The organism is Gammaproteobacteria bacterium (genome assembly GCA_015709615.1).
In the GTDB taxonomy this organism is placed as follows: Bacteria; Pseudomonadota; Gammaproteobacteria; order Burkholderiales; family Nitrosomonadaceae; genus Nitrosomonas.
In genome coordinates this window covers 1,547,288-1,604,026 of sequence record CP054179.1, presented here as the reverse complement: position 1 = coordinate 1,604,026, position 56,739 = coordinate 1,547,288, and the positions used below count along the sequence as shown (strand labels likewise).

Genomic DNA, 56,739 nt, shown 5'->3' with positions numbered 1-56,739 from the left:
CCGCTACGTCAAAACAGATCGCCAGCCGAAGAAAATCGTCGTGGATAGCCGTCTGGCAATTCCATTGGATTCACGCTTGCTGCAAAATGGCGAAGAAACGTATATTTTTACCGCTCAAACTGGGGATCCGGAAAAAAAAGCTGCGCTTAGTCAACTGAATGCCCAAGTGATGGTTTTACCCAATATCAGTGGTGCAGTCGATCTGCAAAAAATGATGACAACACTGGCTGATTTGGAGATCAATGAGGTGCTGGTGGAAGCTGGGGGCAGGCTCAATGGCGCTTTGGTTGAAGCCGGGTTGGTGGATGAATTGATTATCTATCTTGCACCGCATGTGATCGGCGATGATGCGCTCGGTATGATTAAGCTGCCGGAATTGAGGTGCCTTGAACAAAAGAAAAAACTCGATATTCAGGATATACGCATGATCGGTCAGGATATCCGGATAATTGCGAAATTTTTATAGCGCTTTTTTATTCACGCAACGGCCGTTTGGCAAGTTTACGCTGCAATGTGCGGCGGTGCATATTCAATATCCGGGCGGTAACCGAAATGTTATTGTCGTTTTCGGTGAGGATGCGCTGGATGTACTCCCATTCCAATCGCCCCACCGATAAGGGATGTGCGCTGATCGGGATACTCGCTTCTCCTACCGTGCGTTCAAAAGCAGCCATGATCTCATCGGCGTCGACGGGTTTGGCGAGATAATGCGTAGCACCGAGTTTGATCGCTTCCACCGCAGTGGCGATGCTGGCATAACCAGTCAGCATCACAATCCGGGTTCCCGGATCCAGATTTCTTAATTTCTCAACCAAGACCAAACCGGATTCACTGGATAATTTCAGATCGACAATCGCATACTCGGGGGTTGAGGTTTCAGCCAGGTTCAACGCATCGTCGATCGTATGCGCGCAGGCGATGCTAAAGCCGCGCTTGGTGAGCGCTTTTGACAATACCTCGCAAAAAACCACATCATCATCGACAATCAGTAAACTAGGATGTTCGCTATCGTCAGTTAATGAGGATTCAGCCATTCTCTTCTATCCTATCAGCGGTAAAATCACCTGGGTGCAAGCGCCGCCATTTTCAAGATTAAACAAGCGAACACTGCCGCCAAATCGCTCAATGTTGGCATTGGCGAGGAACAAACCGATACCGAAGCCCTGCCCCGGCGCTTTAGTGGAAAAGAAAGCTTCACCGGCGCGCTGCATGACTTCGGCGGATAAACCCTTGCCGTCATCGATAATTTCAAGCTTAAGTTCCAGATTTTTGTCCCAATGGCTTTTGATTTCAATGCACTTGGAAGATGCATCTGCAGCGTTGTTCAGCAAGTTCAAAAGGGATTGGCTTAATAATTGATTATCCATAATTCTGGGTGCAGGCTGCTCACCTGTGCATTGATACGTAAATTTGACCGATGGGCGTATCAGCTTCCATTTATCGAGAACCTGCGACAGAAATATATCGACGGGTAATTCATTACCATGCTCAGCTCTGGCTTGTCCCGCCTTTGCGAGTAATTGCGTCAAGGTTTGTTTACAGTGCGCTATTTGATCGCGAAGGATGTGGACATTATTTTGGAATTCCTTATCCTGCGTGTATTCTTGCTGCAACTCCCCTGCGACAACCGCCATGGTTGAGAGCGGTGTGCCGAGTTCATGCGCAGCGCCGGCGGCCAATGTGCCCAGCGCAATAATTTGTTCGTTGCGTAACGCGTGTTCCCGGGCTTTCGCCAGATCTTGGTCGCGCTCACGAATGGATGAACTCATTTTTACGACGAACCACGCGATGATGACGGTGCTTAATACAAAGGCTAACCACATCCCGGATACATGCAATGCAAACTCAACCAGATGTTTGTTGTGGTCGTGCGGTAACGGCACGTAATTGAACAGTAATAAGGTATAGCAGGCGATGGTGATGATGGCCATAATCCAGGTATAGCGCCACGGCAGTGTAGCGGCGGCTATTGTCATGGGTAACAAAAAGAATGAAATAAATGGATTCGTTGAGCCACCGCTGAAATACAGTAATGTGCTGAGCGCCAAGACATCGATCAGCAGTTGCAGAAAAAATTCCAAATGAGATACCGGCCAATTACGATGCAGCCGGATCCATGTCAACAAATTTAACAACGCAAGCACGGCGACAACGGTGATCATTTGCGCCCAGGGAATGACGATATCGATGGTCCAGTGCACTAATGCAAAGGTCAGGCACTGGGCGGCGATAGCGATATTCCGCAATAGAAACAAACGCTGCAGATTTTTGCTGAGCGGGGATTGACTGAGGTCACTGAACATTTAGGATGGTGTTGCTTTGACTGCCTGCAAAGTTGCTAACATTAGCTTAAATTTTACAGTATGGCTATGCGACAAATTGTCTCATGCGGAGTTTGCCAAGATTGCGCGGAAAAATGGAGCGTATTTTAGGGAGTCAGATAGGCGAGGGAGTGAGTGCCGCGCAACGAAGCGATTCGCTCGTGCAGTCAATTAATCAGCGCTTCCTTAGTTTTGCCGCAGTCGGCATGATAAAAACTATAGCAATAGGAACATGCCGGGGTCATGGTAAGCAGCGGTATTTTCGGTTAGAATCGTGAGCCGGTTTTATCGTCTGCCGGAAGTCGGTACCATCTTATTGAAATTATTTTATGATTCTAATCCTTACTCCGAATACCCGGTACGATAGTCCGGAATATAAACAGTTGATGGCGCATATTGCCAACTTTCCTGGGATATCGGCACGCGTTCATGCTGAAGCTGGCACTGAACAAACATTAACAGAAATCTACCTGATCGGTAATACCAAGGTACTGTCAGCTGAGGAAGTTAGTTCTCTTCCTTGTGTTGATCGCGTAGTCAGAGTTTCCGAGGAATATCGGGTTTTGGGGCGGCACAAAAATGATGACCGACCAACCCATTTCGACTATAACGGTGTCCGTTTTGGCCAGGATTCACTGAATGTATTTGCCGGATTGTGTGCGGTCGATACCATCGAGCACGTTGAGACTATGATGAAAACATTGCGCGAGTACGGACAAGTTTGTACGCGCATGGGGGCATACAAACCACGTACCAGTCCCTATTCATTCCAAGGTCATGGGAAAACTTGCTTACCCTATGTTTTCGATCTGGCGGGAAAATACGGGATAAAAGTGATCGCCATGGAGATTACGCACGAATCGCATTTGGAAGAGATACGCAACGCGCTATACCAAACCGGAAATGCAACCGGAGTCATGCTGCAGATTGGAACCAGAAACACACAAAATTTTGAGTTGTTGAAAATCGTCGGTCGGCAGCAAAATTTCCCGGTTTTGATTAAGCGGGGTTTTGGCATTACTTTGGATGAATCATTAAATGCGGCGGAATACTTGGCCTCGGAAGGAAATCGCAAAGTGGTGTTCGGTTTGCGCGGCATGAAAACTAATATGGGAGATCCGCATCGCAATTTTGTCGATTTTTCGCATGTTCCTGTGGTCAAACGGCTGACGCGCATGCCGGTTTGTATCGATCCGTCTCATTCGGTGGGTACCCGTGCCGGTTCACCCGATGGTATCTTGGATATTATGCATGTCACGGCGCAAGGTATCGTTGCAGGCGCTAATATGGTGCTGGTCGATTTTCATCCGGTGCCAAGCAAGGCGTTGGTTGATGGTCCGCAAGCGTTGCTGCTGAAAGAATTACCGCAATTTCTGGAAGACATCCAAATTGCCCGGGAAGCGTATGAAAAACGCGTTGCATTGAGCCGGCGTTATCAAGAAGTATGAAAAATTAATTTTAGTACCCTAAACTTGTATCGATGAGTAAGTTTAGATTGCCTGTCCATTGTTGGAGGATAAATAAATGATCAAAGTATTACTTTCGAACCCGCGGGGGTTCTGTGCCGGCGTGGACCGTGCGATTGAAATCGTTGAACGCGCGTTAACCATGCATGGCGCGCCGATTTATGTACGCCATGAAGTGGTGCATAACCGCTTCGTGGTCGAGAACCTCGAGAAAAAAGGGGCCGTATTTGTCGAGAATCTGGATGAAGTGCCGCAAGACAGCATTCTGATTTTCAGTGCGCACGGTGTGTCGCATGCGGTAAGACGAGAAGCGGCTGAGCGGAAATTAAAAGTATTTGACGCCACTTGCCCGCTGGTTACCAAAGTGCATGTCGAAGTAGCCAAAATGCGCAAAGAAGGTAAGGAAATTATCATGATCGGCCACCAAGGACATCCGGAGGTTGAAGGCACGATGGGGCAAATTGAAGGTGCCGACAACGGCATGTATTTGGTCGAGACCGAAATGGATGTCGATACCTTGAAAGTTAAGGATGAAAGCAATCTGGCATATGTAACGCAGACAACATTGTCGGTCGATGATGCTGCGCGCATTGTGGATGCTTTGAAGAGAAGGTTCCCGCAGATTATCGGCCCTAAGAAAGACGATATTTGCTACGCCACGCAAAATCGTCAGGATGCCGTTAAGAAAATGGTGAATCAATGTGATCTGGTCATCGTTGTCGGTTCTCCCAACAGCTCGAATTCCAACCGGCTCTGTGAAGTGGCGAGAAATGCCGATGTCGAAGCATATATGGTGGATCGTGCCGAGCAATTACAGGAGTCGTGGTTTGTCGGGAAGAAAAATATCGGTATAACAGCCGGCGCCTCCGCTCCGGAGATACTGGTGCAACAAGTGATTGCCCGTCTTAAACAAATCGGCGCCGAGCAAATTGGTGAGGATGTGACAATTGAAGAGTTGAGCGGGGTTGTGGAGTCGGTTGTATTTCCGTTGCCCAAAGCTTAGAAGCGGTAAAAAAGTAGCGAGGGCGGGCGGAATCAGACGAGAAGGCGCGGTTTACGGGTGGGCTTTTCAGCCTGATTTCGATGTCGCACGGCCGAGTGCAGTAGTTTCTCAGTATTTCCTTATAGTCAATCAGTGCCTACTCCATCCCGCTTGGTAGGGGGTGGTATCAAATGGTTGCGATGCGCCGGTGATTTCATTTATCAGGATCTCGGCACTGGCGGGAGCCATTGTGACGCCATAACGAAAGTGGCCGCTGTTGATCAGTAAATTACGAATATCGGGATGCCGCCCAATCGTTGGAATATTTTCCGGCGTAGCTGGACGTAATCCTGACCAGTGCTGCTTAAGCGGCATTCCTCGTAGCGCTGGCAAAATGGCTTGAGCGTGCTGCAATAGTAAATCTCGAGCGGCTGCCGTTGTTTGTTTATCAAACCCGGTGTCTTCCAAAGTACTGCCGATGAGTAGATGCCCATCACGGCGCGGGATGAGATAGATATCATTTTGCACGACAATGGATCGTATTGGCGGCGTGTCAAATTTAAACAGTAGCATTTGCCCTTTGACCGGTCTGATGTTCAGCCCGGACGCATGGATTCCCAACATTTCTTTACTCCATGCGCCAGCACAAACAATATAGCAGTCGGCGACATATTCACCGTGTGCTGAATCAACCGCTTGTATTTGTCGATGTGCAGTTTTGAGGCGATTAACGGCACACTTCTCAATGATTTTCCCTCCCAGTAATTCAACACGGTTGCGCAGCGCACGTAAGAGTCTTGGATTGCGGATCTGAGCAACATCCGGCAGAAATAAGACGTTATCTTGAGGCTTCGGTGCATAAATTTCGGCATTGTGATTGGTTGAGCGAATATCGCAAGCTGAGTGTTGTTCCATGTTAATTCCTTGTCCCGAACACCATAGCCGCGCGGTTTCTCCATCAAATGGCGGCAATATGAGCATACCGGATACTTCGTACTCGGGATCGATTCCGGTTGTTCGGTGTAGAACTGAAACCCAGGCTGGAAATTGCCGCGCACTGTAGCGGGTAAGCCGCGTGACCGCATCGGAATAATTCCAGGGAAAAAGTGGAGACAGGATGCCGCCACCCGCCCAAGATGCCTCTTTCCCGGCTTTATTGCGCTCCAGGATTGTCACTTTAGCGCCGTGAATTAAAAGACATTCCGCGGTTGCAAGCCCTATGATGCCCGCGCCAATGATAACTACATCTTGTTTCATGCAGATTGTGTAATAACGCTTTGTACTGAATTAATAAATTGTGTGAAACATAGGATTGTCCTCGAAAAGCTAAAGTTTGTCTAAGTTATGGCCGCTAAAATTTGGCCAGTAGTTGGTTGTGCATGAGCTTATAAATTTGGCACGGAATATTCAAATGAGAGAAAGACAGTTGATCGGCCAGCGATACCAAAATGGTTTTACTTTGATCGAGCTGCTCGTCACATTGAGTGTGGCCAGTATTCTGCTTTCGGTAGCTGCGCCAAGCTACCGTACGTTTGTTCAAGACAATTTACTGGTGACGCAAAGTAGCAGTTTTTATTCCACCCTGGCTTTGGCGAAAAGTGAAGCCATTCGACGCAGTAGTTTTGTTACGGTTTGTCCAAGCACGAATGGCACCAGTTGCACCGGAGGGGTAGTCTGGTCGAACGGTTGGTTGGTTTTTTCTGATCGCAACAACAATGGTGTGGTTGAAGCAGGCGAAGAGATTTTACAGGTTGGTGTCGCTTTCTCTGGCGGGAATTCCTTTTCGGGAGCTAGGGCAAGAGTCACTTTTACCGCGAATGGTTTCTCAATGGCATCCAACGATACTTTTACATTGTGTGACAGCCGGGGAGCTGCATATTCCAAAGCTATTATCTTAAATAATCAAGGGCGTTTCCGTATCGAGACGGGGGCTGGAACATGCGGATAAGTAGAAAATTCTCAATGAAAAGGCAACCTAAAGCCTCAATGCAAGGTTTTAGTTTGATCGAGGTGCTCGTTACGATTTTGATCGTGTCTTTTGGTTTGTTGAGTATGGCGGCACTGATTGTATCGGGGGCGCGCGGCAATAATGTCGCGTACTACCGTTCGATAGCCAGCAAACAAACAGAGGATATCGCCGATCGTATGCGCGCAAATATCGCTGGTGTAGTGGCAGGTTCGTATGATGTACTTTTGGCCAGTATTCCAAGTAGTTCGGATTGTATGGCTAGTGCATGCAGTCCAACACAAATGGCCGCTTATGATCATGCGCAATGGAACACAGCAAATGCACGGTTACTTCCGGGCGGAGTCGGGACAGTCAATGGAAACTTAGCAGCCGGATTCTCAATTATCTTGATGTGGACAGAGAAGGAAATGAACGGTGAAGCTGACCCTAATTGCCCTGGAGGGGAAGTGAATACGCGATGTTTTGTTACAAGAATTGCTCCATGATGATCACTTCGTCAATCAGCTCGAATAGGCTTAAGATTAAAAGACGGAGTGAAGTGCATGGTTTTACTCTGGTTGAATTGATGGTTGGCATGACCATAGGTTTGGTGTTGCTGCTCGTTATCGGCAGCGTTTTTGTCAGCAGCCGGCAGGTTTCCCGTGAGCAGGAAGATAACGCGCGAGTACAAGAGAACGGGCGTTTTGCATTGGAAATTATCGGACGGAGTATTAAACAAGCCGGGCATGTTGAAATGCCATTTGCCGGTTTAAAAGTAGAATTCACCGGTAATGCCATTAGCGGTACCAATGGTGGCACGGGTGTGGCTGACACTCTGACCATTCAGCATGAAGGTGCAATAGGAGACAGTGACTGTGAAGGAACTGGCGTGACTGTTGCGGGCAGGATTATTCAGAATCATTTCAACATTGATGCCGCTAGTGCGGAATTACAATGTGATGGCCAGATTTCGGATACTCCGACCGTGCCGGGAGCGCCGCCACTCGGTCAAGTATTATTAAGCAACGTAGAAGATTTACAGGTTCTTTACGGAGTGGACATCGACGGTGATCAATCGGTTGACCGCTATATCGAATCGCCGGTTGATTGGGAACAAGTTGTTACTGCACGTGTTTGTGTTCTGATTCGCTCGGAAAAAACGAATGTCGTTTCTGCCGGCAATTACCTCGATTGCAGTGGAACTTCGACCGCAATTCCATCTGATAGGCGGCTAAGAAGAGCTTTTACCGCAACCTTTAATTTACGCAATCGTATTAATGGCACGCCATGAATAGAAACTTACATCTTCATCAGCGGCAGAACGGAGCGGTATTTGTAACAGGCTTAATTTTTTTGCTGGTTTTGTCTCTCCTGGGAATAACAGCTGCAAAAATGGCGACAATAGAGGAACGGATGTCCGCCAATATACGGGATCGCATGCTTGCGACCCAAGCGGCTGAAATGGCGCTGCGCTATGCCGAACATCATATTCGGGATAATGATCCTTCCACGAACTCACCCAGATCAATCGAGGGAATGAGTGAGTTCGACACAAACTGCACCGACGGATTTTGTTATTACGGCTCCGGTATCGATGCGCCGACCGTACCTTCATGGACAACGTATTGTAGTCCGGCTTGCCCTATCAGTTATGTTGCCGGCAATACTTTCAGAGTTAATGGCGTTGCGTATACGGCACCCGCCTTGCCGGCTGGTGTGCCTGCGCCCACTTATTTGATCGAGGGGATTCAAAAAACTCCGCCAGGTAACTTTTTGAGATATTACTACCGTATCACGGTTCGAGCTCAAGGAGCCAAGCAAGGCACTGTCGTGTGGTTACAAGAAGTTTTTAGGCCATAAGTATTAACTGCAGGGGTATAAAGATCATGAAGAAAATAGGCATTACAACAGGGAATGTGATTGGTTTCTTACTAGCTATCTTGACTGATAACGTCCAGGCATTACCTCCGCTTTCCAATATTCCGCTTTTTCTGGGAGGGATCATTTCTCCAAATGTCATGTTCACGCTTGATGATTCCGGGTCGATGCATTTTGAGATCATGCCGGAAGATTTGATTGTTCAAGACGCGCGCTTTATGTTTCCTCGCGCGTCGAGTGTTTATGGCGCAGCTGATTACAGCAACTATGTTGTCGATTTTGACCCTGCGAACAAATACGCGGCTTCATTGCGTTCCAGTTATGTCAACAAGATTTATTATGATCCTGCAGTAAGATACCAGCCATGGAGTAATGCGGACGGGTCGCTGATGAGTAACGCTAACCCAACCTGTGCTTACCATAATCCGCTAAATACCGCGGCCGGTTGCCGCAATCTTACGATCAACAATACGCAAACTGCGCGCTGGTTGCAAAATAACGGAACACTATCTTCCAGTGGATCCAAAACTTTTTATCCAGCTGTTTATTTCAAATACAACTCTGGCAGTATCAATGCGGCCAGTAGCTATACCGAGGTTAAAATTACTTCTACTACCGCTACCTACACCGGTGGAGCAAATCGTACAGATTGCGTTGCTGCACCCACCTGCACATATGCCGAAGAAATTCAGAATTTTGCCAATTGGTATACGTACTATCGTTCGCGCATTTTGTTGGCGCGCGCAGGAATTGGCCGGGCATTTGCAGCACAAGGAAATACCATGCGTGTCGGCTTTGCCGCTATCAATAAAGCTTCTACAACAATCGACGGGGTGGCGACAACAGTCGTAAAAACTGGCGTAAGGCAATTTACCGGTGCCGATAGAACAAATTTTTTTACCAATCTGTATGATCATGATATTCCAGCAGCAGGCACACCGCTGCGGGAAGCAGTATTAGCGGTAGGAAATTATTTCAAGAGAACGGATGATAAAGGCCCTTGGGGTCTGACACCCGGCACTACCGGCGGTACGCAACATGAATGCCGGCAGAATTATAATATTCTGATGACAGATGGCTACTGGACCGAAGGTTCCGTGTCAGGTTTGGATAATTCCGATAATTTATCCGGTTCCACCATAACCAATAACTCTTCGCCTGCAATTCCGGCGACTTATACCTATTCCCCGGCCCTTCCTTATTCGGATGCTTATAGTGATACGTTGGCTGACGCAGCGATGCAATATTGGAAGAATGATTTGCGTACGGATTTATCGAACAAAGTGCCAACCAATCCTCACGACCCGGCTTTCTGGCAGCACCTGGTAACTTTTACCGTTGGCTTGGGCGTGACGGGTACACTGACTGCATTACCTTCCGGGGCAGCAACTTGGCCGGATCCGACATCGGGTGATGCGGTAAAGATCGATGATTTGTGGCACGCTGCTGTAAACGGAAGAGGGGAATTCTTTAGTGCCTCGGATCCTGTTGCATTTTCCAATGCATTGACCAGTGCGCTTAAAACTATCGTGGCACGGACAGGCTCAGCGTCAGCGGTAGCAACCAATTCAAATTCATTAACGACAAACGGCCGTGTTTACCAAGCAAGATTTAATAGCGGCGATTGGAGCGGACAGTTATTATCGATCCCGGTTAGCTCTGCCGGAGTGCCTGGTACTGTCGAATGGGATGCCGGACAAGTTTCACTTGCATCGGGAACAATTGCGCCGGCTTCTCGTGTCATTATTACAAAAGGCAGTAGCGACGGAGTTTCATTTGAATATGCTAATTTAACCGCTGCACAAAAAGCTTTCCTCAATAAAAATGCTGCAGGTACTACGGATAATTGTGGTACGGAGAGGGTGGCGTTTTTACGGGGAGATTCGGCGCATGAGGGTGCAAGTGGAACGTTTACATGCGCCAGCTCCACTTCCATCAATAATTTCCGCACTCGCCCAAACAGTAAATTGGGAGATATTGTTAACTCAGGTCCAATTTATGTCGGAAAACCTATGGCAGGTTATTCGGATGTCGACCATCCCGGTTACGCATCATTCAAGAATAGCTATAAGGATAGAACTCCAATGATATATGTTGGCGCCAATGATGGAATGTTGCACGGATTCAATGCTTGCATTGCCGGAGTAACGGCAGGGTGTACGGTTGCAAATGCCGGTAAAGAACAACTGGTCTATATTCCGAGTACGGTTTATGAAAATCTAAGCAGATTAACAGACAAAGATTACACTTCCAATCATCGCTATTTTGTCGATGGCTCTCCTATGACGGGTGATATTTATTCAAGCTCCACTTCGAGCTGGAAAAGTATCCTTGTCGGCGGTATGAATGGCGGCGGTCAGGGTTACTATGCACTGGATGTTACGAATCCAGCAGATACATCAAAGGCGGCGCCGACTTTTACTACAGCAAATGCGGCAAATATACTGTTGTGGGAGTTTACCAGCGCTGATGATAGCGACATGGGTTATAGTCATAATTTGCCGCAAATTAACTCATTTACCGGTCAAGCGGTGCAAATCGCTAAAATGGAGAACAATCGCTGGGCCGTGATAGTCGGTAATGGCTATAACAGTACGGGCGGCAAAGCGGTTCTTTATATCCTGTTTATTACCGGAGGAGAGGATGGCAGCTGGACCATCGGGACGGATTACATTAAGTTGATTGCCGATTCAGGTACTGGCAATGGCCTTTCGACACCGACACCGTTTGATACTAATGGCAATGGCAAGGTCGATGTGATTTATGCCGGTGATATCAAGGGCAACTTGTGGAAGTTTGATGTCAGCTCGGCCACACCCTCAAGTTGGAATGTGGCAATTGGCGGGACACCTTTATTTGTATCCGGTACATCGAAACCGATCATTGCCCCGCCTTCCATAAGCTTTCATCCTAAAGGGGGCCGGTTGGTTTTATTCGGTACAGGAAAATACCTGGAAACTGCCGATACTACCAGCACCAATACTCAGACAATCTACGGGGTATGGGATAATAATACGGCAGCAACGGTAACGGCAGATGCGCTAGTTCAGCAAGTGATGACGGATGGGACGACCAGGACGGCGACGCAAAATGCGGTATCCTATTCAACCACGATTAAAGGGTGGTATGTCAATTTGCCGGTCAGTGGCGAAAGAATTACAGGTGTGCCCAGTTTGGAAGACGGGATTTTTGTGTTTGCTAGTATTGTGCCTTCCGCATCGCCTTGCGACTTTGGCGGTAGAGGATTCGTGAATGCAGTCGATTTCCTGACAGGAGGCATGCGTTCTTCACCATCATTTGATACCAACAGGAATAGAATTCTCTCGCTAGATGATGGACTGTCAGCGGGTGTAGAAATTGGATTTTCTGTGGGGGGAGTTACGCGAATCAGAGGATATGAGCAGAGTGATATTCTTGTTTTCTCGAATGTAAATGGTGAAACCGGTCTGACAACAACAGCAAAAGGTGCTGCCGGGCTACGGGGCAGGGTCACGTGGCGAGAGCTGATGCATTGAAGTAAATTCAATGAGTATAATGAAAATTAGATTGCAGGAGATCAAAAGGACTATGAATTCAACTTCCTTTTCATTTAAGGCTGCCGGCCTTACTTTGATTGAGCTTATGATAACGGTTGCCATTCTTGGCATTCTCGCTTCAATCGCGTTTCCGTCTTACCAGAACTACGTGAGACAATCTAACCGTACCGTTGCAAAGTCATTACTCTATGAGAATGCGCAATTCATGGAGCGCTTTTATTCCCAGAACAATCAATATGATGCGAAGGTAGGTGCCAATGGTATAGCTAATACCGGCGGAGATGATATAGCGGTTACATTACCGGTCACGCAATCGCCGAGAAGCGGTACAGCACAATATAATATCTCGCTTCAAGCAGTAGCAGATAATACTTTTATATTACAAGCTGTTCCGGTTGGTTCAATGGCCGGTGATATATGCGGCACACTAACTTTGAGTAATACAGGAGCCCAAGGTGCGGGTGGGAGTATCGCAGATTGCTGGAATCGTTGATTCCAATTCGGTAAGACTTAAAATTTATTTAAACATGCTGTTCCCCGTGGTTTTACCACGAGGTTTGTTTATTGCATGCCTTGCTTATTCCTTGATTTCCTGTTCAATCTGATCGGCTGTTACGTGGCGCACATCCTTGCCTTTTACCATATAAACGACGTATTCGGACATATTTTTGGCGTGATCGCCGATGCGTTCAATGGCTTTGGCGATAAATACGATTTCCAGGCAAGTGGAGATTTTTCTTGGATCTTCCATCATGAAAGTAATCAACTGGCGCAAGATGGAACGGAATTCTTCGTCGACAAATTCATCCTGCCGGACAATTTGCGCAGCTGCATTCAAGTCCAAGCGGGCGAAGGAATCGAGTGCCTTATGCAACATGTCCATGGCGATACTGGCAACATGCTTGACCTCGTTAAAGCGTGGAATGTGCATACGATCTGATGAGTAGATCAATTTTGCCATGCGGGCAATTTTTGCGGCTTCGTCGCCAATGCGTTCCAGATCCGTGATTGTTTTAATCACCATCATGATCATGCGCAAATCGCTTGCCGTCGGCTGTCTGCGCGCAATGATCTGATTGCAGATCTCATCAATCGAAACTTCCATTGCGTTGACACGGTGATCGCGGGTAATAACCTGATCGATCAACTCTTCGTTACCACTCGTCAGCGCATCGATCGCATTCTCGATTTGTTCTTCAACAAAGCCGCCCATTTGCAAAACACGCGTGCGTACCTCTTCAAGATCAGCATCGAACTGCTTGGAAATATGTTCTTTATTTGCCATGGATTGCCTTTTGAGGGTTTCGAAGCTTGTAACTTTATAGTGTTAATTGCTTAGAATTGATATTGTTAATCAAACAGTAATTGTCCGTACACCGTTATCGGTTCCCAATAATAGCGTATTCGCCGGGCGCCGGGCAAAAAGGCCGTTGGTGACAACGCCGGTAATCTGGTTAAGTTTTGCTTCTAGTTCCACCGGATTCATGATTTGCAGACCATGTACATCCAGAATGACGTTGCCGTTGTCGGTGGTGAAGCCCTGGCGTAATGCTGGATGTCCGCCCAATTGCACAATCTCGCGCGCGACATAACTGCGCGCCATCGGTATGACCTCAACAGGCAGCGGGAAGTTGCCAAGAATATTCACCAGTTTGCTCTGATCGGTAATACAGATAAACTTCCGCGCCACCGCTGCGACGATTTTTTCCCGGGTCAACGCACCGCCGCCGCCTTTGATCATATGCAAATGCTCGGTGATTTCGTCCGCACCGTCGACGTACACAGGAAGGTCGATGACGTTATTCAGATCGAGTACTTCGATACCATGACCTTTAAGGCGCTGCGCCGTTGCATCTGAGCTGGCGACTGCGCCCTCGATTTTATTTTTGATTTTGGCTAATTCATCGATAAAGTAATTAGCCGTAGAACCTGTACCTACCCCTACGATACAACCAACCGGAATATGCTCGATCGCAGCCGCTGCAACTGCGCGTTTTTGTTCGTCTTGTGTCATTGTGATTTTATTTGGATAAAAAAATTGATATAACCTATGAGGATAGCGTTATCCGCGAATTTAAACAATGCTTTCGGTAATAAGAAGTCAGTCAATTCTGGGAAAATCGTCCGGTTTGTAGACGGCGATATGTCTGATCAATCCTGCCGGTGTGAAATAAATGCGTTCTAACCCTCGTCGTTCGACGTGCTCGTTGGAGGAAGCATCGGTGCCGGTCATTGTGAATGCAAACTCCGCACCCTCATTGCCAATGTCGAGATACTCTGCTACATCCCAATGGGCATCGGGAAAACGCTCGAAGAAGCTGATCATCATCGTATGAATGGCGTCACTGCCTTTATATTCACCAAAATAAGCGGAGTAATAGGTAGCATCAACCGCGAACAATGGTTTAATCAGCGCGAGGTCGTGATTGTTGGATAACGTAACGTAGTTTTTTGCCAGTTCTGCGGGTTTATTCATGTGCATCGATTGAATCTTGCCGGGAAGTTAAAAATCATCGGTGCGGGTTATGCGGACTTGGATTCAGCGCGAGTAAAAATCCATTCATCCTGAGAGCTATCCGCTTTACTGAACCGATAGCCCGCTACATCGAAGTTTTTAATGGCGTCAGGCTCCGTGAGTTTGTTCCGGATAATGTATCGGCTCATCATACCGCGCGCTTTCTTGGCGAAGAAGCTGATAATTTTGTAAACACCGTTTTTCTGATCCTTGAAAACAGGGGTGATAATGCGCGCGGTGAGCTTGCTGGGTTGGATGGACTGGAAGTATTCGTTGGAAGCGAGATTGATCAAGGTGGTGTCGTGTTGTTCTGCCAAATCCTGATTGAGGGCGAGGGTGATTTTGTCTCCCCAGAATTCGTACAAGTTATTGCCGCGCGGATTCTTGAGTTGCGTACCCATTTCCAGCCGGTACGGCTGCATCAGATCCAACGGACGCAACACGCCGTACAAGCCGGACAGCATGCGCAAATGTTGCTGTGCAAAAGCCAGCTCTGCCGTGGTCATGGTTGCCGCATCCAAACCGGTGTAAACATCGCCTTTGAAAGCAAATATCGCTTGCTTGGCATTTTTCAGGGTGAACGGCCGCTGCCAGGAAAAATAGCGATTGGAGTTCAACACGGCCAGTTTGGGGCTGATCGACATCAATGCGCCGATTTGGTCGGGTTCCAGTTTTCTGAGGGTATCGATAAGCTCCGCGGAGTCGTCGAGAAAACCCGGTTGGGTATGTTCCTGTGTGCCGGGTGGTGTTTCAAAATCCAGCGTTTTGGCCGGTGAAATAACGATCATCATAGAATTTCATTCCGAAATAAAAAATACTATCAGATTTGATCATGGCACGAGGGTTACTTGTAATTTGCGTTGAGAGCCCTAAACTATAGCTGGCCCAATCTATCAAACACTGCTGTTGTATTTTGTCGATCAGAGGAGCGAATCATGTTTGCATATCGAAATTTATTTATTCTTAGTATGTTAGCGTTGCTGCTACCGGTTGATTTATTCGCGCAGCAGGGCAATGGTGTGGAAAGTCTGCGTCAGACCAGCAAAGCGTTTGCCGAAGTGGCGCGCAAGGTTTCGCCATCGGTGGTGTTGATCCAGGTTGAACGGGAAGCCGAGGCGGCGCAAATGTCGCCGTTCGGTTTTCCGTTTGGTAACGGGGATGGCGATAACTTTCCGTTCGGCGATGATTTTCTCCGGCGCTTCTTTGGCGATCGTTTACCTGATTCTCCCCGCTTTAATGCGCCAGGGAAGAAACAACAGCAGGGCAAGCAACGCTCGGTTGTCGGGCAAGGTTCCGGCTTCGTTTTTGCCGCCAATAATAACAAAACCTACATTCTGACCAATAATCATGTGGTCGAAGGGAACGATAAAATCAGCGTCAAGTTTCTCGACGGCCGTGAGTTTGAAGCCAAAATCAAAGGAACCGATCCCAAGTCGGATATCGCCGTGATCGAAATCGAAGCCAGCGGTCTGCCTGCAGTGCAAATCGGCGATTATTCCCAGTTGGAAGTCGGCGAATGGGTGGTCGCCATCGGCAATCCCTTCGGATTGAGCCACACTCTGACGGTCGGTGTGGTGAGCGCGAAAGGCAGGACTTCGCTGGGTATTAACGATTATGAAGATTTCATCCAAACCGACGCTGCGATCAATCCCGGCAATTCCGGCGGGCCGCTGGTGAATCTGGACGGCGAAGTGATCGGCATGAATACCGCCATTTTCAGCCGCAGTGGCGGTTACATGGGCATCGGCTTTGCCATTCCGATCAATCTGGTACAACGCATTGCCAATCAATTGATCGAAAAGGGTGAAGTGGTGCGCGGTTATCTTGGCATCATGATTCAGCCGCTGACCGCCGACTTGGCCAAATCGTTCGAATTGAAGAACGAGAAAGGCATTCTGATTGCTCAGGTGACGAAAAACTCGCCGGCTGACAAAGCGGGGCTCAAAGCCGGGGATGTCATCGTCAACTTTCAGGGGCGGCCAGTGAGCGAAGTGGGCGATTTCCGCAATCAAGTCGCGCTGGAGCAACCGGGCAGTAAAGTGGAGTTCGACATCGTCCGCGACGGCAAGCAACGCAGCATTACCGTAAAGATTGATAAGATGACCGACAATAAACTGGCCGCGCAAGAATCATCGCAAGCCAGCGAGAAGTTGGGCCTCGCGGTACAAACGATCACCGCCGATCTGGCGAAGCAACTGGACATCAAAGCCGGAAAAGGCGTGGTTGTTACCGAAGTGGCGCCCGGATCGGTCGCAATGATGGCCAGCATCAGCCGCGGCAGCGTGATTCTGGAAGTGAACCGCAAAGCGGTCAATACCGCTGCGGAGTTCGATCAGGCGGTGAAAAACAGCGCCAACAATAAGGTGCTCCTGTTGGTGCGGGATGACGACGTGTCGCGCTATGTGGTGCTAAGCTGGCGCTGATTTGCACAAGCTACCACAAAGTTCTTTGGCTGTAGCCCACGTGTTACGGCCAAAGAATGACTACAAATTTCTCTTAATCGACTATGAACATTGCTCCGGAAATTCTGGCGCTGCATGCCGACATGCAACGCTGGCGCAGACACATCCACCAGCATCCGGAAACGGCGTTTGAAGAAACCGCAACGGCCCAATTGATTGCCGATCTTCTGCAACAAGCCGGGATCGAAGTGCATCAAGGGCTGGCGAAAACCGGCATCGTCGGCGTGCTGCGCCGTGGCAACAGCCGTAACAGCATTGCGCTGCGCGCCGATATGGATGCGCTTTATATCCAGGAACAAAACCGCTTCGATCACGCTTCCTGCCACAGCGGAAAAATGCACGCCTGCGGCCACGACGGGCACTGTGCCATGCTGCTCGGTGCAGCGAGTTACCTGACCAAGCATGGTCGCTTCGACGGCACCGTGTATTTTATTTTCCAACCGGCGGAAGAATGCCGTGCCGGGGCGTTGCAAATGATCGACGAAGGCTTGTTCGAGCAATTCCCGGCGCAGCGGGTGTTCGGCATGCATAACTTCCCGGATGCACCGGTGGGGCATTTCGCCGTCAAAACCGGTCCGATGATGGCATCGTTCGACTGCTTTGAAATCACCTTAAAAGGTCAAGCCACCCACGCGGCCATGCCGCATCTCGGTAACGATGTGCTGGTGGCAGCGGCGCACCTGGTCACGCAACTGCAAACCATCGTCAGCCGACGGATCGATCCCGCCGATTCCGCGGTGGTCAGCGTCACGCAAATACACGGCGGCAACACTTGGAACGCGCTGCCGGATGCCGCTGTCATTCGCGGCACCTTCCGCAGCTTCAAAAATGCCGTGCGCGAGCAACTGGAACAAGGCATCCGTCAACTGGCGCAAAGTGTCGCGCAGGGTTTTGGAATTCGCACCGACATCCTGTTTAACCCCGAAAACCCTGGTTACCCAGTTACTGACAACAGCCCGGATGAAACCGCCAGCGCCATCCGCGCCGCCATCGCCGTTGCCGGTGAGCCATGCGTCGACACCGCACCAACTCCCAGCATGGGTGCCGAAGACTTTGCCTTCATGCTGCAACAAAAACCCGGCTGCTACATCTGGATCGGCAACGGCAGCTCGCAAGGCAATTGCTTGCTGCATAATCCGAACTACGATTTTAATGATGACATTCTGCCGCTGGGTGCGGCGTATTGGGTGAAGCTGGTGGAGAATGAGTTGCCAGAGTAGTCTTTTCGAGACCGATTAAAAAACCTATAATCAGGTCTCTTAGAAAACTTTTAAAGGATTAATTGTAAGAATTTCTAGCGTTGTTTACAGTATTCAGGAGAATACTGTAGATGAACATACACAAACGCACTCGCTTAACATTATTGGATCGTCAGGAAATCTGGCGGCTGTATCAAACCCGGCTGTGGAAGGTAGTTCAGCTGGCAGAATACTTTCACGTCAGCCGGCCAACGATTTATGACGTACTGAAACGAGCCAGACTCCAGGAATTTACTCCGCGTAGCAGTACCAATCAGCGCTTCAAGACACTGCAGTATGGCCTCAAACGTTTGGCTAAAGTAGAGCAAACCATCCAGGAACGTCTCAAGCGTGAAGCGAAGCGCTATAACAAATCTTATCCGGGCGAGCTCGTTCACCTCGATACCAAGCGGCTTCCATTATTGAAAGGACAGTCTGCCAATAAACCTCGCGAGTACCTGTTTGTGGCCATCGATGATTTCTCCAGGGAATTGTATGCCGATATCTTCCCCGATAATACTCAATACAGCGCCGCTTGCTTTCTCATCGCTACTGTTGCCCAATGTCCTTATCAAATCGATTGCACTTATTCCGATAACGGCACGGAATTTAAAGGAACTGACGATCATGCTTTTGTCAAAGCTTGCAGGCAACACGGTATCGGTCAGAAGTTTACTCGTGTCAATCGTCCTCAAACCAACGGCAAAGCTGAGCGGGTCATCCGTACCCTGATGGACATGTGGCACAGTAAGATTCACTTTAAAGACAGCGCCGATCGACGCATTCAGCTTCTCCGTTTCATTAACTTCTACAATACCGTTAAGCCTCATAAGAGTTTGAATAATGCTACCCCTTATGAAATACTCTTCGCTTATTTCAATCAACCTCTCTGTAAACAACCCTGAGATTTCTTACATCATTTTTATATTAGCAGTTTCCTGCCATATAACCATTTACAATTATTTACACCCCCCTTTAAAGGGGCTCTAGCGATAAGCCTCCGGCCTTGTCGAAGATAATTTAACTTTGGGACAGCTCGAGCCGGTGCAATTCATCCGCGATACTCACTGCATCCTAATAGCAATCTCTAAGTGATTCCGTGTTGCAGCAATAACAGAATAATTACGCATATAGGCGGCGCAGTAATCTTCCAATGCTCTAAACTCATGCATTACGCTGTAAAACTCATCGAATATGATAATAGTGCCGGGTTTTATAATGTTGTTTGCACGAGTTAACATATATAAAGTTGAGGAATACAAGTCGGAATCGTTATGAATGACTAACTGTTCTTTAGAGCTATATGCTTCGAGGAATCCTGGGAGCGTATCTTGAAACAGCCCTTTAACAAAAGATATGCGCACATCGTGCAACTGTGGTGGCTCTCCATTCGTATCAAATGTTGACCTTTTAACCGTTCTGGTCAATTCTATCCAGTCCTCCGGTAATCCAGTGAAGGTATCAAATCCAACGAATCGTGAGTCGGGATTAGAATTAAGGTTTGAGAAATACTTTATGGTGTCGCCTTTGTAAACACCGAATTCTAAATACTGTATTGGCCTACCACAGAAGATCTCATTATTTATATAATCATAAATTGCATACCTTGAGTTGAATATCGGGTAACTCCCGGCATGTTGTTTACGCCATGTCTCAAGCTTTGGTCTGTAAGCCAGTGACCTAAGTCGCTCGGAATCCGGCAATATAGCCAATATGATCTTTTTTACCATGTTCCGTATTATTGTAATCATGATTTAATCTATTCTCCTTGATGTTTAATCGGATAGAAGAAACAAGCATCCTTTACTCATTATACGCAAACCAGATGATATTTAGGGAAGCGCTGAACAATTAGCGGCTTTCAGATTTTTCGGTATTACTGCCAGTTTTTGAACACGAATTCCCGGTAATTCATTTTTTAGCAGCGTTTTGCCGTCAGATTCCCCCTGTTTCTGAATCGCCCCGGGATTTCCGGAGACTATTTGTCTTGAGTCAAACCGTATTGGTTGGCTCCCTTAGTTGGCGATAAATATGCCATTTCAAATTCTGCCGGCGGAATATTTCCGATCGACTCCAGTAACCGGCGATTGTTAAACCAATCGACCCATTCCAAGGTCGCAAACTCCACATCGTCGATATTGCGCCAAGGGTCGCGATGTCGGATAACCTCGGTCTTGTATAGTCCGTTAACTGTTTCAGCCAGCGCATTGTCATAAGAATCCCCGACGCTACCAACAGAAGCTTCAATATTGGCCTGTAAGAAATCTCAGGGTTGTTTACAGAGAGGTTGATTGAAATAAGCGTTGAGTATTTCATAAGGGGTAGCATTATTCAAACTCTTATGAGGCTTAACGGTATTGTAGAAGTTAATGAAACGGAGAAGCTGAATGCGTCGATCGGCGCTGTCTTTAAAGTGAATCTTACTGTGCCACATGTCCATCAGGGTACGGATGACCCGCTCAGCTTTCCCGTTGGTTTGAGGATGATTGACACGAGTAAACTTCTGACACGATACCGTGTTGCCTGCAAGCTTTGACAAAAGCATGGCCGTCAGTTCCTTTAAATTCTTTGCCGTTGTCAGAATAAGCATAGTCGATCTGGTAAGGACATTGGGCAACAGTAGCGATGAGAAAGCAAGCGGCGCTGTATTGAGTTTTATCGGGGAAGATATCGGCATACAATTCCCTAGAAATTCTTACAGATTAATGATGACGCATCGAATACTTGCCGAGGTATCCGCCAGCATTTCCGAATTGAAAACGAATCCCATGAAAGTTGTGGCCAGCGGTAACGGTATGCCGATCGCGGTGTTGAATCGCAATGAACCCGCCTTTTATTGCGTACCGGCCGCAGCCTACGAAGCCATGATGGAGTTACTGGATGACGCGGAACTGCTGAAAATTGTCAAAGAGCGCATGGACGAACCTGCTGTCAGTGTTTTGCTCGATGACTTATAACCTGAAATTCAAACAATCCGCGCTCAAAGAATGGCAAAAATTGGATCACACCACTCAAGTGCAATTTAAAAAGAAACTCAAGCAACGACTCGAAAATCCTCACGTTCCATCTGCCGCATTGTCCGACGCGCAAAATATCTACAAGATCAAATTGCGTCAACTGGGTTACCGGCATGTTTATTCGGTTGAAGATCAAATGATTACCGTTGTAATCATCGCTATTGGCAGGCGCGACCGTAACGAAATTTACGATATCGCGCTATCGAGAATGCGTGGCAAAGCCTGACGATTGGAATAATCGATGCTTTGAACACCCGATGGGTGCAATACTCGCAAGGATCTGCACTTTTTTCCGATTGATCGATGCGCCTCCTCGCAGTCAGCAACATCCTACCGGGCTAAAAAGAGCTATGGCGATAGATTTTGCGTTTGATAGAGAGGACTTGGCTCAGCATCAGGAAGTGCTTGTCGAGTGAAAATACTTCGCAGGAATTTTCTGCTGCATTTTGTGCAATGATGAGATCGGGAATACCGATGCCGTTTGATCCTGATTTTAAGCGCAACCATTGCGATTCGATAATATCGCCCCAATCAATTTTCAACGGGATTCGTTTAATTTCGCTCAATAGTTGGATTACTTTTATGTGGTGCTTCAGTTTCAAAAAAGGAATCAATTCGGCCAGAATCAAATCATTGGTCACGATAATGTCTAGGTCGATCAGAACATCCAATTCGGCTGATTGATGACCGGATCGAAAATAGTCGATCCAAACCGAGGTATCGACCAGCACCAACATTACCGGCGTGCTCGAATGCTATCAAGATCGATATCCAGCTCGATCTTCCCTTTGAATTGCTTCAGCTCGGCAATTTTTGCTTTCCGCACCAATTCCTCCAAGGCCAGCACAATCACCGCTGTTTTGGTTTCAGCTTGAGTGACGCGCATTGCTTCGCTCAACAACTGCTCAGGTAAATCTAATGTAGTTCTCATGATGTTTCCTCCTGCAATGCATAAGAGTGTAGGGAATTATGCATATCGGATCAAGACTGATTATTTGATTTGACTGTCTGTGAAAAGTGAGAAGCATCAGCTGATTGACGCGTCTCCTCGCAGTCAGCGCATCCTACCGGGCTTGAAAAAAGATTTCATTAAACTCACCGGTACACTTCACGGCGATGGCCGATGCGAATAACCAATACCGTTAATTGCTCATCGTGCGCTTCATAAACAACCCGATAAGAACCGATGCGGATGCGGCGAAGCCCGGAGTATTCACCTTTGAGCACGCCGCCAGCCGCTGGGTTTGTTTTGAGTTGATCAATCGCTTCGATGATGCGGAGCCGATCTTCGTGCGCTATGTTCTTGAGTGATTTAAGCGCGCTTTGCTTAATGCTGACGGAGTAGATCATTCTTTACAATTTCCCAGTCCAACACGGGGTCGGCGGGGTCGCGCAGCACTTCAACGGCGCGAGAAATGTCTTCAAAGTCGTCGAGGTAATATTCGACAGCTTGTCTGATCACATCGGCGCGCGTTCGATGTAATTTTGCGGCAGCTTCATCCAGCGCGGCGATTAACTCATCCGGTAATCTTGCAGATATTTGACTCATTTCAAATTCCTTGTTTCAATTTTGCAATGTCAATGGAACTCACTGAGTGTCACGATAACGCAAGCATTTCTATTTTGCAATTTAATCGCTAACGTCCAACTCCTACATCAACTCTGTAATCCGCATCACCTGCTTATTCACAGTCTCGATCTGCGCTTGGATTTTCAGCCGTCCTAGTTGGAGAGAGTATCTATCGGACTGATTGATGCGCCTCCTTGTAGTCGGCACATCCTACCGGGTTGGGCTGCCTGGTTATGCCCGCCTTACCCATTTAACAGTTATTACGAACAAGGTAATTGTCAATATTGGTAATGATACGAAGGAAAAATACCCGACATCACTAAATCCGGTCTGAGAGCAAATGAACCGGCTGGACTGGTAAGGCTCATGAATAGTTTCGTAAAGCGAAACATAGCCCAGTGTCAATTTGTACCAGAGAATCATCCAGTCAGGCGTGGATGATCCTTCAAATGTTCTAATGTCCAAACACGAAGATTTGTCTACCTGAGAAAAATATAAAAGATTGGAAATAATGACCCAAGCAACACTTGTAGCTACAAGTAAGCGGTTCTTGTTAATTAATTCTTTTGCTTTTTCAAGCTCTCTCATGATTGCTCCTCGTTAGCATATTTGTGTTCAATGATTCTGTAAGCAAGTCAGAGTTCGGCAACATTGTCAAATACATGTGACTGAAGTAGCTTGATCTCTTCCAGGAGTAGGTCAAGCGGTGGAAGTCTAAGCGGATGTTTTCGTCGGTACTCAGTACGCTTTCGCGTGTATGCACCGGCAAGAATTTGTATGTATTTTGTAGATACGGTGATGGGCAATCCCTTTAGCCGGGCGCGTCTGACGAGCAATTTTAGATCGTGACCGTAACGCTTTGCAAGAATCTCAATACTGTCACCATGCTTGAACAGCAGGCTCTTGAGCATTAGCTCAGCGGCGTGGCCGGCTAGGTAGTATGTAACTAACGAGCAGCCCATCCGAGTAGGAGAGGTATTGAACAAAACAATGGCGGCCTCAAAAAACTCAGATGAGAGCGAGTAAAGGGTCGCTTCATCTTCAAAATCAGGCAGCGGTGGTGCGATCGATTTAGGAGGCATAATTACTAGAATTAAACATCCGAAATGACGAAAGAGAATGCATCAAGTGCAAAATTTATTCCAAGAATCAGCATGCTGCCTACTTTATGTTCATGAAAATGCATCACTTCTGAAATAATAAGTCGATGGAATGATTGTCTTCATTCACCCCAACTTCTGCATCAATTCCTTAATCCGCATCACCCGCTTATTCACATCCTCGATCTGCACCAGAACTTTTAGCCGATCCTGGCCGGAAAGCGAGTATTCGCGACTGCTTTGGATCAGTTGGATGATTTTTAGCGGATCAATTGGCGGGTTGGGGATGAATTGCACTTGGATGCTGTCGGCGCTGGCGTCGATGCGGGTGATGCCGAGCGGTTTGGCGATGATGCGCAGGCGGTGGCAGTCGAGCAGGGCGCGGGCGGGGTTGGGCAACAGGCCGAAGCGGTCGATCAGTTCGCGTTGCATGTCGTCGAGCTGATCGTTGTCGGCGCAGTTGGCCATGCGCTTGTACAGTACCAGGCGTTCGTGAATGTCATGGCAGTAATCCTCCGGCAGCAGCGCGGGCACGTGTAGGTTGATTTCGGTGGCGACGCCGAGCGGATGCTGCATGTCGGGCTCCTTGCCTTGCTTGAGCGATTGGATCGCGGTGTCGAGCATGGTGCTGTAGAGGCTGAAACCGATTTCCTGCATTTCACCGCTTTGCGATTCGGAGAGCACTGCACCGGCGCCGCGGATTTCCAGGTCGTGCATGGCCAGATAAAACCCGGAGCCGAGTTCTTCCATCGCTTGAATTGCTTCCAGGCGTTTTTTCGCTTGCGCGCCGAGCGCTTCTTCCGGCGGCGTCAGCAAATACGCGTAAGCCTGGTGATGCGAGCGCCCAACCCGACCGCGCAACTGGTGCAATTGCGCCAGGCCGAATTTGTGCGCTTCGTTGATGATGATGGTGTTGGCGCTCGGGATGTCGATACCGGTTTCGATGATGGTGGTGCACAGCAGAATGTTGAAGCGCTGCTGGTAAAAATCGCGCATCACGTGTTCCAGTTCGCGTTCCGGCATTTGCCCGTGCGCAATGTTGATGCGCGCTTCCGGCAGCAGGCCGCTGAGTTTCTCGTACATCAATTGAATGCTGCTGACCTCGTTGTGCAGGAAATAAATCTGCCCGCCGCGTTTCAGTTCGCGCAAGCACGCTTCGCGCACGATGCCCATAGAAAAGCTGGTGACGAACGTGCGGATTGCCAAGCGGCGTTGCGGCGCGGTGGCGATGATGGAGAAATCGCGCAAGCCTTCCAGTGACATCGCCAAGGTGCGCGGAATCGGTGTCGCGGTCAGTGTCAGCACGTCGACTTCGGCGCGCAGTTTTTTCAGTTGTTCCTTTTGCCGCACGCCGAAGCGATGTTCCTCGTCGATAATGACCAACCCGAGATTCTTGAAATGCACGTCTTTTTGGATCAGTTTGTGCGTGCCGATGATGATGTCGATCTCGCCTTTGGCCAGACCGGCAATTGCTTGCGTTTGCTCCTTGGCGGAGCGGAAGCGCGACAATTCCGCGATCCGCACCGGCCATTGATCGGCGATCAGACCGAAGCGGTCGGAGAAATTCTGGAAGTGCTGCTCGGCGAGCAGTGTGGTCGGCACCAGCACCGCGACTTGCTTGCCATCGGCGACGGCGATGAATGCCGCGCGCAACGCCACTTCGGTTTTGCCGAAACCGACATCGCCGCAAATCAATCGATCCATCGGTTTGCCGGAGGTTAAATCCGCGATCACGGCCTTGATCGCCGCAGCCTGATCCGGCGTTTCCTCGAAGCCGAAGCCTTCAGCGAACGCTTCGTAATCGTGTTGCTGCAATGTGAACTGGTGGCCTTGACGCGCCGCGCGCTGCGCGTACAGATTCAATAATTCCGCCGCAGTGTCGCGCACTTGCTGCATCGCTTTGCGCTTGGCTTTGTCCCATTGGCTGCTGCCGAGCTTATGCAACGGCGCGGATTCCGGCGCGCCGCCGCTGTAACGGCCGATCAAATACAATTGCGACACCGGCACGTACAGTTTGTCACCACCGTCGTATTCCAGCGCCAGAAATTCACTCAGCTCGCCCGGTTCGCCTTCGCCGACATCCATGCTGACCAAGCCGAGGTAGCGGCCGATGCCGTGCTGTTCGTGTACCACCGGGTCGCCCGGTTTGATTTCGGACAAGTCGCGCAGGATGTTGTCGGTTGACGTCGATGATTTGCGCGATTCGCGTTCGCGGCGGCCATGCAGGTGCGTGGCGTACAGTTCGCTTTCGGTGATGAAGGCGATTTTCGCGGCTTGGTCGATAAAACCGGTATGCAGCGGTGCGACACCGAGCATGAACGGCTCTTTGCTGTCCAGAAACGCGGCGAAGTCTTGGCAAACTACCGGGTGCAGATCGTATTGCTGCAAGTATTCGGCGACCAATTCGCGCCGCCCGATGCTTTCTGCCAGCAGCAGCACGCGCCCGTCGTTCATTTTGAATTGTGCGGTGAACACCGCCAGTTTTTCCAGCGGGTTTTCCGCGTGCCGGTTGACTTGCACTGGCGGCAGTGGCGCGTTGGTGTTTTCGCCGGTGATTTTGACATCTTGCGGTTTGACCAGCAGTTCGATACGCGCGTACGGTTTGATCTGAGCGAAAAAGCTGTCGCCGCTCAAGAACAGTTCGGTGGGCGGCAGTAGCGGCCGGTCGCTGTCGCCGCGCATCAGTTGGTAGCGCGATTGGGTGTCGCGCCAGAATTCGTCGATCACCGGACGGACATCGTGGTGTAAACAAAGCAATGTATCGTCCGGCAGATAATCGAACAGCGTCGCGGTTTGTTCGAAAAACAGCGGCAAATAGTATTCGATCCCGGCAGGCGTGCCGCCTTTGCTGATGTCTTTGTAGATCTGCTTTTTCGACGGATCGCCTTCAAATTGCTCGCGGAACTTGCCGCGGAAAAACGTGCGTCCGGCTTCGTCGAGCGGGAATTCGCGCGCTGGCAGCAACCGGATTTCGTTGACCGGATAGATGCTGCGCTGGGTATCGACATCGAAGGTGCGGATGGTGTCGATGTCGTTGTCCATCAGGTCGATGCGGTACGGCAGCGGGCTGCCCATCGGAAACAGATCGATCAAGCCGCCGCGCACACTGTATTCACCCGGCGAGAAAACCTGCGTGACATGCGAGTAACCCGCCAACGTTAATTGGCTGCGCAGCGCGGCGACGTCCAGGGTTTCGCCTTGCTTGAGGAAAAACGTATGTGCGGCCAGATATTCGCGTGGCAGCATGCGGTACAACGCGGTGGTCAGCGGTGCGATCAATACATCGCACGCGCCAGTCATCACTTGATAGAGCGTCGCCAGCCGCTCGGAGACCAGATCGTGATGCGGCGAAAAGGTGTCGTACGGCAGCGTTTCCCAGTCCGGCAGCAAGTGCGTTCTCAGGCCGGGCGCGAAGTAGGGAATTTCTTCCAGCAGCCGCTGCGCATCGAGCGCATTGGCGGTGATGATCGTCACGGGTTTTGCTTGTTGCGCGAGCTGCGCCAGGAACAAAGCGTCGCCGGAGCCGGCAAAGTCGGCATGGCGCGCGATCGCGCCGGGCGCGGGTAAAGTGAGTTTCTGTTGCATTTTTAGTATCAGTTGCCTGGTTGTGCTAAAAATCATAGCCGGCAACACTGCTTCTCAGTCAAAATTTGCCTATTATATGCCAGTTCCAAACTGTCTTATCGCGTGCAAAGGGCGATGAACGCAGCGGCCCGGGGATTAGTGCCGGGTTTCACGGTTTTTTTACAGTTTTAATTTATTGGCAACAACGTTATGCTTATTATGCGTAATCGATATTTGCTGGATTGGTAAAAAGGGTTAACCGGGAATAACCGGTCAGACAGAGAAAAAATGAGCGCTTTTATAAAACTGAGCCTAGGATGGATGGGGCAAAAAATGATTCTGCTTACTTGCAGAATCGTTGCGTTTGCTTGCCTGACTTCTCCAGTTTTTGCGCAAAATACATCCGCCATGCTATTGACCGAAGAAAATCAGCAAAAAATCGAACTGGCCGTGTGGAAGTATGCCGTTGATACGCCGCTGCTGCTGAAAACAATCGACTGGCTCCGCGAATTGACACAAGATTCCCGGGAATCTGCTGCGTTTGCCGAGCTTTCCCGCCTGCAGTTTATGGAGGCGCAGCTTGAGCGCAACAAGAATCGCCGTGTTCAATTGTTTAAGAATTGTGTTGTCGTCGCCGACCGCGCGCTTGCGCTGAATAAGAACGATGTGCGCGGACTTTTCTGGAAAGCCGCGGCGATGGGCAAAATGGCGGAAGACAGCGGCATGGTGAATGCACTGCGCATGCTCCGCCCGATGGAAAATTTATTGCTGAAAGTGGTCATGCTGGACGAGCAATACGAAAACGCCGGAGCGCATCGCGCGCTGGGCCGCATCTATCACAAATTGCCCGGATTTCCGGTCAGCTTCGGCAGCAACCAGAAAGCGCTGATGCACTTGAAGCGGGCGCATGAACTGTTCCCGCGCGATGTCATTACGCGCGCTTTTTACGCCGAACTGCTGTACGACGAAGGCAGAAAAGATGAGGCGCGCAAGCATGCCGATTTCGTGCTGGCGACCCCGATCGCCGACGAAGATGCCTTGGAATTTGCCGAATACGTCGATATTGCGCTGGCTGTGATCAACAAAACCGGCGGCTCGGAATTTAAAGTGGGTAATAAATAGGCAAACCGCAAAAATTTCTTTTTGCCGCCTGCACCTTTTCTCCTTGCTTAACCCGCTGCATACTGATCTCTCAAGCTTCCCCAAGGAAACGCTGATTAATTGACTGCACGAGCGAATCGATTCGTTGCACGGTACTCACTCCCTCGCCTATCTTGTTGATATGTCTCGGTCACTGCGTCCCGTGCGTCTATCGCTTCATCTCGTTCGCCGAATTAATCAGCGTTTCCCTGACTCCCCCCAAAAAGCAGACTTGCTGCTACCAAACTTGCAGCGCAAGTGCCGCGGGCGGTTTACTTTTTTGCTTCGACTCGCTTCCACGCCGGTCAAATCGGCTAAACTACCGCATCTATCCAATATTCCGCCGAACTTTTATGACAGAAACAGTGATTGATTTGATCCGCCACGGCCAACCCGCCGGTGGACGCCGCTATCGCGGCCACGGCGTGGACGATCCGCTGAGCGAGAAAGGCTGGTCGCAAATGTGGCATGCCGTCGGCAGCTACAATGACTGGAACCGTATCATCACATCCCCGTTGCAGCGCTGCCAGGCGTTTGCGTTTGCACTCGGTGAACGCCACGGGATCGATGTTGCGATTGAATCGCGCTTCAAGGAAGTCGGATTCGGCGCGTGGGAAGGATTGAGTCACGATGAAATCAAGATCGGCCGCGTGGCGGAATATCAGGCTTTTCTGCGCGATCCGGTCAACCGCCGCCCAGACGGCGCGGAACCGCTCGAGGATTTTATGCAGCGCGTTGGTTGCGCCTATGAAGAAGTCATCGAACGACATCGCGGCAGCCATGTCCTGATCGTCGCACACGCCGGCGTGCTGCGCGCGATTATCGCCAGAACCGTGCATGCCTCTCCGTCCGGTCTGTATCGCATCAAAATCAGCAACGGCGGCATCACGCGCATCCGCGAAACCGCGGAAGGCGGCGTGCTGGAGTTGCTGAATGGAAAGCTGTCCGGTTGAATTGCAATTTTTTATTCCGAGCTTTCTTTGTATGTAACAAAGCTCTTTACAAGTTCAGCAAAAGACTTGGGTTGATATTTTTTGAAGTTTTCTTCATCTACATAGACAAAATCATATTTAACAGCAGATTGTAAGTGATTCATGTCATCGCACCACTGCTTCAATCGCTGCGTTTTTAAAGGCACGTCCAAATCGGCCTGACCTTTGGTTTCAACGATCACGATTTCATGGCCGTTCTTTTTTACGATAAAGTCCGGGTAATAATTGGCTATATCACCGTTCGCATTGACGTAATCGAGCTTGAAATGCACCGCCAGATAATTTTTGGCATACGACTCGACATCGCTGCAATTCTCAAGAAAGCTGGCAAACTGCAACTCAAAGTGACTATCGCCAACAATACGATTGAACACGCTCTTTTTCGCCATCAGATAACCCTGATCTTTAACGATGAATGGACGCGTTTGCCGCAGTTTGATGGTGTCGCGGATTTCCGCGTTGCCTTTGTCGCGAACCGTCAAATCGTTAACCGCTTTTTTGAATGTTTCGATCACGGTCTTGGTGGCGGCCAGTTCCGATAAATTGCGCAAAGTGTTCGGCGATTCCAGATCGGCCGGTTGATCGAACAAGCTATCCCGGACAAAGCGCTTGATTTTTCCGTACAGCACATCGTAGCCGCTGATCAACCGTAACTCCTTCATCACGGTTTGCGCAAAGTAACCGATTACGCTGCGGTAGTCCGCGATACCGGCGGAATCCAGCATCGTGGTATGCGTGATTTCACCGGTCGTGATGTCCTTGAACACAATTTCACGCTGTTCCGCCTCGCTGAATTGGTGATACGTCACTTTCTGGAATGGCATCGACGCGGCATTCAGATCGGCCAAATTCTTGTATTCCCGGTAAACGCGCGGCGTCAGCACCGGGATTTCGATATCCAGCGCGGCAATGTCTTTTTGTTCATTGCCGTGATCCACTTCGATCACCAGCGGCGTTTTGGGTTTTGTGCCATCCCCCATCGCTTTGCGTTCCAGTTCGACGCCCTCGGCCTGGATCGACTCGACGAAATCCATGAACGCATCGGTGCCGATGACACTGACATATTCTTCCACATCACCCGGGTACATCTTGCGCAAACCGCGCCCCAATGTCTGCTCCGGCAGAATGTTGCTTTTCGCCGAATACGCACGCAATCCGACGATGGTCGTGACGTTGCGCACATCCCAGCCTTCCTTCAGCATCAGCACGGATACGATTGCCTTGTACGGGCTGGCGGCATCGTCGATTTGATTCGATTGCTTGCGCAGCGCTTCCAGTTCTTCCTTGGCTTTGCCGCTGGCGGCTTCGGAAATCTCGCCGTTGTTCTTGGTGTGAATCACCAATACCGCGCCTTTCAATTCCGGATAATGGCCTTCCAGGTACTCCGCCACATCGTCGCAATTCCGAGTGTCGTCGGTCATCACGAACAAAATCGCTTTCTTGTTCAATTTCTGGTGTTCGGCATACGCCTTGCGCCATTCGATCACACCCAAGTCGATATAATCCGCGTACTTCTCGGTATATTTGGCGCTTTGCCGCTCCGCCAGCTTGGCGCGGCTGGCGGCGTCGGGCAGCACCGGATGTTTGACCACGTTCTGCCAGATCGCTTCCACCAATGGATAATCCGCCACCGTTTGCACGAAAATCGCACCGTTGTTGTGCTTCGGCGTCGCCGTCACATCCAGTTGCAAACTCAGCGCGCCGCCTTTTTGCAGCAAGCGGTTGTGAATATCCTGAATCGATTGGAACCACGCCAATCCGGCGTCGTGAATATGGTGCGCTTCGTCGTTCAGAACCATCAATTCATCGATGTCGCGCACGATCATGCCCAAATCGACCTTGGAATCGGTCGTCGCGCCGCTGGGCCGTTTTCCCAAAAAATAATCCATCGTGTTGTCGTCGTCCGGCGACGGCGGAATATCCTCCCCGGCGTATACGCGGTGAATATTGGTCAGAAAAATATTGCCGGTGGAGTGCGTAACGCGCACCTGATCCTGCACATGCAGCGTCAGTTGAAAATCGTCGCGCCAGTTGCGGCCGTCGAAACCGTTATCGGGAATCGCCGGATCCTGGAAGAAAATGCGCAAACCCTGGAAATCCTTGTAAATGCGGTCGAGCACGATGATGTTCGGCGCAATCACCAGAAAATTGCGCGCCAAAGTGGAATCCGGTTCGTATGTTTTGTGAAAAAAACTCCATGCCAGCGCCAGGCTCATCACCTTGGTCTTGCCGCTGCCAGTTGCCATTTTGATCACATAGCGCCGCCAGGTTTCGTCGAACAGCTGCGCCGACACCCTGCCGCTGCTGTCAAAGCGCATCAAATCGAATTTGTCTTTTGCATGGACGACATCGTAAAGATAAACGATGGTTTCCAGCGCTTCCCGCTGTGCGAAGAAATAACGGAACTCTTCCGTCGCGCCGTCAAACCGGGGCAGTAAGTGCGGCCCTTTGAACCACCAGTTCAGCAAACTTTTGCTGGTCGCGCTGACGCCTGCATAGCCGCTATCGCGGAACTCCTTCACTTTCTTGCGCAACATCGCCACCAGCGGCGGCATCAGCTTATCCATGCTGCTTTCGCGTAGCGCTTCGTCAGCGGGGAACCAGCGGATATCGGGATTTAAAATAGCATAAGGAGAACTTGGAAAATCAGGGTGAAGTGCCATTACGGATTCTCCGCTATCAAATCTCGGTACCTGTTGCTTGGGATATATATAGAAATTGACGGTTTTCTATACATATTATTGGAGATATGTATAGAAATTGGCGGTTTTCTATACATATTATTGGGGATATGTATAGATTCTGTCATTTTTGATGCACGTTGCTTAGCAGGTTATAGAGCGCCGTATTGATGTAATAATTGTCGCGGCCTATTTTGTGCTTTTCCAGTAACCCGATACCGATCAACTGATCCAAATAACGAATCGCCGTAATACGGCTAACATTTAATTCAGTCATGACAAAATCGATTTTAGTGTATGGGTGGCGGAAAATGTTATTGAGCAAATCCTGACTGTAAATCTTGGGCAATTCGCTGCGCATTTTTTGTTTGAAGGTTTGCATGACTGTCTTAATGCCTTCGATCAGTGCCACAGTTTGCTTAGCAGTTTGTTCAACGCCTTCCAGCATGAACATCAGCCAAGGCTCCCAATGACCGGTATCACGCGTGGCTTGCAGCAAGCGGTAATAATCGCTTTTGTTCTGATTGATATACCGGCTCAGATACAACACCGGGATTTTGAGTAGTCCTTGTTTGACTAAATACAGGATATTGATAATACGGCCAGTTCTCCCGTTGCCATCATAAAAAGGGTGAATGCTTTCAAATTGATGATGAATCACCGCCATTTTGGTTAACGGATCCCAACCGCACAAGTCATCGTCGTTGATGAAGCGCTCCAAATTAGTCATCAATGCGGTGATTTCATCTGCGTGTTGCGGCGGCGTATAAACGGTTTCGCCGGTGAGATCGTTTTTTAGCGCGGTGCCGGATAATTTGCGAAACCCCGCATTGTTTTCTTCGATGGTTGCCTGAATTTGCAGCACATCGTTGTTAGTCAATAAGCCGTTCGCTTTAACCTGTTGAAAGCCATGATGCAAAGCGCTGGCGTAATTATGCACTTCCTTGGCCGCCACGCTGGCAAACAGTCTGGCAACGCTATCGCTGCGGTACAAATCGTCATGCGTGGTGATGATGTTCTCGATCGCGGAGCTGTCTTTGGCTTCTTGCAACGAGAGCGTGCTGATGAGAATGCCCTCGTTCGGAATGCTCGCTGCAACGCCTTTCAGCTCTGCCAAAGCCTGATGTGCCCTGGCAAGTTTCTTCAGTACCGCCGTGGTTTCTATTTCTTGCGGAAATGGCAGCAGCTCGAGGGTGCTCACACCGTCACCTCGACAATCGTCATGGTGTCGTTGCCGAAAATATCCACCACTTTCACGGCGATTTTGCGCCGTCCGGGCATGACTTCCTGAAACACGCTGGTTAATTCCAGCGTGCGGTCTTTTTTGGTGCGGAAGCTTTGCCATTCGTTTTCGAACACGTAATCGCCGGTCCAAACTTCCTCGTACTCGGGCAGATTCATTTGCGGCGCTTCCAGTCCCGACAATTCGCCTTGACCGGACAAAGCTTTCTGCACGCGGATGATTTCGCGCTTGCTTTCGAAATCGAAGTCCACCGACCAATAATCGATCCAGTCGGTCCAGTGGCGCGTCAGCGGCTCGCGCGTGACGATGCCGTCCTTGTCCTTGCTGACTTTGACGATCTGGCCTTTCTCCACGACGATTTTGCTGCCCTTATTTTTCAGCGTGGTTTCGGCGTTGGCGATGGAATCCTGCGAATAGAATACCGAGAAATCGGTCAACTCGACCGCGACCGTGTTGCCTTTGACATGCGGTTTGACTTCGATGAACGCGACATCGTGGAACACCACCTGGTTTTTTTCCACCGCGCGTTTGTCGAACACGTCGGCGGGGATGTATTTCGGTGCGATGTCGATGCCCTTGGCGCGCGCGTCGTCGAGCACGTTCGGGAACAAGCCCATTTCAAACTCGAAGCCAAGGATGTCGACCTTGGTGATGTGTTTCTTGCGGCATTCCAGGATGATTTCCTCGACAAAAAGCCGCGTCACCGGCAGATTGACCGGCCCGACCGCGACCAGCCGCGCGGCTTTTTTGCCGTGAAAACTGCTGAAGCCGGTGATTTTTTCCGCTTGATACGCGCGCAGGATCAAATCGAGAAACGCGGCTTCCTTGGCTTCCAGTTGTTGCTGCTTTTCCGCGTCGCGCAAGTCCGCATTGACTCCCAGATAATGCTGGCGCTCGTACTTACCCAGATTGAGGATCTCGAATGCGCGGTAATCCCTGCCTTCCGCCTTCAACTGCCGCTGCACGCCGATCATGCGTTTGCGCGTGGTGTGAACGGCGAACTTACCCAAATCGGTGGCGATCCATTTGCGTCCCAGTTTCTCGGCCACCGCCGCCGTGGTGCCGGAACCGCAGAAGAAATCGGCGATCAGGTCGCCTTCGTTGCTGGATGCTTTAATGATGCGTTCGAGCAGGGCTTCGGGTTTTTGGGTGGGATAAGCCAATCCCTCTGAGTGCAAATGAATGCCACGAATCATTTGAATGTCATCCCACAAATCCTGAATTGGCACGCCCTTACTTTCATCAAGGTAGCGTTTCTGATAGGCCATTCCCGAGTTTGAATAAACAATGCGTCCTTCTTGTTCAAGTTGTTCCATTCGTTCTCGACTGTAACGCCATGCACGTGTAATCCCTTTCCATTCGTAGACTGGGTTACCTTTCTTTGCACCACCAGGGCCAGTAATATCTGCTTTGTTATAGCGCCTGCCAGTACCTTCTTCTACATGTCTATACCACTTTGAAATAGTACTTTCTGGAAGCGGTGTAAATTGCATATTTAGTAAATGCTGTTCAGGAGTTCGCGCGTAATAGAAAATTGTGTCGCAAACCTTGCCAAAATGTTTTGCTCCTTGACCAATATCGCTATGAGCATCAGAGCGTCGCCAAGTTATTTCATTGATCGCATTATTCTGACCAAAAACCTCATCTAGGACTAAACGAATATAACTATTTACCCGCCAATCGCAATGCACATAAATACTCCCATCCTCCGCCAGCAAATCGCGCATCAGCACCAGCCGCTCGTAAATCATGCTGATGAACGAATCCGCGCCTTTGCCCCAGGTGTCGCGGTAGGCGATTTCTTCGAGGATGTTGGGTTTCTTGGTAAAAGTGTCGCCGCCGATTTCGATGTCCATCGAGAAATCCGCGCCGACGTCGAACGGCGGGTCGATGTAGATCAGCTTCAGGCCGCCTTGCTGCTCGATGGTTTCGCGCAGCGGGCCGTTTTTCAGGCTGGACAGAATCAGCTTGTTGTCGCCCCAGATCAGTTTGTTGGTCCAGCCCTTGAGCTGCCGCCCGCGCGGGTCGAGATCGAACAGGCCTGGTTGAATCGCAGTATCGGCAAGTTTCTCGGCGCGCGGCTCGTCAACCTGCTCAATGGTCTGAAACGGCAGCACGATATTGCACACTTCGTTGCTCTTGCCGTTCCACACCAGCTCGACCTCGCGTTTATCGTCGAACAGCAAAAAGCGGTACTTGTCCGGCAGCGGCTTGTCCGCTTCCAGCAGTTTGATGATGTCACGCTTTTCGTTATCGGTGAGTTTCACGGCCGCTTATCCGGTTAGAGCAAAAACAACAACCCCAGCCCAAGCCCGGCGGCGGTCGCCAGCAAGCCGAAAACGCATTGCCGGGCGAGTAATCTGCTGCCGATGAAAAAAACCAGTCCGAGTTTGAAGCCGACGTTGGAAATGAAAGCCAGCGAGATCGCGGTGATCGCTTGCGCGGCTTCCAGTTTGCCGTGTTGGTAAAAGTGCAGACTGGAAAGCGTGATGGCAGCGGTATCGGTGAGTCCGGAGACGAGCGCCACAGCGTACAGTCCGCTGCTGCCGGCGATGTCGGACAGCCAGGCGGAAAAAAGCAATACGCTGCCGTAAATCAATCCAAAAGCGGCGGCGGCGCGGATTTCCGCGGGGTTTTTGATTTCCGGCAGCGTCATTTCATACTGCTGGCTGAGTTTGCGCCAGCCGAATATCATGACAACCGCGCCGGCCAGAAAACCGCAGCCCAGCACCGGCAGCAATTGCGGCAATATAACCGGGGAAGCGGCAGCGGCGAGAATGGCCAAGCGCAGCAATACCGTCAGGTTAGCGATCAGAATGACGGTCACGGTCAAGTTCGTGAAACTTTCGTTTTCCATGCTGCGGCGCGCGTATACCAGCGTCGTGGCAGTGCTCGACACCAAGCCGCCGAACAGGCCCAGCACCGCGCCGTGGCGCTGGCCGATCAATTGCAGCGCCACGTAACCGACCAAGCTGACACCCGATATCAATACCACCATCAGCCAGATCTGGTAGGGGTTGAGGGCTTCGTAAGGCCCCATATTTTTGTCCGGCAAGATCGGCAAAATGATGAATGTCAGCACGCCGAATTGCAGCATGGAAATCAAATCCCGGCGGCTGAGTTTTTCGGTGATGCCGTGCAGCTCCGTCTTGAAGTACAGCAAAACCGTGGTGATGATGGCGAGCATGATCGCCAGCGTGCCGTTGTCGTACCAGACCGAGGCGCCCAGGCAGTAGCACACCAGAATCGCGGCGATCGTCGTGGTTCCCGGGTCGGCGTTGTCGTCCTTGACGCGGAAATACGCAGCCACCATCATCAAGCCGACGATGAATAAACCGCCGAGCAATAACCACGGCGTGGCTTTTTCCGACAGCATTGCAGCCAACGTGCCGAACATCGCGACCAAGGCAAATGTCCGCAATCCCGCGCGCGAGCCCGGGCTGCGTTCGCGTTCCAGTCCGATCAATAAACCGATCGCCAAGCTGGTCAGAAAATGCGGCAACGCCGCCAATTCGCCGTTCAACGTGAATTCAGTGTGCATCGCCGGTCACCGGGTTATCTGCATGAAAGCAATGTTCCAGCAGGAATTGTAAGGAAGATTTGCCATTATATTCATTGGTCTGTAAGCGATAAACCGCGTCGATGACATCCGGCAGCGGATCGTTGTGGAAAAACAGGATGCCGTCGTAGGTTTCAGCCGATTTGCGCACGGCTTGCGCTGCGTCAGCGGCGCTCGCGGCGTGCAGTTTTCTCAGTTTCAACTTCAGATGTTTTTCCCCGACGATGCGCTGGCTTTCGACATAAAACCGCGCCGTGAAGGACGGCTGCGGGAAACCTTGCCCCCACACTTGGCGCTCGAGCGTTTCCGCCAGCTCCAGTTTGATGTCGCCAAGCTCCAGATCGCCATCGGTTTCGATCACGCGCGTCAAATCGACGGGTGTCAGCAGCGTTTGCGCAACTTGCTCGAACGCCGCGCGGAATGCTTCAAAAGCATCGCCGTGAATGGTCAACCCGGCTGCGGCGGCATGGCCGCCGAACTTGCGGATCAACTCGGGATGTTGTTTGGACACCAGGTCCAATGCATCGCGCAAGTGAAAGCCGTTGATCGACCGTCCCGAGCCTTTGATTTCCCCGCCGTTGCCGGGAGCGAAAATGATCACCGGACGGTGATATTTGTCCTTGATACGCGACGCCAGGATGCCGATCACGCCCTGGTGCCAGTCGGCATCGAACAGGCAAATGCTGTGGGTGTTTGAGATGTCCGGCTGACATGTTTTGAGCGTATTCTCAAGCTTGGCGAGAGCGCTTTCCTGCATATTGGATTCGATTTCGCGCCGTTGCCGGTTCAATTCGTCCAACTGTTTGGCAATGTCTGCCGCATACGCCTCGTCGTCGGTAATCAGGCATTCGATGCCGAGCGACATATCGTCCAGCCGCCCGGCGGCGTTGAGGCGCGGCCCCAGCATGAAGCCCAGCTCGTACGTGGAAATCTGCCGGACATCGCGGCGCGATACCTGCATCAGCGCATTGATACCGGCGCACGCCTTGCCTTTGCGGATGCGCTGCAAACCCTGCTGCACCAGAATGCGGTTGTTGCTGTCGAGCTTGACGACATCGGCGACGGTGCCGAGTGCGACCAGATCGAGAAAAGCCGCCAGATTTGGTTCCGGCAGATCGGCGGTGAACGCGCCGCGTTGGCGCAACTCCGCGCGCAGCGCCAGCATCAGGTAGAAAATGACGCCCACGCCGGCGATATTCTTGCTGGGAAACGGGCAGCCGGGTTGATTGGGATTGACGATCGTCAGCGCCGCCGGCAATTGGTCGCCCGGCAAGTGATGATCGGTAATCACCACCGGCATGCCGAGCCGGTTGGCTTCTGCGACGCCGTCGACGCTGGCGATGCCGTTGTCGACCGTGATCAGGATGTCCGGCTGTTTGGTTTCGTGCGCCAATCGCACGATTTCCGGCGTCAGGCCGTAGCCGTATTCGAACCGGTTCGGCACCAGATAATCGACGCTGGCGCCAAATTTGCGCAAAATGCGTATGCCGGTGGCGCAAGCGGTGGCACCGTCGGAATCGTAATCGGCAATGATCAGCAGGCGTTTCTTTGCCGCGATGGCATCCGCCAGCAAGGCTGCCGTTGCGGTGATATTTTTCAGCTGTCCGAACGGAATCAGGTGCGTCAGTTCGGTTTCGAGCTGAGCGGAATTTTCTATGCCGCGCGCCGCGTAAATGCGCGCCAGTACCGGCGGTAGCCCGCTGTTGCTGAGTGTCTGGAAGGTATGCGCATCATACGAACGGATGGTGATTTTGGACATGCGAAAGCGGGAACGTGATCAATATCCATCATTCTGAGGGAATTTCTTCTGCCGCGGCAAGCTTTTCCACCTTGAGCACGTGCAAGCGGCGGCTGTCGGCGCGCTGCACGGTGAATTTGAATTGGCCGATGACCACCGCTTCGTTGCGCACCGGCAGACGGCCGAATTTGCTCAATACCAAGCCGCCGATGGTGTCGCAGTCTTCATTGCTGTAGTTCGCGCCGAGCACTTCGTTGAAGTTGTCGATCTCGGTAATCGCTTTGACGCGGTAGCGTCCGTCCGCTTCCATGACGATATTGTCTTCCTCTTCGTCGAAATCGTATTCGTCTTCGATATCGCCGACGATTTGTTCCAGCACATCCTCAATCGTCACCAGCCCGGCCACGCCGCCGTATTCATTGACGACAATGGCCATGTGATTGCGGTTGCTGCGGAAGTCCTTGAGCAACACATTGAGCCGTTTGGATTCCGGGATGAATACCGCCGGGCGCAGCATGTCGCGGATGTTGAATTCGTCCGGGGTGGCATAATAGCGCAGCAAGTCTTTCGCCAGCAGAATGCCGATAATCTCGTCCTCGGAACCTTCGATGACGGGAAAGCGGGAGTGCGCGGCTTCGATGACAAACGGAATGAATTGCTCGGGTTTCTTGCTGATGTCGACGACATCCATTTGCGAGCGCGGCACCATGATGTCACGGGCGTGCATTTCGGAAACCTGCATGACGCCTTCGATCATGCTGAGCGCATCCGAGTCGAGCAGGTTGCGCTCAAAAGCGGAATGTAACAGGGTAATCAGTTGTTCGCGGTCTTCCGGTTTGCGGATCAGCATGGTGCCAAGCCGATCCAACCAGCCGCTTTTAGGTGAGGGGTCGTCCATAGTGCATTGGATTTAGTATGAAAATTTTGTCATGAAATGTTGATTGTTAAAGCCGTTCCGCATAGGGATCCGGGTAACCGAGCTTGGCCAGTATCTGCGTTTCCAGTTGCTCCATCTCAGCCGCTTCGGCGTCTTCCAAATGATCGTAGCCTTGCAAGTGCAGCACGCCGTGCACCGTCAGATGCGCATAGTGCGCCAGCAGGTCTTTGTGCTGTTGTTGCGCTTCCGCTCCGACCACCGGCGCGCACAGCACGATGTCGCCGGTCAGCGGTTGCGTGTCGTCGTAAACGAACGTCAGTACATTGGTCGCGTAATCCTTGCCGCGGAATTGCTTGTTCAGTTCTCGTCCTTCGGTTTCGTCCACCAGCCGTAACACGATTTCCGCCGGTTGCATCAGCGCGGCTTTGACCCAGCGGCGGAATTGCGGCCGGGTGGGTGCTTCGGCATTGTCTGTGGCGTATTGCACCGCCAGTTTGAAAGATTTTTCCGTACGCAAAGCCGGTCAGGGTTCCTGCTTCTGCTTGTCGTGTTTCTCATAGGCGTCGACAATGCGCTGCACCAACGGATGCCGTACTACGTCGCCGGACAGAAAACGGGTGAAGGCGATGCCGCGGATGTCCTTGAGCACTTGCTGCGCTTCCACCAGTCCGCTTTTTTGATGCTTGGGCAAGTCGATCTGCGTCACGTCGCCGGTAATCACCGCTTTGGAGCCCAGGCCGATGCGCGTCAGGAACATTTTCATTTGCTCCGGCGTGGTGTTTTGCGCTTCGTCCAGAATGATGAACGATTGGTTCAGCGTGCGTCCGCGCATGAAAGCCAGCGGCGCGATTTCGATCGTGTTGCGCTCGAATTGCTTGGCGGTTTTGTCAAAACCCATTAAATCATACAACGCATCGTAGAGCGGGCGTAAATAAGGGTCGACTTTCTGCGTCATATCGCCGGGCAGAAAACCGAGGCGTTCACCCGCTTCCACCGCCGGACGCACCAGAATCAAGCGCGAAACCAAACCGCGTTCCAGCGCATCGACGGCGCTGGCGACCGCCAGATAGGTTTTGCCGGTTCCCGCCGGGCCGATGGCGAAGGTGATGTCGTGCGCCTGGATTTGCTGCAAGTACTGCACCTGACGCGGCGTGCGGCCATAGAGATTGCTGCGCCGCGTCAGCAATGTAGGCGCGGCAGGTTGCCCGGCGGTAGCGCCGTCATCTTGTTTGCTCACGCTATCCGGCGCATTGCGCGGATTCTGAACTTCAATCAAGCCGAGCTGGATTTGCTCCAGGCTCAAATGATGTTGCGACTGGTCATAAAAATTACGCAGCGCTTGCGCCGCCAATTCAATTTGTCCGGATTTGCCCGAAACGCTGAAATGTTCGCCGCGCCGGGAGATGGTGACGTCCAGCGCGGTTTCAACCTGCTTCAGGTTTTCGTCCAGCGCGCCGCATAAATTGGCGAGACGCTGGTTGTCGGCTGGTGTGAAGGAAATTTCCAGGGGTGTCGGTTTCAATGTCGGATGCTGCGGTTACGATAAAGCGATTCTCTCAGCGGGCGCGATACTTTGCAAGTGTAAGTCCGGTTGACGGCAGGTTTTTTATTCCGGCACGACTTCACCGCGCAATGTATGCGACCGCGCTTCGGTGATGCGTACGTTGATGAAATGACCGATCAGCGCGGGATCGCAGGCCAGATTGACGACCCGGTTGTTGTCGGTGCGTCCGAAGTATTCCGTGGTATTTTTTTTCGATACGCCTTCGAGCAACACGCGTTGGATCGACCCGACCATGTTCTGGCTGATTTTCCGCGCTTGCTGGTTAATTCGCGCCTGCAAACGTTGCAATCTTTCCAGTTTTAGCTCCTGCGGCGTGTCGTCGGGCAGATCGGCAGCGGGAGTGCCGGGGCGCGGGCTGTAGACGAAGCTGTACGATTCGTCGAAATTCATTTCTTCGATCAGCTGCATCGTCGCTTCGAAATCGGCTTCGGTTTCACCGGGAAAGCCGACGATGAAGTCGGAAGACAGTGAAATATCGGGGCGGATCGCGCGCAATCTGCGGATGATCGATTTGTATTCCAGCACGCTGTAACCGCGCTTCATCGCCGCCAGAATGCGGTCGGAACCGGACTGTACCGGCAGGTGCAGGTGATTGACCAGTTTCGGCAACAGGCTGTAAGCCTGAATCAGACGCGCGGTGAATTCCTTCGGGTGCGACGTGGTGTAACGGATGCGCTCGATGCCGGGAATTTCGTGCAAATATTCCAGCAGCATGGCGAAATCGGCGATTCCACCGTCGTCCATGACCCCCAGAAAAGCGTTGACGTTTTGCCCGAGCAAGTTGATTTCCTTCACGCCCTGATCTGCAAGAATGGCGATCTCCGTCAGCACATCGCCCAGCGGGCGCGACACTTCCTCGCCGCGCGTGTACGGCACCACGCAGTAACTGCAATACTTGCTGCAACCTTCCATGATCGAAACGAACGCCGTGACACCCTCGGTGCGGGCGGGCGGCAGATGATCGAATTTTTCGATTTCGGGGAAGGTGATATCTACTTGCGAGCGGCCGGTCGCCTTGCGCGTTTCGATCAATTGCGGCAAACGGTGCAGCGTCTGCGGCCCGAACACGACATCGACAAACGGCGCACGGCTGACGATCGCCTTGCCTTCCTGGCTGGCGACGCAACCGCCGACGCCGATCAATAAATTGGGATTGCTTTCCTTCAGATGCCGTACGCGCCCGAGATCGTGAAACACTTTTTCCTGTGCTTTTTCACGCACCGAACAGGTGTTGAACAGAATGATGTCGGCTTGCGCCGGATCGTCGGTGGATTCCATGCCGTATGCGGCATGTAGGACATCGGCCATTTTTTCCGAGTCGTACTCGTTCATTTGGCAGCCGAAGGTTTTGATATAAAGCTTGTTACTCACGAATTGTTTAGCGCTCTGTTAAAAAAAGAAAAAACGTTTTGGCGGTTTCGGTATCTGCTGCCCTTCACTTTCCGCTTCCTTCACTTCATCCGGTGTCAGAATCCAGACCCGGTGCAGATTGCCGGTGACATCCAATTGGTAACGGATCAGGCCGGTATAGTTCGCCGCATTCGGCAATATGATCAAATTATCAACCCCCCGGATTTGGCCGCCCGCGCCCATCTGGATTTGCTGTCCATCGATGGTGAAGAGCGGGAAGGAAACGGCGGTCAAATGACCCAACCGGCTGCCGGTAGGAAATTTCCGTGTTTGCTGACTGAAAACAGGCTGTGTCAGCAGACACAATGTCATGGTCAGTAGCCAAAGCGTCACCTGTGTTTTTTTCATCATATTGTTGGACGGCAACCGGATAAAAAGCCAGTGGATAAACAGTACGAATCAGGGGTTTGAATTTTGCCAGGCACCTGATATTTCTGCGGGCCTTATGATACGCTAAAGGGAAATTTCATATCAATGTTTGTAGCTGCTGCACACCCCCAATCACCTTATGTTTTTAACACTCCCCAAAATAGGATAAGTGTACTGGATAAAAGAACAAATGGGGAATTGCAGCAAAAACCTATTTGAAATAAGATGATTCGGCGAAAATGGTCACTTTGTTTTAGTGCAAATTTTCCAAATCTCTCTTGGGCTTAAATCACAGTTGGAGGCAGAAATGAAAAAAATTTATAAATACCTGATTGGCGCATCGCTTGCAGCTCCTATGTTTGCTTCTGCAGCTACAAGTTACAATCTGTCGAATGATTTCAGCAACATCAGCAATCCAAATGGCGCGTGGTCGTTTTTACAAGGAGCCACTTTACTAACATCGCAAATTCCATTAAATAATGGCAATCCGCTTTATCCCGCCGCAACTTCTGGATATTTTGGCTCGGGCCCTGATTTGTGGACAAACACACCGGATGTTATAAAAGCTGCTGTTAATGGCAGCAGTGCTGGGGAAACCAATGCCGACTTCCTTGCGGGAGATGTCATCGTTCATAGTCCAAACAGCGGGGATCCGTTATTTATTGTATGGACCGCGCCAACAGCTGGAAACATCGATTTCACCAGCGATATTTGGTACTCGCATTCCGTAGTCAGCCGATCAAATGATGTTTCTGTTTCATTGGGTGGCTCATCTCTTGGATCAGCCACGATTTCAAACTCATCTTATGGCGATAGATCAACCCCGTGGCATTTGAGCGGCAATAATTTGGCCGTGATCGCCGGGGATGCATTGGTATTCGCTTTCTCAAAAAGCGGCGGACAATCCTTTGGTTCATTAGATGGGATCGGTGTCGACATTTCGTTTGTCAGCGCAGTCCCAGAACCGGAAACTTACGCCATGTTGCTGGCTGGATTGGGTTTATTGGGATTTTGTATGCGAAACAAAAAACAAGCTGCATAAAAAACTCGGCCGCGCGCGGCCGAGTTTTTTATAGAAAGGATGTTTCTGCAATATTAACCGCCATTTACACAAAATCTAAGGCACTCTCTGTTTACCTGCAACGTTCTCCTGAGAATACTGTAAACAACCCCCGAGATTTCTTACAATTTCTGAATTGCGCATCCCTTACGCCAACGAAACCGAACTGGTGATGGACATCCTCAAGCATGGCGCGGCAGTCGAAGTCATCGCGCCGGAAGCATTACGCCAGAATATTCTGCAAAACTTACAGCAAGCGCAGGAGAATTATTTACCTAAGCAGAGAGAGTGAAACTTGCACGAAATGTCCCTTGCTCTTGTCGCAGCGGTAAAAATCATCGAGCTGATATCCGCGCATTACCATATAAATGCATGAAAAACTGCCCGCGCTGAACGGCGAAATAGCGCTGCAAGCCGTTAAAACCCAGAATGGTTGAGTAAACTGCTGTGCAATTTTGAAATGCAAAGTTTGTGTAAATGACCGGGATTAAAAAAGCTGAAAAGTAGAATTCACAGGCTCAGGTTTTGAGCCTGCTGCTTTGGATAATGCAAAGGTGTCATTTTCAATGGAGAAACACCATGTCCCGGCGCGTATTCCTGCAATCATTCACCGCTCTAATCGGCGGATTTGCCTTTCCTGCGATGCTGCAATCCAAACCGGAATCAAGCCAATGGAAAACCTTGCAAATCTCGCCAGTGGCGGGATTTCAGTACCACCACGGCGCAACCCTCTGGCCGCAACTCGCCACCGGCCAACCGCTCACGCTGATTCGCGAACCCGGCAACCGCTTCGACCAACGCGCGGTGCGCATCGACTGGCAAGGTGAGAAACTCGGCTACATCCCCGCAAAAGACAACGCCGCCGTCTCGCAACTGCTGGATCGCGGTGAACAATTATCGGCTTTGATCGTAGGGTTGAAAAAAAGCAATAATCCGTGGGAACGGATTGAGGTGGAGGTGAGATGGCGGGTGTAATAATGCTTTTTTCTTCGAATCAACCGGATTGCCAGGCAATCCCCAAGCTTTGCGCTACGGCTGATAAGCGGTTATCCCGTGTCCAAATGCGTGCGCCCGGTGTAAGCACAGTAGCAGCCAGAAGATGCACGTCGACAAATCCGATACCGCGGCCCATTAGCTGCTTATTGTCCATGAACGTCATTGCTTCATCGTGGGTGGCCTCGGAAACACGGGGCAAATGCTGCAATAAAGTCAGGATTTGCAACCGATGATGCAAATGACCGCAAGCCAGTTCACCCCTGATCATCGAATGCATCAGTACCCGGTGATTGTTAAGCAAAGCAACCAGAAGATCGTCATTCCCGCGAAGGTGGTCTATCCAGACGGAAGTATCCACCAATACGCGGCTCATTTTTTTGCAATGGTGGACTGTCTGCGCGGTATCGGCATCAAATCCGGCTCTGAACCGCCCAATAATGCTAAACGCTTGGCGCTTTCCCGCTCAATCAAGGCATGCAAACTTTCACGCACCAGCGCGGTTTTTTCATGCACTCCGGTCAACTCAACCGCCTGCGCGTATAAATCATCGTCAATATTCAGTGTGGTTCTCATGTTTAGTTCTCTCACGCATCAGATTAAGCATCATTATATGGCAATCCCAATGCTTGACAAGTTTCTTGCGATGTATGAAATAGGCAATAATCCGTGGGAACGGATTGAGGTGGAGGTGAGATGGTTTATATAGCGCATAAGAATCATACACTGGAACAGCACCTATTAGGTGTAGCTGATAAAGCAAAAGGCTTTGCTGCTAAGCTAAGCTTGGATGAGCAAGGTGAACTGATAGGTTTGCTGCATGATTTGGGTAAATACAGTGCCCAATTCCAAACTTATATCCAATCGGCTATCGGTTTGATTGACGAGGACAAAGACGATTATGTCGATGCACAGAACTTAAAAGGCAAGGTAGATCATTCCACCGCAGGTGCCCAACTTATTTGGAATGAGTTGTCCAGACAAGGTAAATTTGGGCCAATTGTGGGTCAGCTTTTATCGTTGTGTATTGCATCGCATCACTCAGGCCTGATTGATTGTATTTCTCCTGGTGTAGCAGCGCCGAGTATTGATAAGTTCACAAAAAGAATGGGTGCTCTGGAAGAGAGATCGCATTTTGAAGAAGTGCAAGCAAAGATGGATGCAAGCATCATTGCACGATTTCATGAACTTATCATTTCTCCTAAGTTGATTGACAGAATTAAGAGCTTAATTCTTCAGATTGTTCAACATGATTCTGATAACGAGTTAATTACGAGATTCAAAATCGGATTATTGGTTCGTTTTCTGTTCAGTTGCTTGATTGATGCAGATCGTATTGATACAGCGGATGCGGAAAAGCCGCGAGCAGCAAAGCAGCGACAGCATGGAAATTATATTGAATGGGCAGAATTGATCGAGAGATTGGAGAAAAAGCTAGTCGAATTTAGTGATGCTGAACCTATAGACAAAATCAGGCGCAATATTGCTGATCATTGCCGTGATGCAGCTCAAAGAGATAAAGGGACCTTTACACTATCAGTTCCAACAGGTGGCGGAAAAACCCTCGCCAGTCTTCGCTTCGCGCTCCATCATACGCAACAACACAAGATGGAACGGATAATTTACATTATTCCGTATACCTCCATCATTGACCAGAATGCGGATGTGGTGCGTAAAATTCTTGAGCCAGAAAGCGAATCGAGAGGCAGTATTGTGTTAGAACACCACTCAAATCTCACACCAGAACAGCAAGGGTCTCGCGAAAAAATACTGGCAGAGAATTGGGATGCTCCAGTGATTTATACAACCATGGTGCAATTGCTTGAAACACTTTTTGGGGGAGGTACGCGTGGTGCAAGACGGATGCACCAATTGGCAAACTCCGTATTGGTTTTTGACGAAATCCAGACTCTGCCAGTTAATACTGTTCACATGTTTTGCAATGCTATCAATTTTCTTGTGGAGCAGTGCGGTAGCACTGTGATTTTATGTACTGCCACTCAACCGTTATTGAATAGCGTGGATTCCTCAAAGGGAGTTTTGAAATTTACCAAAGACAGCGAAATCATGCCTGATGTGAAGCAATTATTTGATGATTTGGAGCGTGTCAAAGTGCTCAATCAACGCAAGCCAGGCGGTTGGAAAGTTGAAGAGGTCGCCGAATTGGCATTACGCGAAGTAAGCGAAAGTGGTAGCTGTCTGGCAATTGTGAATACCAAGAAATCAGCGCAAGCATTGTTCTCGTTACTCAGACAAACCCAAGGAATGCGCGTGTTCCATCTCAGCACCAATATGTGCCCAGCGCACCGCAAAAAGATTTTGGCTGAGATTCGGAGTTTACTGGAGGAGAAATCCCCCGTGCTTTGTGTGAGTACACAATTGATTGAGGCTGGGGTGGATGTGGATTTCGGCGCAGTTATCCGCTACACGGCAGGGCTGGATTCCATTGCACAAGCGGCGGGCCGTTGCAACCGCAACAAGCGCCGCGAGGTGGGACGTGTCCATGTCGTTAATCCAGCCGACGAAAATCTGGATATGCTCATGGATATTCGGGTAGGCAAAGAGGTAACGGAGCGCTTGTTGGATGATCTGAAATCTGGTGCCGAAAATTTCGATGGCGGCATGATCGCGCCACAAGCCATGAAACGATATTTCGAGTATTACTTCTTTGCGCGCAAGGATGAAATGGGCTACCCGGTTTCAAAGGAGATAACCGGGCGCGATGACAGTCTGTTAAACATGCTTTCGATCAACCAGCAAGCCGTTGCGGATTATGCTCGGGAATACAATTCTGCACCGAACATTTATTTACGGCAATCTTTTATGACCGCTGCTAAGGCATTCAAGGTGATTGATGCTCCCACACGGGGTATTATCGTGCCTTACGGTGACGAAGGTAAAAAATTGATAGGTGAGCTTTGCGGAGCATTTGAGGTTGAAAAACAATTCGAACTCTTGCGATGGGCGCAGCAATATACCGTCAACGTGTTTCCACACCAATTGGAAAAACTTCAAAAAGAAAAAGCCTTGCATGAAATACAAGATGGAGTGGATATTCTCTATCTTGCAGATGCGCGTTACTACAATGAGGATTTCGGATTGAGCTTAACACCCGAAGGAAAAATGGAGACTTATTGTGCCTGATTTCAGAAGAAGCAGCATTGAATTTAAAGTATGGGGGCGATTTGCGCTGTTTACAGATCCTCTGACGAAAATCGGCGGTGAGAAGTGTTCTTATCATATTCCAACTTACGAAGCACTCAAGGGCATTACCAAGTCCATCTATTGGAAGCCCACACTTATTTGGGTTATTGATGAAGTGCGAGTGATGAAGCGCATTCGTACTCAGACAAAAGGAACCAAGCCGCTGGAATACGGTGGTGGCAACACCTTAGCGATTTATACCTTTCTATCGGATGTTGAATATCAGGTGAGAGCCCACTTTGAATGGAATACAAACCGATCCGAATTAGCGGAAGACCGTAACGAAGCCAAGCATCACATCGTCGCCAAGCGAATGCTGGAACGCGGCGGCCGCCAAGACATTTTTCTTGGCACCCGTGATTGCCAAGGCTATGTTGAGTTTTGCGAATTTGGTTCGGGTGAAGGAGCTTATGACACTGATGGCGAACTCACCTATGGTCTCATGTTTCACGGATTTGATTACCCGGACGAAACTGGTGATAACAATCTCTATACTCGTTTTTGGCAACCCACCATGGTGAATGGCGTAATTCGATTTGTTCGCCCAGAAGATTGTAAAGATCGCAAGTTCGTCAAAGAAATGGCTATCAAGAAATTTGAGCGCGAACAGAATCTTCTCAATGTAGAAAAAGAAGAACCACTGTCATTGGAGAATCTGACATGAGTTGGATCCAGAAACTCTATGAAACGTATGAACAATGTGCAGGGCAAAATAAATTTTTAAATACCGAGTTTTTGCTGGAGCCAATATGTCATACCTCTCAACAAGCGCACATTGAAGTAACCATTGATCAGAAAGGAAATTTTTTACGTGCCAATGCTATCCCAAAAGGACAAGGTGTGACGCTTGTGCCGTGTACCGAAGCATCTGCTGGAAGAGCTGGAAATAAACCCATCAATCATCCGCTATGTGACAAGTTGCAATATCTTGCAGGTGACTTCCTCAAGTTTGGCGGTGTAGTGACATCGGGATTTGCAAACGAGCCAACTGAACCTCATAAGATTTACTTATCTCTCTTATCTGATTGGGCAAATTCCTCTTTTACACATCCCAAAATAATTGCGATTCAAACTTATCTACAAAAATCACATTTGGTTAGCGATCTTGTGCGAGAAAGAATTTTACCCATTGATGAAAAAAATCAGTTGTTGGCGAGATGGGAGGGAGACAAAAAAGAAGCGCCTGCGATTTTCAGCATTATGCCTAACAGTAACTCCCCCGATGGCGCAGTCATACGTTGGCGTGTTGAAATCCCAGGAGACCCCCTGCCAGAGACATGGAAAGATCAGGATTTAATGAATGCTTGGATAGGTTTCTACAGTAGTCAAAAAGACAATCGGGGGTTGTGCTTGGTCACAGGTGAAATTCTGAATTTGGCAGAGCAACATCCTGCAAAACTTAGGCATGGTGCGGATAAAGCAAAATTTATTTCATCCAATGACACCAGCGGTTTTACATTTCGCGGGAGATTTATTAATGCTGACCAAGCTTGTGGTGTGGGTTTCGAGGTTACACAGAAGGCGCACAACGCACTACGTTGGCTAATTGCGCGACAGGCCTATCGAAGTGGCGATCAGGCAATTGTTGCGTGGGCGGTGTCTGGAAAAAGGGTGCCGGATCCATTTGCAAATTCTTTTGATTTGTTTGGATTCGTATCCGAGGAGACAGAGGTCAAGCAGGATCATGTGAGTTCCTATAGTACAGGACAGGCTTTTGGTCAGCGTCTAGCAAAGAAACTTGCCGGATATAGGGTCGAGTTGGGTTCCGCCAACGAAATTGTGGTCATGGGATTGGATTCAGCTACACCTGGACGTATGGCGATTACCTATTACCGAGAACTTGATGGTTCTGAATTCCTTGATCGAATTGAGGCATGGCATAAAGAATATGCTTGGCATCAGAATTATAGTAAGGATATGAAGTTTGTTGGTGCACCAGCTCCCAAGGATATTGCGGAAGCAGCGTTTGGTCGTCGACTGGATGAAAAGCTACGTAAAGCAACAATAGAACGTTTGCTGCCTTGCATCATTGATGGCCAACAGATTCCTTGTGATCTTGTGGAATCGACAGTTCGCCGGGTGTGTAATCGAGTTGGACTTGAGTACTGGGAATGGGAGAAATGTCTCGGCATTGCTTGTGCTTTATTTAGTGGTTATCACAAAGAGAGGGGTTATCAAATGGCATTAGAATCGAATCGAATCAGTCGCGATTACTTATACGGCCGACTTTTGGCAATCGCGGAAAATATCGAAGATCGCGCGTTGTACGTTAGCGGAGAGAAACGTGACACCAGTGCTGCAAAGCTGATGCAGCGTTTTGCAGATCACCCGTTTTCAACATGGAAAACTATAGAGCTTTCATTAAACCCATACAAAACTCGCTTACGGGCTAAGCGTCCGGCATTTCTCGCTTCAATGGAAAATCAGCTTGATGAGGTTATAAATTTATTTCAGACAGATGATTTTATGGAAGATAAAAAGTTATCTGGGGAGTTTTTATTAGGTTATCACTGCCAGCGACAAACACTCCGAACCAAGCATGAAACTGAGCAAACCGAGAATACAGAAGCAGCCATTGTTGAAACCAATTGAGGAAAATATCATGAGTACATTGCAAAACAAAATTGACTTTGCTGTTGTCCTGCGAGTTACACATGCCAATCCTAATGGTGATCCGCTTAACGGAAATCGTCCACGTGCGGACTATGACGGACATGGAGAAATTACCGATGTCTGCATTAAACGTAAGCTCAGAAATCGATTACTGGAAAGTGGCCAAAGTATTTTTGTACAGTCCGATGATCAAAAAATAGATGATTTCAAAAGCCTAAAAGCAAGAGCGGATGCCGCGCTTGGGAAAAAGCTTGGCTCAAGCGAAACAGTAAAATTAGCCTGCGAACAATGGTTTGACGTTCGTGCATTTGGTCAGCTTTTTGCGTTCAAATCTGACAAAAAAACAAAAAAGAAACTGACAATGAAGGTGACAGCGGTGTATCCATTGGCATTCGTGGTCCCGTCACTGTTCAATCTGCATTTAGTGTGGAACCAGTAGATGTAAGCAGCACACAGATTACCAAAAGCGTTAGCGGTGAAGGAGATGGCAGCAAACGTGGCTCTGACACAATGGGGATGAAACATCGAGTTGACAGTGGAGTTTATGTTTTCTATGGCAGTATGAATCCGCAATTGGCTGAACGAACGGGGTTCAGTGATGCTGATGCGGAAATTATTAAGCAGTTGCTTCCAAAGTTATTTGAGAACGACGAGTCGTCTGCAAGGCCAGCGGGAAGCATGGAAATTCTGAAAGTGATTTGGTGGAGGCACAATTGCAAGTCCGGACAATACTCTTCGGCCAAGGTACACCGAACACTTCGAGAATCGATTCAGTCCGATGGAAGTTTTAAGCTTGAAGAATTAGATGGACTTAAGCCTGAAATTATCGAGGGTTTTTGATTACGAATGCAATCTCAACCTCAAGAACGGCGTAATCCTTGAAAGAAAAGCATAACGATGAATAATTCCAATGAGATCATTTTCCTGGTCGAAGAAGCGCCGGAGGGCGGTTACACCGCGCGTGCATTGGGAGAATCCATTTTTACCGAAGCGGATGATCTTGCCAGTTTGCATCGTCAAGTGCGTGATGCGGTGTACTGTCATTTCGATGCGGGATTGTCACCAGAGAAAATACGGCTACTTAAGCACGGTCAGGAAGTAATTGTTAAGGGTCTTAGGAAGTTAAGCACTTACTAAAGTGTGCTAACTTTCTGAGATGAATGCTAAAAACAGATACTATTTTCGTTCTCGAATCAGAGAAGCAAAATTCAGGCAACTTATTCGATGTTTTTCGATGGATTTTACTGCTACTGACACAGCCCAATTGACCGGCATTTCTATCCGATCCGTCAATACCATTTATCTTAAAATACGACAGCGAATTGCCCAGAATTGCGAACTTGAATCCCCTCTGCAAGGTTCTGTAGAAGTTGATGAGTCTTACTTTGGTGCCCAGCGAGTCAGGGGTAAAAGGGGGCGGGGCGCTTATGGCAAAACAATAGTCTTTGGTGTGCTTAAACGCCAAGGAAAAGTTTATACAGAGATTGTTCCAGATTGCTCTAAAGCGACATTGCAAGCCATTATCCGTGGGCATGTAGCGCCCGATACCGTAATCCATTCCGATGGATGGCGTGGTTATGACGGATTGGTCGATATCGGCTTTGATAAGCACTTCAGGGTTCACCATGGTGACAATGAGTTTGCCAGTGGCGAGCGGCATATTAATGGTATCGAGTCTTTCTGGAGTTTTGCTAAAAGACGTTTGGCCAAGTTCAATGGTGTGCCCGAACATACTTTCTACCTGCACTTGAAAGAAACCGAATTTCGTTTTAATCATCGCCGTGATAATCTCTATCATGAAATTCTTAAATTGTTACGTTTAAACCCGCTTTAACTTCCTAAGACCCTTGTTAAATAACAAAAGAACATCAAAATGACCTCTCCAATCGACACCACTGACGAGAAAATTCTATTGCAGCAGATGGTTGATACCATCGTTCGCGAGGTTTCTCCGGAAACCATTATTCTGTTTGGTTCGCGGGCAAGGGGTGATGCACGGACGGATTCCGATGTCGACTTGCTAATTGTAGAAACCGAACCGTTCTCACCGCAGCGCAGCCGCAGGAAAGAAGCGGCGCGTTTGTATATCGCTTTGAAGGGATTGAATATTTCCAAGGATATTTTGCTCTACAGCCGGGATGAATTCGAGCAGTGGAAGAATTCAACGAATCATGTGATTGGCCGGGCGATTCGCGAAGGGAAAGTGCTGCATGGCCGACCTTGATCGGGCGCGCGCGATGTTGCGCATGGCGCATAAAGACTTCAACGCACTGATTGGCATGCAAGACAATCCGCTTTTTGCAGATGAGATTTTCGGATTTCATATCCAGCAAGCGGTGGAGAAAGCATTGAAAGCATGGCTATGCATTCATACCGACACTTATCCCATGACGCATGAATTGGCGAGATTGCTGGCTTTGCTGGAATTGCAAGGCATTGAGGTAAACGCATATTGGCCATTGGTTCAATACACAATATTTGCCGTTCAAGCGCGCTACGAAGAAGGCATTACCGAACTCGACGAACCGATTGATCGCAAGGTTGAAATCCTTAATGTACATACGTTGCTGACTCACGTTGAACACGCCATCGTCGCACATGAATAAACGCTTGGATAACGACGACCCCATCATGCTCTCCGCATTACAGCACTACAGCTATTGCCCGCGCCAATGCGCGTTGATTCATGTCGAGCAGGCATTTGACGAAAACGTTCACACCATGCGCGGCAACACCGTGCATCAACGTGTCGATGAGCCGGGTTTTGAGTCATTTGAAGGCGTGCGCAGCGAGAAAGCTCTACCGGTTTGGTCGGAGCGCCTGGGTTTGATCGGTAAATGCGATGTAGTCGAGTTTTATCCGGATGGGCGGATTTATCCGGTGGAATACAAGCATGGTAAAAAACGCGCAAAAGCGCATGACGATATCCAACTGGCGGCGCAAGCGATCTGCCTGGAAGAAATGACCGGTAAACCGGTGACGCATGGCGCGATTTATCATCACACTTCCCGCCGCCGCCGTGAAGTCGCCATCACGGATTCGCTGCGTCGGCAAGTCGAGGAAACCGTAGCGGCGGTTCGTGCGTTACTGGCCTCCGGGCAATTGCCGCCGCCGGTCAACGATGCGCGCTGCAAGGAATGTTCGCTGAAGGAAATTTGCCAGCCGCAAGCGTTGGCGGATAAAACCCATCAGCATGAATTGCTGGATGAATTGTTTAGCGTGGATGAATAGCGTAATGAAACATGCCGCATACTCCCAGAAAAGCGCGTTCAACGGAAATCATTTCCTCTTCGCTGAGTGTCGCCAATGGCCCTTCTCCGAATCGGGCGCAATCCAAGGTTCGCGGTTGATCGACAACGATCTGACAATCCTTCAGCAGGCGGTGGCGGGCGGTGACGGTGATGCGCCATTGTTTGAAAGCGGGATAAACCTGTGTTGTCAGTGGCAGGATGATGACCATCGGTGTGCCGATCGCAGTCAGCGCATTGTCCTGAAAAACCAAAACCGGACGGATCTTACCGATTTCCTGCCCGCGCGGCGGATTCAAGTTGGCGGTCCAGATCTCGCCACGGCGGATCACTTCCACCATTTCCCGGAAGATTCCGTCTGCGGTAAATCGCCGGATATACGGCCCTCAACATTCTCCAGCATTTCATTTTCAATCGGTAAAAATTCCTCGGCAATGGCTTGCGCTTCTTGTCGGATACTTTCGATAGCGTATGCTGATCGTGCCTCTTCCAGGAGTTGATCCATGAAACGTTTTTTCTCGATCTCTAATAAATACCAGTTCAATGCATCGCGAGCGATTTCGGAACGGGTTTTATTTTCGCGTTCCGCTTCTTCCGAAAGCCGCTGCTCGATTTGTTCGGTCAGCCGGATGTTGAGCGTCGTCATATTGTAACTCCCAATAACTTGCAATAAATTTCACAAATTGTAATACACAATGTACCAAATCCTCAACACACTCTACATTATGACGCCCAATGCCTACGCGCATTTGGAAAACGATACCGTGCGCATCGATGTGGAACGGCAAAAGAAACTTCAAGTGCCGTTGCATCATTTGGGCACGCTCGTTTGCTTTGGCAATATCATGATTTCTCCGGCGTTGATGCATCGCTGCGCCGACGATGGCATCGGCTTGGTATTACTCGATGGCAACGGGCGATTCAAGGCTCGGTTGGAAGGCGCGGTCAGCGGCAATATTCTGTTGCGTCAGGCGCAGCATCGCAAAGCGGCAGAGGAACCGTTCGTACTGACAGTAGCCAGAGCCGTGATTGCCGGAAAATTGCGTAATTCCCGTCAGGTTTTGCAGCGCGGCGCGCGTGAAACAACAGACGAACAAGATCAAAAAATACTCACCCAAGCATCGGAAGCATTGGCTGGTTCCATACGCAATCTGGCGGTAGCGGCGGATCTGGACGTGGTGCGCGGCATTGAAGGCGATGCCGCCAAAGTGTATTTCTCCGCGCTGCCGAGTTTGGTGCGGCGTAATGTCCGCGAGCACTTCACCATGGACGGGCGCACGCGCAGGCCGCCACGTGACCGTTTCAATGCGCTGCTGTCATTTCTCTATGCGATGGTGATGAACGATTGCCGCTCGGCAATTGAAAGCGTCGGGCTTGATCCGCAGCTGGGTTTCCTGCACGCGGTGCGGCCGGGGCGAGCCGCCTTGGCGCTCGATCTGATGGAAGAATTCCGGTCGATTCTGGCGGACCGGCTGGCGCTCACGCTCGTCAATCGCGGCCAGATCACCGAGCGCAATTTACAGATACGCGAAGGCGGCGCAGTGTATCTGGAAGATGATGCGCGGAAAATCGTTGTAGCCGCTTATCAAGAACGCAAGCAGGAAGAAATCAGCCATCCGCTGCTGGATGCCAAGGTGCCGTTCGGGTTGTTGCCGCAACTGCAAGCGCGTTTCATGGCGCGCACCATTCGCGGCGACATGGAAGCGTATATTCCCTTTCTGGTGAAATAACCATGCTGATTATCGTAACCTACGATGTATCAACCGAAACCAAGGAAGGCCGCAGAAGATTGCGGCGCGTTGCCAAAATCTGCGAAGGTATCGGACAGCGCGTGCAAAAATCGGTATTCGAGTGTAAAGTCAGTTTGATGCAGTATGAAGATCTAGAACGCAGATTACTGGCCGAGATAGACGAAAAGGAAGACAACCTGCGGCTATATCGTTTGACCGAGCCCGTCGATCTGCACGTCAAGGAATATGGAAAATTCAAAGCCATCGATTTCGATGGATCGCTCATCGTTTAACATCCGCGAATCCCAAGCAACGGCAAAACACCAGCCGGTTCGCGGAAAGAATAACATCATGAAAAATGATGATTTCCTAAAAACCCTGTTCGCAATCATAATCAAAAATCAATCCCAAAATCGCCAGTTCGCGGGTGAACAAAAAATTTCTTTGTTGTATGATCGGGTTGCAGTTGTACTGTAGCGCCCGGCCCCAAAGCCGGGCGAGGATTGAAACTAATGCCGGAGATGATAAACCCCACTTCTCCGGCAGTAGCGCCCGGCCCCAAAGCCGGGCGAGGATTGAAACAATTTGCCAGCCATGCATTAGCAGCAAAACCAGAGTAGCGCCCGGCCCCAAAGCCGGGCGAGGATTGAAACAAGCCGGGGTGCCCGCGTTGGATGCTGGCAAGGTCGTAGCGCCCGGCCCCAAAGCCGGGCGAGGATTG

General features: G+C 49.9%; 58 protein-coding genes, 3 pseudogenes and 1 CRISPR repeat array (2 of these 62 only partly in view). Of the genes and pseudogenes, 30 read left to right on the top strand and 31 right to left on the bottom strand.

From position 1 onward, the window contains the following. Positions 1 to 466, top strand: the 3' portion of a protein-coding gene (gene ribD / locus HRU77_07800) for a bifunctional diaminohydroxyphosphoribosylaminopyrimidine deaminase/5-amino-6-(5-phosphoribosylamino)uracil reductase RibD (protein QOJ20605.1). It extends 626 nt beyond the left edge of the window; only the last 466 of its 1,092 coding nucleotides appear in the window; its start codon lies off the left edge, out of view; the stop codon is at positions 464 to 466. Between the two features lie 7 nt (positions 467 to 473). Here ribD and HRU77_07795 read toward each other — a convergent pair whose 3' ends face one another. After that, positions 474 to 1,034: a response regulator transcription factor gene (locus tag HRU77_07795; protein QOJ20604.1), complete on the bottom strand. Its 561-nt coding sequence runs from the start codon at positions 1,032 to 1,034 to the stop codon at positions 474 to 476. Positions 1,035 to 1,040: 6 nt separating this feature from the next. Beyond that, positions 1,041 to 2,303, bottom strand: coding sequence for a HAMP domain-containing histidine kinase (locus HRU77_07790; GenBank protein QOJ20603.1), 1,263 nt, complete (start codon positions 2,301 to 2,303; stop codon positions 1,041 to 1,043). Between the two features lie 347 nt (positions 2,304 to 2,650). On the opposite strand from HRU77_07790, the gene HRU77_07785 reads away from it, so the two are divergent. Both HRU77_07785 and ispH read left to right on the top strand, forming a co-directional pair. Continuing rightward, entirely contained in the window at positions 2,651 to 3,769 is a 1,119-nt protein-coding gene (locus HRU77_07785) for a 3-deoxy-7-phosphoheptulonate synthase (protein ID QOJ20602.1), read from the top strand. A 76-nt stretch (positions 3,770 to 3,845) separates the two neighbouring features. Beyond that, positions 3,846 to 4,790 (top strand): 4-hydroxy-3-methylbut-2-enyl diphosphate reductase, encoded by a 945-nt coding sequence (gene ispH, locus HRU77_07780; GenBank protein ID QOJ20601.1) that lies wholly within the window; start codon positions 3,846 to 3,848, stop codon positions 4,788 to 4,790. Between the two features lie 129 nt (positions 4,791 to 4,919). On the opposite strand, the gene thiO is transcribed toward ispH, so the two are convergent. After that, on the bottom strand, positions 4,920 to 6,026 hold the full coding sequence (gene thiO / locus HRU77_07775) for a glycine oxidase ThiO (GenBank protein ID QOJ20600.1): 1,107 nt from the start codon (positions 6,024 to 6,026) through the stop codon (positions 4,920 to 4,922). 154 nt (positions 6,027 to 6,180) lie between these two features. Between thiO and HRU77_07770 the strand changes: the two genes are divergently transcribed. Genes HRU77_07770 through HRU77_07745 form a run of 6 tightly spaced genes read left to right on the top strand, consistent with a single transcriptional unit; the run spans position 6,181 to position 12,624 of the window. Next, a complete protein-coding gene (locus tag HRU77_07770; protein QOJ20599.1) occupies positions 6,181 to 6,717 on the top strand; it encodes a type II transport protein GspH in 537 nt (178 codons plus the stop codon). After that, a complete protein-coding gene (pilV, locus tag HRU77_07765) occupies positions 6,708 to 7,223 on the top strand; it encodes a type IV pilus modification protein PilV (protein ID QOJ20598.1) in 516 nt (171 codons plus the stop codon). Before HRU77_07770 ends, pilV begins: the two co-directional genes overlap by 10 nt. Next, complete coding sequence (locus HRU77_07760; protein ID QOJ22102.1) at positions 7,223 to 8,008, top strand: PilW family protein; 786 nt, start codon at positions 7,223 to 7,225, stop codon at positions 8,006 to 8,008. The genes pilV and HRU77_07760 overlap by 1 nt, the downstream gene beginning before the upstream one ends. Beyond that, complete coding sequence (locus HRU77_07755; protein QOJ20597.1) at positions 8,005 to 8,577, top strand: hypothetical protein; 573 nt, start codon at positions 8,005 to 8,007, stop codon at positions 8,575 to 8,577. The genes HRU77_07760 and HRU77_07755 overlap by 4 nt, the downstream gene beginning before the upstream one ends. Before the next feature lie 26 nt (positions 8,578 to 8,603). Continuing rightward, on the top strand, positions 8,604 to 12,110 hold the full coding sequence (locus tag HRU77_07750; GenBank protein ID QOJ20596.1) for a pilus assembly protein PilC: 3,507 nt from the start codon (positions 8,604 to 8,606) through the stop codon (positions 12,108 to 12,110). A 52-nt stretch (positions 12,111 to 12,162) separates the two neighbouring features. Next, positions 12,163 to 12,624, top strand: coding sequence for a type IV pilin protein (locus HRU77_07745; GenBank protein ID QOJ20595.1), 462 nt, complete (start codon positions 12,163 to 12,165; stop codon positions 12,622 to 12,624). 84 nt (positions 12,625 to 12,708) lie between these two features. Here the strand turns inward: HRU77_07745 and phoU are convergent, their stop codons facing one another. The 4 genes from phoU to yaaA all read right to left on the bottom strand — a co-directional run bounded on the left by phoU (position 12,709) and on the right by yaaA (position 15,437). Then, the gene (gene phoU, locus HRU77_07740; GenBank protein QOJ20594.1) at positions 12,709 to 13,416 is read right to left on the bottom strand and encodes a phosphate signaling complex protein PhoU; all 708 of its coding nucleotides are present in this window, start codon (positions 13,414 to 13,416) and stop codon (positions 12,709 to 12,711) included. Positions 13,417 to 13,485: 69 nt separating this feature from the next. Then, positions 13,486 to 14,145 carry a ribose-5-phosphate isomerase RpiA gene (gene rpiA, locus HRU77_07735; protein QOJ20593.1) on the bottom strand — a complete coding sequence of 220 codons (660 nt, stop codon included), beginning with the start codon at positions 14,143 to 14,145 and terminating at the stop codon, positions 13,486 to 13,488. Between the two features lie 87 nt (positions 14,146 to 14,232). Further along, complete coding sequence (locus tag HRU77_07730; protein QOJ20592.1) at positions 14,233 to 14,613, bottom strand: nuclear transport factor 2 family protein; 381 nt, start codon at positions 14,611 to 14,613, stop codon at positions 14,233 to 14,235. Between the two features lie 41 nt (positions 14,614 to 14,654). Further along, the gene (gene yaaA / locus HRU77_07725) at positions 14,655 to 15,437 is read right to left on the bottom strand and encodes a peroxide stress protein YaaA (protein QOJ20591.1); all 783 of its coding nucleotides are present in this window, start codon (positions 15,435 to 15,437) and stop codon (positions 14,655 to 14,657) included. Between the two features lie 144 nt (positions 15,438 to 15,581). Between yaaA and HRU77_07720 the strand changes: the two genes are divergently transcribed. The 3 genes from HRU77_07720 (at position 15,582) to HRU77_07710 (ending at position 19,251) form a co-directional block, all read left to right on the top strand. Continuing rightward, positions 15,582 to 17,069: a DegQ family serine endoprotease gene (locus tag HRU77_07720; GenBank protein ID QOJ20590.1), complete on the top strand. Its 1,488-nt coding sequence runs from the start codon at positions 15,582 to 15,584 to the stop codon at positions 17,067 to 17,069. Positions 17,070 to 17,152: 83 nt separating this feature from the next. Beyond that, entirely contained in the window at positions 17,153 to 18,328 is a 1,176-nt protein-coding gene (locus HRU77_07715; GenBank protein QOJ20589.1) for an amidohydrolase, read from the top strand. Between the two features lie 110 nt (positions 18,329 to 18,438). Next, positions 18,439 to 19,251: a transposase family protein gene (locus HRU77_07710; protein ID QOJ20588.1), complete on the top strand. Its 813-nt coding sequence runs from the start codon at positions 18,439 to 18,441 to the stop codon at positions 19,249 to 19,251. A 159-nt stretch (positions 19,252 to 19,410) separates the two neighbouring features. On the opposite strand, the gene HRU77_07705 is transcribed toward HRU77_07710, so the two are convergent. The 3 genes and pseudogenes from HRU77_07705 to HRU77_07695 all read right to left on the bottom strand — a co-directional run bounded on the left by HRU77_07705 (position 19,411) and on the right by HRU77_07695 (position 21,036). Continuing rightward, complete coding sequence (locus HRU77_07705; protein QOJ20587.1) at positions 19,411 to 20,097, bottom strand: macrocin O-methyltransferase; 687 nt, start codon at positions 20,095 to 20,097, stop codon at positions 19,411 to 19,413. A gap of 227 nt (positions 20,098 to 20,324) precedes the next feature. After that, a pseudogene (locus HRU77_07700) lies at positions 20,325 to 20,603 on the bottom strand (transposase). A gap of 9 nt (positions 20,604 to 20,612) precedes the next feature. Further along, positions 20,613 to 21,036: pseudogene (locus HRU77_07695) on the bottom strand (transposase family protein). An 18-nt stretch (positions 21,037 to 21,054) separates the two neighbouring features. Here HRU77_07695 and HRU77_07690 point away from each other — a divergent pair. After that, entirely contained in the window at positions 21,055 to 21,303 is a 249-nt protein-coding gene (locus HRU77_07690; GenBank protein ID QOJ22101.1) for a type II toxin-antitoxin system Phd/YefM family antitoxin, read from the top strand. After that, positions 21,293 to 21,589 (top strand): type II toxin-antitoxin system RelE/ParE family toxin, encoded by a 297-nt coding sequence (locus HRU77_07685; protein QOJ20586.1) that lies wholly within the window; start codon positions 21,293 to 21,295, stop codon positions 21,587 to 21,589. Before HRU77_07690 ends, HRU77_07685 begins: the two co-directional genes overlap by 11 nt. Positions 21,590 to 21,701: 112 nt before the next feature. On the opposite strand, the gene HRU77_07680 is transcribed toward HRU77_07685, so the two are convergent. The 7 genes from HRU77_07680 to mfd form a co-directional block, all read right to left on the bottom strand. Beyond that, positions 21,702 to 22,100 carry a PIN domain-containing protein gene (locus HRU77_07680; GenBank protein ID QOJ20585.1) on the bottom strand — a complete coding sequence of 133 codons (399 nt, stop codon included), beginning with the start codon at positions 22,098 to 22,100 and terminating at the stop codon, positions 21,702 to 21,704. Beyond that, positions 22,100 to 22,294: a type II toxin-antitoxin system VapB family antitoxin gene (locus HRU77_07675; GenBank protein ID QOJ20584.1), complete on the bottom strand. Its 195-nt coding sequence runs from the start codon at positions 22,292 to 22,294 to the stop codon at positions 22,100 to 22,102. Before HRU77_07675 ends, HRU77_07680 begins: the two co-directional genes overlap by 1 nt. 164 nt (positions 22,295 to 22,458) lie before the next feature. Then, on the bottom strand, positions 22,459 to 22,713 hold the full coding sequence (locus HRU77_07670; GenBank protein ID QOJ20583.1) for a type II toxin-antitoxin system RelE/ParE family toxin: 255 nt from the start codon (positions 22,711 to 22,713) through the stop codon (positions 22,459 to 22,461). Beyond that, positions 22,691 to 22,912: a ribbon-helix-helix protein, CopG family gene (locus HRU77_07665; protein QOJ20582.1), complete on the bottom strand. Its 222-nt coding sequence runs from the start codon at positions 22,910 to 22,912 to the stop codon at positions 22,691 to 22,693. Before HRU77_07665 ends, HRU77_07670 begins: the two co-directional genes overlap by 23 nt. Positions 22,913 to 23,164: 252 nt before the next feature. Beyond that, positions 23,165 to 23,521: a hypothetical protein gene (locus HRU77_07660; GenBank protein QOJ20581.1), complete on the bottom strand. Its 357-nt coding sequence runs from the start codon at positions 23,519 to 23,521 to the stop codon at positions 23,165 to 23,167. A 47-nt stretch (positions 23,522 to 23,568) separates the two neighbouring features. Beyond that, the gene (locus HRU77_07655; protein ID QOJ20580.1) at positions 23,569 to 24,015 is read right to left on the bottom strand and encodes a hypothetical protein; all 447 of its coding nucleotides are present in this window, start codon (positions 24,013 to 24,015) and stop codon (positions 23,569 to 23,571) included. A 144-nt stretch (positions 24,016 to 24,159) separates the two neighbouring features. Next, a complete protein-coding gene (mfd, locus tag HRU77_07650) occupies positions 24,160 to 27,618 on the bottom strand; it encodes a transcription-repair coupling factor (GenBank protein ID QOJ20579.1) in 3,459 nt (1,152 codons plus the stop codon). Positions 27,619 to 27,885: 267 nt separating this feature from the next. Between mfd and HRU77_07645 the strand changes: the two genes are divergently transcribed. Together HRU77_07645 and HRU77_07640 are read left to right on the top strand one after the other, a co-directional pair. Then, entirely contained in the window at positions 27,886 to 28,719 is an 834-nt protein-coding gene (locus HRU77_07645; protein ID QOJ20578.1) for a hypothetical protein, read from the top strand. A gap of 371 nt (positions 28,720 to 29,090) precedes the next feature. Continuing rightward, on the top strand, positions 29,091 to 29,690 hold the full coding sequence (locus HRU77_07640; GenBank protein QOJ20577.1) for a histidine phosphatase family protein: 600 nt from the start codon (positions 29,091 to 29,093) through the stop codon (positions 29,688 to 29,690). An 11-nt stretch (positions 29,691 to 29,701) separates the two neighbouring features. On the opposite strand, the gene HRU77_07635 is transcribed toward HRU77_07640, so the two are convergent. The 10 genes from HRU77_07635 to HRU77_07590 all read right to left on the bottom strand — a co-directional run bounded on the left by HRU77_07635 (position 29,702) and on the right by HRU77_07590 (position 43,149). Beyond that, a complete protein-coding gene (locus HRU77_07635) occupies positions 29,702 to 32,392 on the bottom strand; it encodes a DEAD/DEAH box helicase family protein (GenBank protein ID QOJ20576.1) in 2,691 nt (896 codons plus the stop codon). 142 nt (positions 32,393 to 32,534) lie between these two features. Next, a complete protein-coding gene (locus tag HRU77_07630; protein QOJ20575.1) occupies positions 32,535 to 33,611 on the bottom strand; it encodes a Fic family protein in 1,077 nt (358 codons plus the stop codon). Then, complete coding sequence (locus HRU77_07625) at positions 33,608 to 35,920, bottom strand: site-specific DNA-methyltransferase (GenBank protein ID QOJ20574.1); 2,313 nt, start codon at positions 35,918 to 35,920, stop codon at positions 33,608 to 33,610. Before HRU77_07625 ends, HRU77_07630 begins: the two co-directional genes overlap by 4 nt. Positions 35,921 to 35,934: 14 nt before the next feature. Further along, positions 35,935 to 37,194: an MgtC/SapB family protein gene (locus HRU77_07620; protein ID QOJ20573.1), complete on the bottom strand. Its 1,260-nt coding sequence runs from the start codon at positions 37,192 to 37,194 to the stop codon at positions 35,935 to 35,937. Then, positions 37,184 to 38,971: a single-stranded-DNA-specific exonuclease RecJ gene (gene recJ / locus HRU77_07615; protein QOJ20572.1), complete on the bottom strand. Its 1,788-nt coding sequence runs from the start codon at positions 38,969 to 38,971 to the stop codon at positions 37,184 to 37,186. Before recJ ends, HRU77_07620 begins: the two co-directional genes overlap by 11 nt. 28 nt (positions 38,972 to 38,999) lie before the next feature. Next, positions 39,000 to 39,848, bottom strand: coding sequence for a CBS domain-containing protein (locus HRU77_07610; GenBank protein ID QOJ20571.1), 849 nt, complete (start codon positions 39,846 to 39,848; stop codon positions 39,000 to 39,002). A gap of 46 nt (positions 39,849 to 39,894) precedes the next feature. Continuing rightward, a complete protein-coding gene (ybeY, locus tag HRU77_07605; protein ID QOJ20570.1) occupies positions 39,895 to 40,344 on the bottom strand; it encodes an rRNA maturation RNase YbeY in 450 nt (149 codons plus the stop codon). A 6-nt stretch (positions 40,345 to 40,350) separates the two neighbouring features. Beyond that, the gene (locus tag HRU77_07600; GenBank protein QOJ20569.1) at positions 40,351 to 41,349 is read right to left on the bottom strand and encodes a PhoH family protein; all 999 of its coding nucleotides are present in this window, start codon (positions 41,347 to 41,349) and stop codon (positions 40,351 to 40,353) included. A gap of 84 nt (positions 41,350 to 41,433) precedes the next feature. Continuing rightward, the gene (gene miaB, locus HRU77_07595) at positions 41,434 to 42,762 is read right to left on the bottom strand and encodes a tRNA (N6-isopentenyl adenosine(37)-C2)-methylthiotransferase MiaB (protein ID QOJ20568.1); all 1,329 of its coding nucleotides are present in this window, start codon (positions 42,760 to 42,762) and stop codon (positions 41,434 to 41,436) included. Between the two features lie 18 nt (positions 42,763 to 42,780). After that, complete coding sequence (locus HRU77_07590) at positions 42,781 to 43,149, bottom strand: hypothetical protein (protein ID QOJ22100.1); 369 nt, start codon at positions 43,147 to 43,149, stop codon at positions 42,781 to 42,783. Between the two features lie 376 nt (positions 43,150 to 43,525). On the opposite strand from HRU77_07590, the gene HRU77_07585 reads away from it, so the two are divergent. The 3 genes from HRU77_07585 (at position 43,526) to HRU77_07575 (ending at position 45,205) form a co-directional block, all read left to right on the top strand. Beyond that, positions 43,526 to 44,212 carry a PEP-CTERM sorting domain-containing protein gene (locus HRU77_07585; GenBank protein ID QOJ22099.1) on the top strand — a complete coding sequence of 229 codons (687 nt, stop codon included), beginning with the start codon at positions 43,526 to 43,528 and terminating at the stop codon, positions 44,210 to 44,212. Between the two features lie 145 nt (positions 44,213 to 44,357). After that, the gene (locus HRU77_07580; protein ID QOJ22098.1) at positions 44,358 to 44,522 is read left to right on the top strand and encodes a WYL domain-containing protein; all 165 of its coding nucleotides are present in this window, start codon (positions 44,358 to 44,360) and stop codon (positions 44,520 to 44,522) included. A 350-nt stretch (positions 44,523 to 44,872) separates the two neighbouring features. Beyond that, the gene (locus tag HRU77_07575; protein QOJ22097.1) at positions 44,873 to 45,205 is read left to right on the top strand and encodes an HIRAN protein; all 333 of its coding nucleotides are present in this window, start codon (positions 44,873 to 44,875) and stop codon (positions 45,203 to 45,205) included. A gap of 19 nt (positions 45,206 to 45,224) precedes the next feature. Here the strand turns inward: HRU77_07575 and HRU77_07570 are convergent, their stop codons facing one another. Next, on the bottom strand, positions 45,225 to 45,599 hold the full coding sequence (locus tag HRU77_07570; protein ID QOJ20567.1) for a type II toxin-antitoxin system VapC family toxin: 375 nt from the start codon (positions 45,597 to 45,599) through the stop codon (positions 45,225 to 45,227). Beyond that, positions 45,596 to 45,799 carry a type II toxin-antitoxin system VapB family antitoxin gene (locus HRU77_07565; GenBank protein ID QOJ20566.1) on the bottom strand — a complete coding sequence of 68 codons (204 nt, stop codon included), beginning with the start codon at positions 45,797 to 45,799 and terminating at the stop codon, positions 45,596 to 45,598. The genes HRU77_07570 and HRU77_07565 overlap by 4 nt, the downstream gene beginning before the upstream one ends. A 120-nt stretch (positions 45,800 to 45,919) precedes the next feature. Between HRU77_07565 and cas3 the strand changes: the two genes are divergently transcribed. From cas3 to cas4, 9 genes and pseudogenes are all read left to right on the top strand, one after another. Continuing rightward, complete coding sequence (cas3, locus tag HRU77_07560) at positions 45,920 to 48,367, top strand: CRISPR-associated helicase Cas3' (GenBank protein QOJ20565.1); 2,448 nt, start codon at positions 45,920 to 45,922, stop codon at positions 48,365 to 48,367. After that, on the top strand, positions 48,360 to 49,091 hold the full coding sequence (gene cas5c / locus HRU77_07555) for a type I-C CRISPR-associated protein Cas5 (protein ID QOJ20564.1): 732 nt from the start codon (positions 48,360 to 48,362) through the stop codon (positions 49,089 to 49,091). Before cas3 ends, cas5c begins: the two co-directional genes overlap by 8 nt. Continuing rightward, a complete protein-coding gene (gene cas8c / locus HRU77_07550; protein ID QOJ20563.1) occupies positions 49,088 to 51,019 on the top strand; it encodes a type I-C CRISPR-associated protein Cas8c/Csd1 in 1,932 nt (643 codons plus the stop codon). The genes cas5c and cas8c overlap by 4 nt, the downstream gene beginning before the upstream one ends. 10 nt (positions 51,020 to 51,029) lie before the next feature. Then, positions 51,030 to 51,880: pseudogene (cas7c, locus tag HRU77_07545) on the top strand (type I-C CRISPR-associated protein Cas7/Csd2). Positions 51,881 to 51,937: 57 nt separating this feature from the next. Further along, positions 51,938 to 52,177 carry a 2-oxoisovalerate dehydrogenase gene (locus tag HRU77_07540; protein ID QOJ20562.1) on the top strand — a complete coding sequence of 80 codons (240 nt, stop codon included), beginning with the start codon at positions 51,938 to 51,940 and terminating at the stop codon, positions 52,175 to 52,177. A 19-nt stretch (positions 52,178 to 52,196) separates the two neighbouring features. Then, positions 52,197 to 52,874, top strand: coding sequence for an IS1595 family transposase (locus HRU77_07535; protein QOJ20561.1), 678 nt, complete (start codon positions 52,197 to 52,199; stop codon positions 52,872 to 52,874). Positions 52,875 to 52,913: 39 nt separating this feature from the next. After that, complete coding sequence (locus HRU77_07530) at positions 52,914 to 53,264, top strand: nucleotidyltransferase domain-containing protein (GenBank protein ID QOJ20560.1); 351 nt, start codon at positions 52,914 to 52,916, stop codon at positions 53,262 to 53,264. Continuing rightward, a complete protein-coding gene (locus HRU77_07525) occupies positions 53,251 to 53,646 on the top strand; it encodes a HEPN domain-containing protein (GenBank protein ID QOJ20559.1) in 396 nt (131 codons plus the stop codon). The genes HRU77_07530 and HRU77_07525 overlap by 14 nt, the downstream gene beginning before the upstream one ends. Next, positions 53,639 to 54,271: a CRISPR-associated protein Cas4 gene (gene cas4, locus HRU77_07520; GenBank protein QOJ22096.1), complete on the top strand. Its 633-nt coding sequence runs from the start codon at positions 53,639 to 53,641 to the stop codon at positions 54,269 to 54,271. The genes HRU77_07525 and cas4 overlap by 8 nt, the downstream gene beginning before the upstream one ends. On the opposite strand, the gene HRU77_07515 is transcribed toward cas4, so the two are convergent. Beyond that, positions 54,255 to 54,629, bottom strand: coding sequence for a type II toxin-antitoxin system PemK/MazF family toxin (locus HRU77_07515; GenBank protein ID QOJ20558.1), 375 nt, complete (start codon positions 54,627 to 54,629; stop codon positions 54,255 to 54,257). The two genes, cas4 and HRU77_07515, sit on opposite strands and share 17 nt — an antisense overlap. Continuing rightward, positions 54,617 to 54,934 (bottom strand): ribbon-helix-helix protein, CopG family, encoded by a 318-nt coding sequence (locus HRU77_07510; protein QOJ20557.1) that lies wholly within the window; start codon positions 54,932 to 54,934, stop codon positions 54,617 to 54,619. The genes HRU77_07515 and HRU77_07510 overlap by 13 nt, the downstream gene beginning before the upstream one ends. Before the next feature lie 49 nt (positions 54,935 to 54,983). On the opposite strand from HRU77_07510, the gene cas1c reads away from it, so the two are divergent. Together cas1c and cas2 are read left to right on the top strand one after the other, a co-directional pair. Further along, positions 54,984 to 56,018, top strand: a complete 1,035-nt coding sequence (cas1c, locus tag HRU77_07505) for a type I-C CRISPR-associated endonuclease Cas1 (GenBank protein ID QOJ20556.1) — start codon at positions 54,984 to 54,986, stop codon at positions 56,016 to 56,018. A gap of 2 nt (positions 56,019 to 56,020) precedes the next feature. After that, a complete protein-coding gene (gene cas2, locus HRU77_07500; GenBank protein QOJ20555.1) occupies positions 56,021 to 56,311 on the top strand; it encodes a CRISPR-associated endonuclease Cas2 in 291 nt (96 codons plus the stop codon). A gap of 180 nt (positions 56,312 to 56,491) precedes the next feature. Beyond that, a CRISPR array of direct repeats spans positions 56,492 to 56,739; the repeat unit is 37 nt; unit sequence GTAGCGCCCGGCCCCAAAGCCGGGCGAGGATTGAAAC; it runs 1,877 nt beyond the window's last position.

Coding starts and splice junctions, on each gene's coding strand:
- HRU77_07795 (QOJ20604.1), bottom strand. CDS start 1,034: ATGGCTGAATCCTCATTAACTGACGATAGCGAACATCCTAGTTTACTG.
- HRU77_07790 (QOJ20603.1), bottom strand. CDS start 2,303: ATGTTCAGTGACCTCAGTCAATCCCCGCTCAGCAAAAATCTGCAGCGT.
- HRU77_07785 (QOJ20602.1), top strand. CDS start 2,651: ATGATTCTAATCCTTACTCCGAATACCCGGTACGATAGTCCGGAATAT.
- ispH (QOJ20601.1), top strand. CDS start 3,846: ATGATCAAAGTATTACTTTCGAACCCGCGGGGGTTCTGTGCCGGCGTG.
- thiO (QOJ20600.1), bottom strand. CDS start 6,026: ATGAAACAAGATGTAGTTATCATTGGCGCGGGCATCATAGGGCTTGCA.
- HRU77_07770 (QOJ20599.1), top strand. CDS start 6,181: ATGAGAGAAAGACAGTTGATCGGCCAGCGATACCAAAATGGTTTTACT.
- pilV (QOJ20598.1), top strand. CDS start 6,708: ATGCGGATAAGTAGAAAATTCTCAATGAAAAGGCAACCTAAAGCCTCA.
- HRU77_07760 (QOJ22102.1), top strand. CDS start 7,223: ATGATCACTTCGTCAATCAGCTCGAATAGGCTTAAGATTAAAAGACGG.
- HRU77_07755 (QOJ20597.1), top strand. CDS start 8,005: ATGAATAGAAACTTACATCTTCATCAGCGGCAGAACGGAGCGGTATTT.
- HRU77_07750 (QOJ20596.1), top strand. CDS start 8,604: ATGAAGAAAATAGGCATTACAACAGGGAATGTGATTGGTTTCTTACTA.
- HRU77_07745 (QOJ20595.1), top strand. CDS start 12,163: ATGAATTCAACTTCCTTTTCATTTAAGGCTGCCGGCCTTACTTTGATT.
- phoU (QOJ20594.1), bottom strand. CDS start 13,416: ATGGCAAATAAAGAACATATTTCCAAGCAGTTCGATGCTGATCTTGAA.
- rpiA (QOJ20593.1), bottom strand. CDS start 14,145: ATGACACAAGACGAACAAAAACGCGCAGTTGCAGCGGCTGCGATCGAG.
- HRU77_07730 (QOJ20592.1), bottom strand. CDS start 14,613: ATGCACATGAATAAACCCGCAGAACTGGCAAAAAACTACGTTACGTTA.
- yaaA (QOJ20591.1), bottom strand. CDS start 15,437: ATGATGATCGTTATTTCACCGGCCAAAACGCTGGATTTTGAAACACCA.
- HRU77_07720 (QOJ20590.1), top strand. CDS start 15,582: ATGTTTGCATATCGAAATTTATTTATTCTTAGTATGTTAGCGTTGCTG.
- HRU77_07715 (QOJ20589.1), top strand. CDS start 17,153: ATGAACATTGCTCCGGAAATTCTGGCGCTGCATGCCGACATGCAACGC.
- HRU77_07710 (QOJ20588.1), top strand. CDS start 18,439: ATGAACATACACAAACGCACTCGCTTAACATTATTGGATCGTCAGGAA.
- HRU77_07705 (QOJ20587.1), bottom strand. CDS start 20,097: ATGATTACAATAATACGGAACATGGTAAAAAAGATCATATTGGCTATA.
- HRU77_07690 (QOJ22101.1), top strand. CDS start 21,055: ATGACGCATCGAATACTTGCCGAGGTATCCGCCAGCATTTCCGAATTG.
- HRU77_07685 (QOJ20586.1), top strand. CDS start 21,293: ATGACTTATAACCTGAAATTCAAACAATCCGCGCTCAAAGAATGGCAA.
- HRU77_07680 (QOJ20585.1), bottom strand. CDS start 22,100: ATGTTGGTGCTGGTCGATACCTCGGTTTGGATCGACTATTTTCGATCC.
- HRU77_07675 (QOJ20584.1), bottom strand. CDS start 22,294: ATGAGAACTACATTAGATTTACCTGAGCAGTTGTTGAGCGAAGCAATG.
- HRU77_07670 (QOJ20583.1), bottom strand. CDS start 22,713: ATGATCTACTCCGTCAGCATTAAGCAAAGCGCGCTTAAATCACTCAAG.
- HRU77_07665 (QOJ20582.1), bottom strand. CDS start 22,912: ATGAGTCAAATATCTGCAAGATTACCGGATGAGTTAATCGCCGCGCTG.
- HRU77_07660 (QOJ20581.1), bottom strand. CDS start 23,521: ATGAGAGAGCTTGAAAAAGCAAAAGAATTAATTAACAAGAACCGCTTA.
- HRU77_07655 (QOJ20580.1), bottom strand. CDS start 24,015: ATGCCTCCTAAATCGATCGCACCACCGCTGCCTGATTTTGAAGATGAA.
- mfd (QOJ20579.1), bottom strand. CDS start 27,618: ATGCAACAGAAACTCACTTTACCCGCGCCCGGCGCGATCGCGCGCCAT.
- HRU77_07645 (QOJ20578.1), top strand. CDS start 27,886: ATGAGCGCTTTTATAAAACTGAGCCTAGGATGGATGGGGCAAAAAATG.
- HRU77_07640 (QOJ20577.1), top strand. CDS start 29,091: ATGACAGAAACAGTGATTGATTTGATCCGCCACGGCCAACCCGCCGGT.
- HRU77_07635 (QOJ20576.1), bottom strand. CDS start 32,392: ATGGCACTTCACCCTGATTTTCCAAGTTCTCCTTATGCTATTTTAAAT.
- HRU77_07620 (QOJ20573.1), bottom strand. CDS start 37,194: ATGCACACTGAATTCACGTTGAACGGCGAATTGGCGGCGTTGCCGCAT.
- recJ (QOJ20572.1), bottom strand. CDS start 38,971: ATGTCCAAAATCACCATCCGTTCGTATGATGCGCATACCTTCCAGACA.
- HRU77_07610 (QOJ20571.1), bottom strand. CDS start 39,848: ATGGACGACCCCTCACCTAAAAGCGGCTGGTTGGATCGGCTTGGCACC.
- HRU77_07590 (QOJ22100.1), bottom strand. CDS start 43,149: ATGAAAAAAACACAGGTGACGCTTTGGCTACTGACCATGACATTGTGT.
- HRU77_07585 (QOJ22099.1), top strand. CDS start 43,526: ATGTTTGCTTCTGCAGCTACAAGTTACAATCTGTCGAATGATTTCAGC.
- HRU77_07575 (QOJ22097.1), top strand. CDS start 44,873: ATGCTGCAATCCAAACCGGAATCAAGCCAATGGAAAACCTTGCAAATC.
- HRU77_07570 (QOJ20567.1), bottom strand. CDS start 45,599: ATGAGCCGCGTATTGGTGGATACTTCCGTCTGGATAGACCACCTTCGC.
- HRU77_07565 (QOJ20566.1), bottom strand. CDS start 45,799: ATGAGAACCACACTGAATATTGACGATGATTTATACGCGCAGGCGGTT.
- cas3 (QOJ20565.1), top strand. CDS start 45,920: ATGGTTTATATAGCGCATAAGAATCATACACTGGAACAGCACCTATTA.
- cas8c (QOJ20563.1), top strand. CDS start 49,088: ATGAGTTGGATCCAGAAACTCTATGAAACGTATGAACAATGTGCAGGG.
- HRU77_07540 (QOJ20562.1), top strand. CDS start 51,938: ATGAATAATTCCAATGAGATCATTTTCCTGGTCGAAGAAGCGCCGGAG.
- HRU77_07535 (QOJ20561.1), top strand. CDS start 52,197: ATGAATGCTAAAAACAGATACTATTTTCGTTCTCGAATCAGAGAAGCA.
- HRU77_07530 (QOJ20560.1), top strand. CDS start 52,914: ATGACCTCTCCAATCGACACCACTGACGAGAAAATTCTATTGCAGCAG.
- HRU77_07525 (QOJ20559.1), top strand. CDS start 53,251: ATGGCCGACCTTGATCGGGCGCGCGCGATGTTGCGCATGGCGCATAAA.
- cas4 (QOJ22096.1), top strand. CDS start 53,639: ATGAATAAACGCTTGGATAACGACGACCCCATCATGCTCTCCGCATTA.
- HRU77_07515 (QOJ20558.1), bottom strand. CDS start 54,629: ATGGTGGAAGTGATCCGCCGTGGCGAGATCTGGACCGCCAACTTGAAT.
- HRU77_07510 (QOJ20557.1), bottom strand. CDS start 54,934: ATGACGACGCTCAACATCCGGCTGACCGAACAAATCGAGCAGCGGCTT.
- cas1c (QOJ20556.1), top strand. CDS start 54,984: ATGTACCAAATCCTCAACACACTCTACATTATGACGCCCAATGCCTAC.
- cas2 (QOJ20555.1), top strand. CDS start 56,021: ATGCTGATTATCGTAACCTACGATGTATCAACCGAAACCAAGGAAGGC.